The organism is Pontibacter litorisediminis (assembly GCF_029360645.1).
Taxonomy (GTDB): Bacteria; Bacteroidota; Bacteroidia; order Cytophagales; family Hymenobacteraceae; genus Pontibacter; species Pontibacter litorisediminis.
On record NZ_JARDUA010000004.1, the window covers coordinates 1 to 56905 of the forward strand.

At 54.3% G+C, this 56905-nt stretch carries 53 protein-coding genes and 3 tRNA genes; 18 read left to right on the top strand and 38 right to left on the bottom strand.

Annotated features, from left to right (window positions below):
* Positions 1-518: 518 nt before the first annotated feature.
* From PXG97_RS13430 to PXG97_RS13445, 4 genes are all read right to left on the bottom strand, one after another.
* On the bottom strand, positions 519-1202 hold the full coding sequence (locus PXG97_RS13430; protein ID WP_276498277.1) for a phosphatidylserine decarboxylase family protein: 684 nt from the start codon (positions 1200-1202) through the stop codon (positions 519-521).
* A 119-nt stretch (positions 1203-1321) separates the two neighbouring features.
* Positions 1322-2599 (bottom strand): Glu/Leu/Phe/Val family dehydrogenase, encoded by a 1278-nt coding sequence (locus PXG97_RS13435; protein ID WP_276498701.1) that lies wholly within the window; start codon positions 2597-2599, stop codon positions 1322-1324.
* A gap of 105 nt (positions 2600-2704) precedes the next feature.
* Positions 2705-3532, bottom strand: a complete 828-nt coding sequence (locus PXG97_RS13440; RefSeq protein ID WP_276498278.1) for a phosphatidate cytidylyltransferase — start codon at positions 3530-3532, stop codon at positions 2705-2707.
* Positions 3533-3583: 51 nt separating this feature from the next.
* Positions 3584-4552: a CPBP family intramembrane glutamic endopeptidase gene (locus tag PXG97_RS13445; RefSeq protein ID WP_276498279.1), complete on the bottom strand. Its 969-nt coding sequence runs from the start codon at positions 4550-4552 to the stop codon at positions 3584-3586.
* A 53-nt stretch (positions 4553-4605) separates the two neighbouring features.
* Here PXG97_RS13445 and dusB point away from each other — a divergent pair, with 53 nt between their 5' ends.
* The 3 genes from dusB (at position 4606) to PXG97_RS13460 (ending at position 8965) form a co-directional block, all read left to right on the top strand.
* Positions 4606-5595, top strand: coding sequence for a tRNA dihydrouridine synthase DusB (gene dusB, locus PXG97_RS13450; RefSeq protein WP_276498280.1), 990 nt, complete (start codon positions 4606-4608; stop codon positions 5593-5595).
* Positions 5596-5943: 348 nt separating this feature from the next.
* A complete protein-coding gene (locus tag PXG97_RS13455) occupies positions 5944-6786 on the top strand; it encodes a DMT family transporter (RefSeq protein ID WP_476745350.1) in 843 nt (280 codons plus the stop codon).
* A gap of 190 nt (positions 6787-6976) precedes the next feature.
* On the top strand, positions 6977-8965 hold the full coding sequence (locus tag PXG97_RS13460; protein ID WP_276498282.1) for a Na+/H+ antiporter NhaC family protein: 1989 nt from the start codon (positions 6977-6979) through the stop codon (positions 8963-8965).
* Between the two features lie 77 nt (positions 8966-9042).
* Here the strand turns inward: PXG97_RS13460 and PXG97_RS13465 are convergent, their stop codons facing one another.
* Both PXG97_RS13465 and PXG97_RS13470 read right to left on the bottom strand, forming a co-directional pair.
* Entirely contained in the window at positions 9043-9981 is a 939-nt protein-coding gene (locus PXG97_RS13465) for a GNAT family N-acetyltransferase (RefSeq protein ID WP_276498283.1), read from the bottom strand.
* A gap of 73 nt (positions 9982-10054) precedes the next feature.
* Positions 10055-11236, bottom strand: coding sequence for a sensor histidine kinase (locus tag PXG97_RS13470; protein WP_276498284.1), 1182 nt, complete (start codon positions 11234-11236; stop codon positions 10055-10057).
* Between the two features lie 113 nt (positions 11237-11349).
* On the opposite strand from PXG97_RS13470, the gene hemA reads away from it, so the two are divergent.
* The gene (gene hemA / locus PXG97_RS13475; protein WP_276498285.1) at positions 11350-12633 is read left to right on the top strand and encodes a glutamyl-tRNA reductase; all 1284 of its coding nucleotides are present in this window, start codon (positions 11350-11352) and stop codon (positions 12631-12633) included.
* A 125-nt stretch (positions 12634-12758) separates the two neighbouring features.
* Here the strand turns inward: hemA and PXG97_RS13480 are convergent, their stop codons facing one another.
* Positions 12759-13067: an ArsR/SmtB family transcription factor gene (locus tag PXG97_RS13480; protein WP_025608763.1), complete on the bottom strand. Its 309-nt coding sequence runs from the start codon at positions 13065-13067 to the stop codon at positions 12759-12761.
* Between the two features lie 123 nt (positions 13068-13190).
* Here PXG97_RS13480 and PXG97_RS13485 point away from each other — a divergent pair, with 123 nt between their 5' ends.
* From PXG97_RS13485 to PXG97_RS13495, 3 genes are read left to right on the top strand one after another with little or no spacing between them, the layout of a single operon-like run.
* Entirely contained in the window at positions 13191-14264 is a 1074-nt protein-coding gene (locus PXG97_RS13485; protein ID WP_276498286.1) for an anhydro-N-acetylmuramic acid kinase, read from the top strand.
* Positions 14265-14320: 56 nt separating this feature from the next.
* Positions 14321-15553 (top strand): Glu/Leu/Phe/Val dehydrogenase dimerization domain-containing protein, encoded by a 1233-nt coding sequence (locus PXG97_RS13490; RefSeq protein WP_276498287.1) that lies wholly within the window; start codon positions 14321-14323, stop codon positions 15551-15553.
* A 15-nt stretch (positions 15554-15568) separates the two neighbouring features.
* Positions 15569-16735: a mechanosensitive ion channel family protein gene (locus tag PXG97_RS13495; protein ID WP_276498288.1), complete on the top strand. Its 1167-nt coding sequence runs from the start codon at positions 15569-15571 to the stop codon at positions 16733-16735.
* A 330-nt stretch (positions 16736-17065) separates the two neighbouring features.
* Here PXG97_RS13495 and PXG97_RS13500 read toward each other — a convergent pair whose 3' ends face one another.
* Entirely contained in the window at positions 17066-19549 is a 2484-nt protein-coding gene (locus PXG97_RS13500; RefSeq protein ID WP_276498289.1) for an AsmA-like C-terminal region-containing protein, read from the bottom strand.
* Between the two features lie 210 nt (positions 19550-19759).
* Between PXG97_RS13500 and PXG97_RS13505 the strand changes: the two genes are divergently transcribed.
* Together PXG97_RS13505 and PXG97_RS13510 are read left to right on the top strand one after the other, a co-directional pair.
* A tRNA-Val gene (locus tag PXG97_RS13505) sits at positions 19760-19834 on the top strand.
* 141 nt (positions 19835-19975) lie between these two features.
* Positions 19976-20050, top strand: a tRNA-Val gene (locus tag PXG97_RS13510).
* Positions 20051-20224: 174 nt separating this feature from the next.
* Here PXG97_RS13510 and coaE read toward each other — a convergent pair.
* From coaE to PXG97_RS13550, 8 genes are all read right to left on the bottom strand, one after another.
* A complete protein-coding gene (coaE, locus tag PXG97_RS13515; protein WP_276498290.1) occupies positions 20225-20827 on the bottom strand; it encodes a dephospho-CoA kinase in 603 nt (200 codons plus the stop codon).
* Between the two features lie 2 nt (positions 20828-20829).
* Positions 20830-21726 carry a hypothetical protein gene (locus tag PXG97_RS13520; RefSeq protein WP_276498291.1) on the bottom strand — a complete coding sequence of 299 codons (897 nt, stop codon included), beginning with the start codon at positions 21724-21726 and terminating at the stop codon, positions 20830-20832.
* Between the two features lie 80 nt (positions 21727-21806).
* Complete coding sequence (gene yajC, locus PXG97_RS13525; protein ID WP_276498292.1) at positions 21807-22115, bottom strand: preprotein translocase subunit YajC; 309 nt, start codon at positions 22113-22115, stop codon at positions 21807-21809.
* 35 nt (positions 22116-22150) lie between these two features.
* Positions 22151-22699 (bottom strand): DUF1573 domain-containing protein, encoded by a 549-nt coding sequence (locus tag PXG97_RS13530; protein ID WP_276498293.1) that lies wholly within the window; start codon positions 22697-22699, stop codon positions 22151-22153.
* 18 nt (positions 22700-22717) lie between these two features.
* Positions 22718-23716, bottom strand: a complete 999-nt coding sequence (locus tag PXG97_RS13535; RefSeq protein WP_276498294.1) for an isocitrate/isopropylmalate dehydrogenase family protein — start codon at positions 23714-23716, stop codon at positions 22718-22720.
* A 2-nt stretch (positions 23717-23718) separates the two neighbouring features.
* Complete coding sequence (locus PXG97_RS13540) at positions 23719-24024, bottom strand: YtxH domain-containing protein (RefSeq protein WP_266203713.1); 306 nt, start codon at positions 24022-24024, stop codon at positions 23719-23721.
* Between the two features lie 89 nt (positions 24025-24113).
* Positions 24114-25286 carry a transcription antitermination factor NusB gene (gene nusB, locus PXG97_RS13545; protein WP_276498295.1) on the bottom strand — a complete coding sequence of 391 codons (1173 nt, stop codon included), beginning with the start codon at positions 25284-25286 and terminating at the stop codon, positions 24114-24116.
* 192 nt (positions 25287-25478) lie between these two features.
* Complete coding sequence (locus tag PXG97_RS13550; protein ID WP_276498296.1) at positions 25479-26579, bottom strand: Glu/Leu/Phe/Val family dehydrogenase; 1101 nt, start codon at positions 26577-26579, stop codon at positions 25479-25481.
* A gap of 156 nt (positions 26580-26735) precedes the next feature.
* Here PXG97_RS13550 and PXG97_RS13555 point away from each other — a divergent pair, with 156 nt between their 5' ends.
* Positions 26736-28517 (top strand): ABC transporter ATP-binding protein, encoded by a 1782-nt coding sequence (locus PXG97_RS13555; RefSeq protein WP_276498297.1) that lies wholly within the window; start codon positions 26736-26738, stop codon positions 28515-28517.
* Positions 28518-28667: 150 nt separating this feature from the next.
* Entirely contained in the window at positions 28668-29081 is a 414-nt protein-coding gene (locus tag PXG97_RS13560) for a hypothetical protein (protein WP_276498298.1), read from the top strand.
* Between the two features lie 19 nt (positions 29082-29100).
* Here the strand turns inward: PXG97_RS13560 and PXG97_RS13565 are convergent, their stop codons facing one another.
* The 7 genes from PXG97_RS13565 to PXG97_RS13595 form a co-directional block, all read right to left on the bottom strand.
* The gene (locus tag PXG97_RS13565; protein ID WP_276498299.1) at positions 29101-29718 is read right to left on the bottom strand and encodes a TetR/AcrR family transcriptional regulator; all 618 of its coding nucleotides are present in this window, start codon (positions 29716-29718) and stop codon (positions 29101-29103) included.
* 91 nt (positions 29719-29809) lie between these two features.
* The gene (locus PXG97_RS13570) at positions 29810-30328 is read right to left on the bottom strand and encodes a GyrI-like domain-containing protein (protein WP_276498300.1); all 519 of its coding nucleotides are present in this window, start codon (positions 30326-30328) and stop codon (positions 29810-29812) included.
* Positions 30325-32094, bottom strand: coding sequence for an ABC transporter ATP-binding protein (locus PXG97_RS13575; protein WP_276498301.1), 1770 nt, complete (start codon positions 32092-32094; stop codon positions 30325-30327). Before PXG97_RS13575 ends, PXG97_RS13570 begins: the two co-directional genes overlap by 4 nt.
* 738 nt (positions 32095-32832) lie before the next feature.
* Positions 32833-34140, bottom strand: a complete 1308-nt coding sequence (locus PXG97_RS13580; protein ID WP_276498302.1) for a cystathionine gamma-synthase family protein — start codon at positions 34138-34140, stop codon at positions 32833-32835.
* 34 nt (positions 34141-34174) lie between these two features.
* The gene (gene truA / locus PXG97_RS13585) at positions 34175-34921 is read right to left on the bottom strand and encodes a tRNA pseudouridine(38-40) synthase TruA (RefSeq protein ID WP_276498303.1); all 747 of its coding nucleotides are present in this window, start codon (positions 34919-34921) and stop codon (positions 34175-34177) included.
* Between the two features lie 75 nt (positions 34922-34996).
* Positions 34997-35560: a GAF domain-containing protein gene (locus tag PXG97_RS13590; protein ID WP_276498304.1), complete on the bottom strand. Its 564-nt coding sequence runs from the start codon at positions 35558-35560 to the stop codon at positions 34997-34999.
* A gap of 203 nt (positions 35561-35763) precedes the next feature.
* Entirely contained in the window at positions 35764-36963 is a 1200-nt protein-coding gene (locus PXG97_RS13595; protein WP_276498305.1) for a thiolase family protein, read from the bottom strand.
* Positions 36964-37028: 65 nt separating this feature from the next.
* On the opposite strand from PXG97_RS13595, the gene PXG97_RS13600 reads away from it, so the two are divergent.
* Positions 37029-37529: a DUF4293 domain-containing protein gene (locus PXG97_RS13600; RefSeq protein ID WP_276498306.1), complete on the top strand. Its 501-nt coding sequence runs from the start codon at positions 37029-37031 to the stop codon at positions 37527-37529.
* Between the two features lie 598 nt (positions 37530-38127).
* On the opposite strand, the gene PXG97_RS13605 is transcribed toward PXG97_RS13600, so the two are convergent.
* From PXG97_RS13605 to PXG97_RS13615, 3 genes are all read right to left on the bottom strand, one after another.
* On the bottom strand, positions 38128-38904 hold the full coding sequence (locus PXG97_RS13605; protein WP_276498307.1) for a proline and serine-rich protein 1 family protein: 777 nt from the start codon (positions 38902-38904) through the stop codon (positions 38128-38130).
* Between the two features lie 71 nt (positions 38905-38975).
* A complete protein-coding gene (locus tag PXG97_RS13610; RefSeq protein ID WP_276498308.1) occupies positions 38976-39656 on the bottom strand; it encodes an outer membrane beta-barrel protein in 681 nt (226 codons plus the stop codon).
* 266 nt (positions 39657-39922) lie between these two features.
* A complete protein-coding gene (locus tag PXG97_RS13615) occupies positions 39923-41092 on the bottom strand; it encodes an AIR synthase related protein (protein WP_276498309.1) in 1170 nt (389 codons plus the stop codon).
* A gap of 150 nt (positions 41093-41242) precedes the next feature.
* On the opposite strand from PXG97_RS13615, the gene PXG97_RS13620 reads away from it, so the two are divergent.
* Positions 41243-41797, top strand: a complete 555-nt coding sequence (locus tag PXG97_RS13620; RefSeq protein ID WP_276498310.1) for a porin family protein — start codon at positions 41243-41245, stop codon at positions 41795-41797.
* 227 nt (positions 41798-42024) lie between these two features.
* Here PXG97_RS13620 and PXG97_RS13625 read toward each other — a convergent pair whose 3' ends face one another.
* The 4 genes from PXG97_RS13625 to PXG97_RS13640 form a co-directional block, all read right to left on the bottom strand.
* Positions 42025-43962, bottom strand: a complete 1938-nt coding sequence (locus tag PXG97_RS13625; protein ID WP_276498311.1) for a CHU_0125 family OmpA-like outer membrane integrity protein — start codon at positions 43960-43962, stop codon at positions 42025-42027.
* 36 nt (positions 43963-43998) lie between these two features.
* Positions 43999-44481: a hypothetical protein gene (locus PXG97_RS13630; RefSeq protein WP_276498312.1), complete on the bottom strand. Its 483-nt coding sequence runs from the start codon at positions 44479-44481 to the stop codon at positions 43999-44001.
* Between the two features lie 92 nt (positions 44482-44573).
* On the bottom strand, positions 44574-45392 hold the full coding sequence (locus tag PXG97_RS13635) for a (Fe-S)-binding protein (protein WP_276498313.1): 819 nt from the start codon (positions 45390-45392) through the stop codon (positions 44574-44576).
* Between the two features lie 103 nt (positions 45393-45495).
* Positions 45496-46869: a 4Fe-4S dicluster domain-containing protein gene (locus PXG97_RS13640; RefSeq protein WP_276498314.1), complete on the bottom strand. Its 1374-nt coding sequence runs from the start codon at positions 46867-46869 to the stop codon at positions 45496-45498.
* Positions 46870-47038: 169 nt separating this feature from the next.
* Here PXG97_RS13640 and PXG97_RS13645 point away from each other — a divergent pair.
* Positions 47039-47111 (top strand) — tRNA-Phe (locus PXG97_RS13645).
* Between the two features lie 283 nt (positions 47112-47394).
* Positions 47395-47901 (top strand): TlpA disulfide reductase family protein, encoded by a 507-nt coding sequence (locus PXG97_RS13650; RefSeq protein ID WP_276498315.1) that lies wholly within the window; start codon positions 47395-47397, stop codon positions 47899-47901.
* Here the strand turns inward: PXG97_RS13650 and PXG97_RS13655 are convergent.
* Positions 47898-49001, bottom strand: a complete 1104-nt coding sequence (locus PXG97_RS13655; protein ID WP_276498316.1) for a J domain-containing protein — start codon at positions 48999-49001, stop codon at positions 47898-47900. The two genes, PXG97_RS13650 and PXG97_RS13655, sit on opposite strands and share 4 nt — an antisense overlap.
* Before the next feature lie 159 nt (positions 49002-49160).
* Here PXG97_RS13655 and PXG97_RS13660 point away from each other — a divergent pair, with 159 nt between their 5' ends.
* Genes PXG97_RS13660 through PXG97_RS13670 form a run of 3 tightly spaced genes read left to right on the top strand, consistent with a single transcriptional unit; the run spans position 49161 to position 50912 of the window.
* A complete protein-coding gene (locus PXG97_RS13660; protein ID WP_276498317.1) occupies positions 49161-49544 on the top strand; it encodes a phage holin family protein in 384 nt (127 codons plus the stop codon).
* The gene (locus tag PXG97_RS13665; RefSeq protein WP_276498318.1) at positions 49541-50158 is read left to right on the top strand and encodes a hypothetical protein; all 618 of its coding nucleotides are present in this window, start codon (positions 49541-49543) and stop codon (positions 50156-50158) included. The genes PXG97_RS13660 and PXG97_RS13665 overlap by 4 nt, the downstream gene beginning before the upstream one ends.
* Positions 50148-50912: a phosphoglycerol geranylgeranyltransferase gene (locus tag PXG97_RS13670; RefSeq protein WP_276498319.1), complete on the top strand. Its 765-nt coding sequence runs from the start codon at positions 50148-50150 to the stop codon at positions 50910-50912. Before PXG97_RS13665 ends, PXG97_RS13670 begins: the two co-directional genes overlap by 11 nt.
* Here the strand turns inward: PXG97_RS13670 and PXG97_RS13675 are convergent.
* The 7 genes from PXG97_RS13675 to panC all read right to left on the bottom strand — a co-directional run bounded on the left by PXG97_RS13675 (position 50895) and on the right by panC (position 56851).
* A complete protein-coding gene (locus PXG97_RS13675) occupies positions 50895-51821 on the bottom strand; it encodes an AraC family transcriptional regulator (RefSeq protein ID WP_276498320.1) in 927 nt (308 codons plus the stop codon). The genes PXG97_RS13670 and PXG97_RS13675 overlap by 18 nt on opposite strands.
* A 159-nt stretch (positions 51822-51980) precedes the next feature.
* Entirely contained in the window at positions 51981-53120 is a 1140-nt protein-coding gene (locus PXG97_RS13680; protein ID WP_276498321.1) for an acyl-CoA dehydrogenase, read from the bottom strand.
* A gap of 221 nt (positions 53121-53341) precedes the next feature.
* Positions 53342-54016, bottom strand: coding sequence for a zinc metallopeptidase (locus PXG97_RS13685; RefSeq protein WP_276498322.1), 675 nt, complete (start codon positions 54014-54016; stop codon positions 53342-53344).
* Positions 54017-54023: 7 nt separating this feature from the next.
* Entirely contained in the window at positions 54024-54518 is a 495-nt protein-coding gene (rfaE2, locus tag PXG97_RS13690) for a D-glycero-beta-D-manno-heptose 1-phosphate adenylyltransferase (RefSeq protein ID WP_276498323.1), read from the bottom strand.
* Between the two features lie 3 nt (positions 54519-54521).
* Positions 54522-55544 (bottom strand): lysylphosphatidylglycerol synthase transmembrane domain-containing protein, encoded by a 1023-nt coding sequence (locus tag PXG97_RS13695; RefSeq protein ID WP_276498324.1) that lies wholly within the window; start codon positions 55542-55544, stop codon positions 54522-54524.
* A 9-nt stretch (positions 55545-55553) separates the two neighbouring features.
* Positions 55554-55901 carry an aspartate 1-decarboxylase gene (gene panD / locus PXG97_RS13700; protein WP_276498325.1) on the bottom strand — a complete coding sequence of 116 codons (348 nt, stop codon included), beginning with the start codon at positions 55899-55901 and terminating at the stop codon, positions 55554-55556.
* Between the two features lie 95 nt (positions 55902-55996).
* Positions 55997-56851: a pantoate--beta-alanine ligase gene (panC, locus tag PXG97_RS13705; RefSeq protein ID WP_276498326.1), complete on the bottom strand. Its 855-nt coding sequence runs from the start codon at positions 56849-56851 to the stop codon at positions 55997-55999.
* Positions 56852-56905 lie beyond the last annotated feature (54 nt).

Genomic DNA, 56905 nt, shown 5'->3' on the forward strand with positions numbered 1-56905 from the left:
GATTTATCGTATCTTCATCTAGAGCTGCCATTGAGTTAGAGTAAGGTGTAAAAGTGAGTCTGCAAACTCTTTTACACTTCTAATTCTTTGGCAGTTTCTTTAAACTTTAAACAGCTTCAGTTATTAGATTTTCCTGCCGCAAGTTTAGCGCAGCGTAACTTGTGGCTGTACATGAGGCCAGTTTGCAACTGGCTTTCTGCGGCAGCAGAAGTGTATACTTTAGCAGAAGTATTTCTTTAGCAGCCATTGTTAAAGTATAGCCCAAGCCTTTGCACCTTTTGCTTCTCTGAAGCAAAGCAGTTGAAAACTGCTGCCATACTTAGCCACAAGTTACGCTGCGCTAAACTTGCGGCAGGCCAAAAGCCAAAAGAGACGCAAAGTATTGCGCCTCTACAAATCCTATCTATCCTTTAATCCTGAAAATCCTGATTCAGAAAAAAGCCGCTGCAGGTATAAACTGCAGCGGCTTTTTAATTTGTCTTGATACGGGTGTCGTGCTACGTGATACGCCCGTAAGCTTACCCGAACAGCGTTGGTGGCGGGGTTTTCAGCTGGGCGATAACGGTTTGGCCGCCTTTGGTCTTCTGCCCTAGCTCCGCCTTAATCTCTGTATCCAGCGGCACGAAGATATCCACGCGCGAGCCGAACTTGATGAAGCCGAACTCCTCGCCCTGGCTTACCTCGTCGCCCTCGTTCACATACCACACAATGCGGCGTGCCATGGCTCCGGCAATCTGGCGGAAAAGCACCTCCGGCCCCGCCGTTGACTCTACCACCACGGTGGTGCGCTCGTTCTGCGTGCTCGATTTCGGGTGCCAGGCCACAAAGTAGTTACCTGGGTGATACTTGAAGTACTTTACGATGCCGGAAACCGGGTTGCGCGTGATGTGCACGTTTATCGGCGACATGAAAATGGAGATCTGCTTGCGCTTGTCCCTAAAGTACTCCGGCTCCTCCACTTCCTCGATCACCACCACTTTGCCGTCAGCCGGGGCAATGATCAGGTCCTCGTGCAAGAGCAGGGTGCGGTAAGGGCTACGGAAGAACTGCAGGATGAGCAGGAAGAGAACGGCAGACACGGCGGAGAAGACTCTGTTGAAGGTGCCATTCTCAGCGTTGAAGTTGTAGAGCAACAGGTTCAGCACTACAAGCGCCAGTAATGTAAAAAATAATATCTTCCGTCCTTCCTTGTGAATTTTCATCCGTTTTTATGTTTGCCGCAGGTACTATATAACTCATAATAGCCCATCCAGTTTCGTGGATGGGCTATTACCTGCTTCAAAATTATATAAACTTTCGATTATTCCTCTAAAAAAATATTTTAGAAGCCGCCACGGTACTTGTAAGTCATGGCTACTTTATCGATTGCTACGATGTAAGCTGCGATACGCATCGGCACGTTATACTTCTGCGATGCCGCATAAACGCGCTCGAAGGCCTCGTTCATAATGCGCTCGGCCCGCTCGTTTACACGGTCCAGCGTCCATTTAAAGCCCATGCGGTTCTGCACCCACTCAAAGTACGATACGGTTACACCGCCTGAGTTGGCCAAAATATCCGGCACCACCATGATACCCTTCTCGTTGATGATGTTGTCGGCCTTGTAGGAAGTCGGGCCGTTGGCACCCTCCACGATCAGGCGGGCCTGTATCTTGTCTACGTTGTGGATCGTGATCACGTCCTCCACGGCGGCAGGCACCAGCACGTCCACCTTGGCAGTCAGCAGCTCGCCTGCATCGCTCATTAGCTCAGCACCTTTGTATCCCTCCAGGCGGCCGTTATGCGCGTTTTTATACTCAATGGCTTCCTCAATATCGATGCCGTTGTCGTTCCAGTAGGCGCCGCTCACGTCGCTGATGCCCAGTATCTTCACACCGCGCTCAGCCATCAGCTTAGCTGCCCAGGCACCCACGTTGCCAAAGCCCTGCACCGCAGCCGTAGACTTGGCCGGGTTCATACCCAGCTTGTCCATGGCCGCCATGGCCGACACCATCACGCCACGGCCTGTTGCCTCCACACGGCCAAGCGAACCGCCCAGCACCAGCGGCTTGCCGGTTACCACGGCATGCTCCGTGGAGCCTTTTGTCTTAGAATACTCGTCCATAAGCCAAGCCATCTCACGTGGTCCTGTGCCCATGTCCGGCGCAGGGATGTCGCGGTCCGGGCCGAAGATGTCTACCAGGGCCGAAGTATAGGCTCTCGTTAAACGCTCTATCTCACCGGCCGACATGGAGAACGGGTCGCAGATGATGCCGCCCTTGGCACCACCGTATGGGATATCCACCACGGCACACTTCCAGGTCATCCAGGCAGCCAGCGCTTTCACCTCATCCAGAAATACATCAGGCGCATAACGCACTCCCCCCTTAGACGGGCCAAGGATCGTGGAGTGAATCACGCGGTAGCCTTCGAACACACGCACCTTGCCATCGTCCATGGTGACAGGCACGTTCACGATTACCTGACGTGTTGGAGACTTCAGTACGTTGTACACTTCCTCATCCAACCCCAGCACCTCTGCCGCTATATTAAAACGCGACATCATCGACTCAAAAGGATTTTCCTTATCCTTGATCGGAGCTGGCTCTTTGTATAACATCATCTACTCTTTAATTTATAAGTGAGTAATTAATCAGTGAATTAAATTCGGCGGTAAAGTTGAGAATTATACTTACAACCTCCTAAGGCCGGCCCACAAAATTTTTTAGAAGATTTCGAGGAAAGCCACCACGAACGGAATGACCATCAGAAGGCTGTCGAAGCGGTCGAGGAGGCCGCCATGGCCAGGTAGCAGGGTGCCAGAGTCTTTCACGCCCAGGCTTCGTTTTAGCATTGACTCCGACAGGTCGCCCAACACCCCCGCAACGCCCACCAGCACCGCCATGCCTACCCATTGGTATACTTCCAAATCCAGGAAAAGATACGAGAGCCCGTATCCCACCAACACCGTAAGCACGGTGCCGCCAACCCATCCCTCCCAGGTTTTGCCCGGGGAGATGCGCTCGAAGAGCTTGTTCTTGCCGAAGTTCTTGCCCGCGATGTAGGCCCCGGTGTCGGAGGCCCAGATCAGCAGCAGCAGGCCAAGTATGGGTTGCCAGCTGTACTCCTCGCCGAAGTAGCCCAGCAGGTGCAGGAGCCCGAACGGGCCGCCGATGTACACCACGCCCGTTATGGTGAAAGCGATGTTGGTGAAGGGCTGCGGCTTTTTGCGGTACATCTCGGCGATAAACACCAGGAACAGCAGCGGCACAGACAGGTACAGCAGCTCGCCGGGCATCACCTGTTTCTGCACCAGAAACATGGAGGTGTAAAACACGGCCCCAAGCAGCAGCCCCAGCGGCTTGTTGGGGCGCATGCCCTGCACCCCCACCAACGTATAAAACTCGGAGATGCCCAGCACCGTGAGCCCCAGGAACAGCAGGAAATAGGTCCATTCGCTAAACCAGATGCCGCCGATGAACATGGCGGCGCCCAGCACCCCTATGATAAGCCGTTGGTTTAAATTACTGAGGGTTGATAACTTGTTACTCATGCAAAGGACATGCGCCGGCTGTGCGACGGGTGTAAGGGTTGAGGGTTTGGTTTATAGTTTGTCTTCTGCCCCTGCGGCCTCGGCCACACCTTGCCTGCTCAGCAGCGGCTGCCGGGAGTAAGCCTGGTACAGAAAATAAAGGATAGCGGCGCTTATCAGTACTGATAACGCGATGCTGTACCAAGGCATTGCCTCGGTACTCTCGATATCGGCATCAATGGCGCGTGTCTGCTGCAAGTATAGCATTAAGACTGTAAAGCCGTTGTTGACGAAGTGCGCCACGACCGGCACGATTATCCGGCCCGACCAAAAGTATAAATATCCGAAAAGGGCACCAAGTATAGCCCGGGGCAAAAATCCAAAAAACTGCACATGGATGGCCGCGAAGATGATGCCTGTAATCCAGATAGCCACATGCATGTTGCCCGACCAGCGGAAGATCTGCTGCTGCGCAATGCCCCGGAACACCAGCTCCTCGCCCACGGCAGGTATAAGGGCGAACACCACCAGCCCGATCAGCAGCTCCGGCACCGAGTTGAACCGGGTGATCAGTTTGGTGAGCTCAGCCAGCTGCTCCTCCTGCGCCCGCGCCCACTGCTCAAAGCCGCCCATAAAGTCCGGGAAGCTCATGTTGGCGTTCCAGTTGATGATAACAGAGTTGGCCGGCATGATGGCCACGATCAGCAGGCCGCTGAGCAGCACGAGCAGCCACGGTGAAGGCACTTTCTGGTTCAGGTAATCGCCCACCCTATAGTTAAGCGAGATCAGCAGGAAAATTGGCGCCACGACAAAGGCAAAGAACTGCAGCACGCCCTGCAGCAGCAGCATCACGCCCGGGCCCTGTGGGTGCCCGGCCGGGTCGGCGGCTATGCTGGCGAGCTCTATAAAGCTGATCCCGAAGATCAAGTTTGACAGTATACCCACCACAAACATCGCCACAAAGTAGCCGCCGGCCATGTACACTATCAGCAGTAATAATACCCAACTTGGGTGCAGATCTTTCGAGATGAAACCTTTCATAGGGAGAATTAGGTTTTAATGGCGTAAATTTACGCGAATAATTAAATTTTGCTTTGGTAAAGATTGCTAACATAGAGTTAGGGGAGTTTCCGTTGCTGCTGGCACCGATGGAGGACGTGAGCGACCCGCCCTTCCGCAAAGTGTGCAAGGCCAACGGCGCCGACCTCATGTACACGGAGTTCATCTCCTCTGAGGGTTTGATACGTGACGCCGCCAAAAGTGTGCAAAAACTCGACATTTTTGACTACGAGCGCCCCATCGGCATCCAGATCTTCGGCTCGGACATCGAGTCGATGCGCGAGGCCGCGATCGTGTCCGCACAGGCAGGCCCGGACCTGATCGACATCAACTACGGCTGCCCGGTAAAGAATGTGGCCTGCAAGGGCGCGGGCGCCGCTTTGCTGCGCGATGTGCCCAAGATGGTGAAGATGACCGAGGAGATCGTGAAGGCGACAAACCTGCCGGTTACCGTGAAAACCCGCCTTGGCTGGGACGAGGACACCAAGTATATTGTGGAGACGGCGGAGCGCCTGCAGGACATCGGCATAAAAGCCCTTAGCATTCACGGACGCACACGCGTGCAGATGTACAAAGGCGAGGCCGACTGGACCCTGATCTCGGAGGTGAAGAACAACCCGCGCATGCACATTCCGATCTTCGGCAACGGCGACATCGATTCGCCGCAGAAGGCGCTGGAGTACCGCAACAAGTATGGCGTGGACGGCATTATGATCGGCCGCGCCAGCATTGGCTACCCGTGGATCTTCAACGAGATCAAACATTATATGGCAACTGGCGAGATACTGCCAGGGCCTACGTTGGAGGAGCGCGTGGAAGTATGCCGCCAGCACTTTACGCACTCGCTGGAGTGGAAAGGCGACAAGCTCGGTATCTTTGAGATGCGCCGCCACTACACCAACTATTTCCGTGGTTTGCCGCACTTCAAGCCGCTGCGCATGAAGCTGGTGCAGTCCGAGGACATCCAAGAAATCTACGACACCCTGGACGAGATCGTGCAGACCATGAGCTACGAAGAAGTATAGCCCGTCAACGTCTCAGGTTTTCCGAAACACATCCCCTGCCCCACCGGCCGGGGATTTTTCTTTCTGCTGCGCAAAAATCCGCAAGAACCGGGTTGAGCCGGAGGACCTAGTTCTGGAAATTGCCGCTGCCTGCTACTGATGCAGCAAGTCCTCTGAGCATTGGCAACACCTACGGTAACAGGTATAAAAACTTATTGGAGCCGGAGGAGCAGCCATTCATGTTTAGAAGTATGAACCCATTACTTTTGCACTACCCAAACGTCTTAACCTTTTAACTTTATACTTATTAAAACCGCTACTACCCCCGCTACACAGGAAACCGCTACCCCGGCAATTGCCTGGGTGCTGGTGGCTATACTTGCCCTTATCTGGGGCACCTCGTTTATATTGATAAAAAAGGGACTGGTGGTTTACTCTCCGAATGAGGTGGGAGCCCTGCGGATGGTGATTGCCTGCGCCGCGCTGCTGCCGTTCGCCATCAGAAACCTGCGCAAGGTGGAGCCGAGCCGCTGGAAGTTCCTGTTGGGCAGCGGCCTGTTGGGCAATTTTTTCCCGGCCTTCCTGTTTGCCATTGCCGAAACACGCCTGGCCAGCGGCTTGGCAGGCGTGCTTAACTCACTCACCGCGCTGTTCACGCTGCTGGTAGGCGCCGCCCTTTTCAACCAGTCTATCACCTGGATGCGCATGCTCGGCATCATCATTGGCATTGCAGGCACGGCTATCCTTATCTTCACGGGCAACGGCAACTCCGAACTGGATAACATGTACTATGGGCTGTACATTGTAGTGGCCACCGTTTTCTACGGCACCAGCGCCAACATCATCAAGCACCGCCTGCACGGCATGAAGGCTGTGGCCATCTCCAGCCTGGCGCTGCTTACGGTGGGGCCGGTGGCGTTGGCATACCTGCTCACCACCGACTTCTTCTATAAGCTGCAGCATGTGCCGGGGGCTTGGGAGGCGCTGATGTACATTGCCATACTCGCTGTATTCAGCACGGCCATTGCGCTGGTGCTTTTCAACAAGCTCATCCACATTTCCACAACCCTCTTCGCCAGCTCCACCACCTACCTTATTCCGGTGGTGGCGCTCATGTGGGGCGTGCTCGATGGCGAAACCATACACCTGTGGCACTACGTGGGCATGGTGGTGATCCTGGTGGGCGTCTTCATCGTGAACAGGGCAAAGTAGGCCCTTGCAGGGAGAGCAAACCATCCTGTAAAGCAAAGGAAACTATCTTTTATACCTGCATAATCCGCCGCCGCATGAGCGTGCGGCGGCGCTTTTTTTACAGCACTGCCTGCGCCGCGCTGTGCAAACATTTCTGAGTTTCCTGATTCTTTTCTATATTAGGGAGTTTTCAAACCCGCGAACGATCTGAATGAAGCTTTATAAGCCCCTCCTGAGCCTTTTGCTGCTCGTGCTGCTATCGGTGCAAGCCATGGCGCAAGACCTGGTTTCCAAAGAAGATATTGAGGAACTGCAACTACAGGCTATTAACGACACTGCCTTTACCCTGCGCACCGTTACTGAGGCGGGCAACCTGATGAAGTTTACCGGCACACTGCCGTTGCGCATCAACGGGGAGCTGCAGGAGAAGGAGTTCCTGGAGGGCGAAACAGTTTTCTCGCTGAACGAAAGGGCCAACCTGGTGCAGGTAAGCGCCAACATGGGCACCCATACCCTGGCCCGGCTCTACCGCTTGGATGTGGAGGAGGAGCGCGGCGTGCGCGAGTTCCCAATGTGGCTGTCTATACTTCCGCCGATCATTGCCATTGTGCTGGCGCTTATTTTCCGGGAGGTGCTCCTGGCGCTCTTTGCCGGCATCTGGATAGGCGGCTTTGTGATCTACGGCCTCTCGGCAAAATCAGTCTTTACAGGCCTGCTGGCTGTCGGTGACACCTACCTGATGGAGGCCCTCACCGATGCCGACCACGTCTCCGTGATTATTTTCTCGATGCTGATTGGCGGCATGGTGGCCATTATCTCTAAAAACGGAGGCATGGCTGGCGTGGTAAACCTGCTTTCGCGCTATGCCCGCTCCGCCAAAAGCTCGCAGATGGTTACCTGGGTGCTGGGGGTCGCTATTTTCTTTGATGATTACGCCAACACGTTGATCGTGGGCAACACGATGCGCCCCGTTACCGACAAGCACCGCGTCTCGCGCGAGAAACTGGCTTACCTGGTAGACAGCACCGCCGCCCCTGTGGCTGCCATTGCCTTTGTAACCACCTGGATCGGAGCCGAGCTAGGCTATATCAAGGATGCCGCTGCCAGCCTTGGCATAGAGGAAGGCGCTTACTCCATGTTCTTTCACTCGCTGGAGTACGCTTACTACCCCGTGCTGACGCTGGTCTTTATGCTGATGCTAATCCTGATGAACCGTGATTTTGGCGGGATGCACCACGCGGAGATCCGGGCACGCGAAACGGGCGCCGTGACAGCCGCCGGTTTTGACAAGGCCGGCCAGGAAAAGCAGCGGCAGGAAATGGCCGAGTTCGAGCCTGTTGACGAAACCCGCACCCGCGCTATCAACGCGCTGCTGCCTGTGCTCACGGTTATTGGCGGCACCGTAGTCGGACTTCTGTATACAGGTTATAATCCGGATGTATGGGCTGACCCAAGCCTGGGCTTCTTCCGTAAGCTCTCCAGCACCATCGGCGATTCTAACTCTTACACCGCCCTGGTCTGGGCCTCCCTAAGCGGGGTGATCATGGCCATACTTCTAACTGTCAGCCAAGGCATCATGTCGCTCACAGCCACCATGGAATCCCTGACGGCCGGTTTTAAGACGATGCTGCCTGCCATCCTCATCCTGGTGCTGGCCTGGTCGCTGGCGGCGGTTACACAGGAGCTGTACACGGCAGAGTACCTGACCTCGCTGTTTTCGGGAAGCATCTCGCCGCACTTCCTGCCGGAGATCACTTTCTTCCTGGCGGCAATCATAGCTTTCTCCACCGGCTCCAGCTGGGGCACCATGGCCATCCTTTACCCGCTCATGATGCCGGCTGCCTGGTACGTGTGCCAGCAGCAAGGTTTCAGCGTGGAGGAAACCATGCCGATCATTTACAACGTGATCTCGGTAGTGTTGGCGGGCTCTGTCTTCGGCGACCACTGCTCCCCTATCTCCGACACCACTATCCTGAGCTCCCTGGCCTCTGGCTGCAACCACATAGACCACGTAAAGACACAGCTGCCTTACGCCCTGACCGTGGCCTTGGTAGCCAACATCGTCTGCACGAACTTATCCACTTTTGGCGTGCACTGGCTGCTGGTCTACTTTATCGGTGCGGCCATACTTTGGGGCATCATCAAGCTGCTGGGCAAGAAGAACGTGGTAGAGGTGGTACCCGTCACCGAGGCAGTTTAAGTATAGAACCGTTTATGAAACAGGAGCGGCTGCCTTTGCTTAAGGCAGCCGCTCCTGTTTTATAGGTCCTGAATGACCTACGCCAGCCTCAGTTCGTAAAAATCATGGACGATGGTGCGGGCGCCGTAGCTTTCCTTGTTCCGGATGAGCCCTTCGTTCAGGTACCGCCCCTGCCGCTCTGTGGAGATACCGAAGCTAAAGTACCTTTTGTGCGGGTATACTTCAGTCAGCAGCCAATCCAGCAGCACATCCAGGGCGTGCACGTTGCGCCCCTGCTCTGAGGTGGCGATGTACTGCGAGTGCACCACCTGCGGCGTCTCGTAAACCAGCACCCCTGCCAGCATTTCATCCGCAGCGGTGGCCGTATAGAGCCTGATGTTCTCCGGAAAGCGGGAGGCAAGTAGCGCCATCTCCTCAGCTGTGTGCGCAGGCAGGGTGTTATACTTCTGCTGCAGCAGTTTCCGCTCCAGCTCAAAGAAAGCTGCGTACTTCCCTGAGAGCCCTACCTGAAAGCCTGCTCTCTTGCCCTGCGATAAGCGCCACCTCCTGTCCTTGCTGTACTTCGCAGCTCCCCCTATGTCTATCACTGAGCTGGCATCGCGGCGGCAAAGTACGGCCTCGTGGCGGAACAAGGCGTACAGGTCCTCCTCGGCTGGCAGCTGGTGGTAGATATGCGGAACGGCTTTGTAAAGTATACTTGTAAATCCCAACTCCTGGAAGTATGACTTCATGGCCTGCACCACCTCCAGCATCAGCGCGGCCTTCATGCGCTTTTCTGTCACCAGGCCTGCATAACTCAGGCCGCCGTGGCTTTGCACCTGCCGCCCCTCCTCGTTGGCGGGCAGCAGCGCCACCAGCCTGCCTTTGTGGTAGAACAGCAGCGAGTGATCCGTGAACCGATCGGCATGGTACTCCACGTAATCGCGCAGCAGCAGGAACGTGCCGTTCTTAGAACCCGCCACAAACGCGTCCCACTCTGCTTTATACTTCGCGCTATACTTTACTACTTCCACCATCTATTTCCTGACAAAGGACTGTGTGACAAAGGACAAAAGACAATACCTTACCTCTTTAACTCTCTAACTCCCATCACCTGTTCAGCACAATCCGGAAGGTCGTGCCTTTTCCTACCTCCGACCATTTTACATACAGCCTGCCCTCGTGGTAATTGTCGATGATGCGCTTGGCGAGTGCGAGCCCCAGCCCCCAGCCCCGCTTTTTGGTAGTGAAACCGGGCAGGAATACAGAGTCGACCTTGCTTTTAGGGATGCCTTTGCCTGTGTCGGTGATATCCACGGCAATGCTGCTCTTGCCCAGCAGCACCAGCTGTATGTTGATGCTTCCGCGGCCCTCCATGGCGTCCACCGCGTTCTTGCAGATGTTCTCGATCACCCAATCATAAAGCGACACATTCACCTTGGCCGTGATGTCCGGGGAGAAGGTGGACTCCACGGTGAAGGCAACCTTACGCGAGATGCGGTTTTGCAGGTAGTTGATGGCATTCTGCGTTACCTGCAGGATGTTCTCGTCGCGCAGCGTAGGCACCGAGCCAATGTTGGAGAATCGCTCCGTGATGATTTCCAACCGCCGTACATCTTTGCCTAGCTCTTCCAGAATCGGTTCGTTCTCAAACTTAGGGTTCGCCTTGATGTACTCATACCACGCCATCAGCGAAGAGAGCGGCGTGCCCAGTTGGTGCGCGGTTTCCTTGGCCAGGCCCACCCATACCCGGTTCTGCTCGGCGCGGCGTGAGTAGCTGAAGGCAAAGTAAGCCACCAGCGCGAAGCAGGAGATGACGATAAGCTGCACGTAAGGGTAATAGCGCAGCTGCGAGAGCAGCTCTGAGTCCTTATAGAAAACATAGTTCACCGAGCCCTCCGCCCACGGCACCACAATCGGCTCATGCTGCTCCTTCATCTTCTCTATCTCGCGCTGCAGGTACTCGTTTATTTTATCAGGTTTGTTCGAAATGTTTTCCGGGATATTGATGTTCTTAGAATCGAGAATATTTTCGTTCTCATCTGTCAGGATAACAGGCACTGTGGTGTTGGAGGACAGGATCTCCTCCTCGATGAACACGATGTTATCGTCGCTGGGGGCGTTGATCATGTAGCGGAGACCCTTGGCATAAAGCTGCACCAACTCCTGCTCACGCTCCGATAACTTGCTGACAAGTATGTTGGTATAGGTAATGGTGGCGGCGCCGATGATGAGGGCAATGATAACAACAACAAGCTTTATCCTGTTCTTCTGGGAGTAGATGGGAATCATGCAGTAAACACGAAATTTATTTGAAATTAGTATAAATTAAACATAGAGGGCAAGTAAGTTTCATTTTAAAAATTAGAGCTTTAACTTTGCGCCTTAGTAGAACCCACGTTATTATGCTTCAGAACTTTAAAGCAATCAGCCTGTCGTATAAGAAAGCGCCGCTGGATATCAGGGAGCTGATTGCCTTAGATGAATCTTCCTGCAGACTTTTCTTACAGACCCTCAAGGGCTTTATACAGGCTACTGACATTCTTGTACTTTCTACCTGCAACCGCACCGAAGTATACTATAACTCCGACGCCGACTTCAGCACCGAGATCGTAAAGCTTTTGGGCATCACCAAGGGCATCGACAATATCTCCAGATACTTCGACTACTTTACCATACTAAACGAGCACGATGATGCCGTGCAGCATTTGTTTGATGTGTCGATGGGCCTGGAGTCGCAGGTGGTAGGGGATATGCAGATATCCAACCAGGTGAAGATGGCTTACCAGTGGAGTGCCGACAACGAAACGGCCGGCCCTTTCCTGCACCGCCTGATGCACACGATCTTCTTCACCAACAAGCGCGTGGTGCAGGAGACCTCCTTCCGTGACGGTGCCGCCTCCACCTCTTATGCCGCGATTGAACTGATTGAGGAGCTGACGGCCGACATCACAGACCCAAGCATACTGGTGGTAGGCTTAGGCGAGATCGGCGCCGATGTGTGCCGCAACCTGAAAGACCTGGGCTTCAAGAATGTGAAGATCACCAACCGTACCAAGGCCAAGGCCCAATCGCTGGCAGAGGAGTGCCAGATGGAGGTGCTGCCCTTCGAGGACATTGTGCAGGGCATGAAGGAGGCAGACGTGATCATCTCATCGGTGGCCCGCGAAACGCCGTTCTTCACCAAGGAGATGGTAAAGCGCCTGGACATCCTCACCTACAAGTTCTTTATAGACCTGGCTGTGCCGCGCAGTGTGGAGCCGGAGGTAGAAAGTGTACCGGGCGTGCTGCTTTACAACATCGACACCATCCAGAATAAAGCCTCTGAAGCTTTGCAGCGCCGCATCAACTCGGTGCCGAAGGTGAAGGAGATCGTGGCCGAGTCTATCGAGCAGTTCAACGATTGGTCGAAGGAGATGATGGTATCGCCGACGATCCAGCGCCTGAAGGGTGCGCTTGAGGCGATTCGCCAGGAGGAGATGTCGCGCTATGTGAAGAAACTGGGGCCGAAGGAGGCCAAGCTGGTAGATAGCATCACCAAGTCGATGATGCAGAAGATCATTAAACTACCGGTGCTGCAACTGAAGGCCGCCTGCAAGCGCGGCGAGGCCGAAACACTGATAGACCTGCTTAACGACCTGTTTAACCTGGAGAACCAGCCTGCCGAGGCAGATCATAAAACCGAGTAAACGGCACATTTTTTTTAGTGAAAAAACAACTGAGGCCTCCGCAAATCTCTGGTTTATGAGATGGACGGGGGCCTCAGCCGTTTCTTCGCAGGCAAAGAAGTGCCGCACCTAGTGCAGGCTTTATCTTAGATATCAATGCAGCATTCTTCCAAGCAGTCAATCACATCGATCAGTTTGGGGATGGCCAGCGAATAGTAAATTTTGGTACCCACTTTAAAAGACGAGAGAACCCCCTTGTCTTTCAGTGTAATGAGGTGCTGCGATGCAATGGCCTGCGGAAGGTCTAACTGCTTATATATCTCTGTAACAGTCATTTTATCCTCTTTTCCGAGTAAATCCACTATCGCCAGTCTTTTGGGGTGTGCCAATACCTTCAGCATGGCTGCCGCCTTATCTATCTTCTTCGATTCAACTCTTGACAACAAACTTTTCATAATTAAATTTTATACCTAACAGTTTCTACAATTCATTTATTCAATCCTATTCATAATAAGATATATACGAAGCCTGCACTATTTGGCTGAAAATCATTGGCATGCTTTTACTATTTTTGGCCAATGGATACTTCTTATCATGTGATCGGCTTAATGTCCGGGACATCCCTCGATGGCCTCGACATTGCTTACTGTAGATTTACGTACAAATCCCAGAATTGGATATATGAGATACTAAATACTACTACATTACCATATACTAATGAACTAATTGTCTCTCTCCAAGGTGCCGAGACCGCGAGCGGCCTGGAACTGGTGGAACTGGACCATGCCTTCGGCAGATTCATGGGCCAGCGAGTTCATGAGTTTGTACAACAACACGCAATACGCCCGGATTTTGTTGCCTCTCACGGACATACCATTTTCCATCAACCCGCCAAGCACATCTCCCTGCAGCTGGGCCACGGCGCCTACCTAGCCGCACACGCGCAGCTGCCCGTGGTCTGCGACTTTCGCACCCTCGACATCGCACTTGGGGGGCAGGGCGCGCCGCTGGTGCCCATCGGCGACGAGCTGCTCTTCGGCCAGTACGACTATTGTGTAAACCTGGGAGGTATAGCCAATGTTTCCTACAGCCACAACGGCACCCGCCTGGCCTTCGACACCAGCGCCTGTAACATGCTGCTGAACACCCTGGCCAACAGCATGGGCCTGCCTTACGATGATAACGGCAAGCTTGCCCGCTCCGGTACGCTGCAGCAGGATTTATTAGACGCCCTGAACGAACCGGCCTACTTCGCTGCCCCGGCCCCCAAATCGCTGGGCAAGGAGTGGGTGCTGGAGCACAGCCTGAAAAGCCTGGAGGAGAGCACAGCCTCCGTGGCTGATAAGCTGCACACGGTCTGCCACCACATTGCCCAGCAACTGCGCAACGCCCTGCCCCTGCTGCACGGGGGCCAGCACCGTGTACTATTAACAGGAGGCGGCGCGTTTAACGGCTACCTGGCGGGGCAGATACAGCAGCAGCTCGGCCCGCAATACAACGTAGAGGTTCCGGCACCGGAGGTGGTGTCGTTTAAGGAGGCGCTGATCTTTGCCTTTCTGGGCGTGCTGCGCTGGCGGGGCGAGCCTAACTGCCTCAGCAGCGTAACAGGGGCCAGCCGTAGCAATGTTGGCGGGGCGGTGTACCTCTGCTAAGCCCTCTTTAAAATTTGTACCTTTGCATAACCCTAAATCACAACTGATAAACTGGAATGAAAGACTTACTTGCAAAGTTCGAGAACAAGATACCGGAAATAGTTTTTGAGTGGAAAGACCCTGAGACAGAGGCAGAAGGCTGGGTGGTGATCAACTCGCTGCGCGGTGGTGCGGCAGGAGGCGGCACACGGATGCGCAAAGGGCTGGACAAGCGTGAGGTGGAGTCTTTGGCGAAGACCATGGAAGTGAAGTTTACTGTTTCAGGTCCTGCCATCGGCGGCGCCAAGTCTGGCATCAACTTCGACCCGGCAGACCCCCGCAAGCGCGGCGTGCTGGAGCGCTGGTACAAAGCCGTGATCCCACTCTTGAAGAGCTATTACGGCACCGGCGGCGACCTGAACGTGGACGAGATACACGAGGTGATTCCCATCACAGAGGACTATGGCCTGTGGCATCCGCAGGAGGGCGTGGTGAACGGCCACTTTAACGCTACCGAGCCGCAGAAGATAAACAAGATCGGACAGCTGCGCCAGGGCGTGGTAAAGGTAATCGAGGACCCGCACTTCTCCCCTTCCACGGCCCGCAAGTATACTATCGCCGATATGATCACGGGCTTTGGCGTGGCCGAGGCTGTGCGCCACTACTATGACATCTGGGGCGGCGCGTTTGCAGGCAAGCGGGCCATTATACAAGGCTGGGGCAACGTGGGCGCAGCAGCAGGCTATTACCTGGCTTCCAAAGGCGTGAAGATCGTAGGCATCATCGACAGGGCCGGAGGGCTTATCCATGACAAGGGTTTTACCTTTGAGGAGATTACGGACCTGTTCCTGAGCCGCCAGGGCAATGCCCTGAACCCGGACACAGCGGGCATGCTTTCGTTTGAGGAGGTGAACAGCCGCATCTGGGATTCGCCCGCTGAGATCTTCATTCCAGCGGCCGCCTCCAGGTTGGTTACGCGCGAGCAGGTGGAGCGCATGATCCAGAGCGGCATGCAGGTTATCTCCTGCGGCGCCAACGTGCCGTTCCAGGACCCGGAGATCTTCTTCGGCCCCACCGGCGAGTTTGCCGACCGCAACCTGTCCGTCATCCCTGATTTTATCGCCAACTGCGGCATGGCCCGCGTGTTCGCTTACCTGATGGGCAGCGATGTGGAGATAACCGATGAGGCGATCTTCAGCGACACGTCCCACATCATCCGCACGGCCCTGGAGCGATCGCATGAAAAGCAGGTGCAGAAGACGGAGATCGCTAAAACTAGTTTTGAGATTGCCCTGAGCCAGTTGCTCTAAGTATAACGTTTCCCTATGCAAGAGTTGTTAAACAGTGGCTGGCTCCGCCAGGAGTTTCTCGGCAACACGGTGGCGGAGTACCTTTTATCCGCGGCCATACTGCTGTTCGGCCTTCTCTTCAACACCCTTTTCTCCAGGCTGATTTCGGGCCTGGTGTACCGCCTGGGCAGCCGCTTTTGGCCAGAGGCTAATTTACCGGAGTTCCGCCGCCTGCTGGTGCAGCCGCTGGAGGTGCTGCTATTCCTGGTGTTTCTGTACCTGGCGTTCCAGGTGCTGGACTACCCGGTGCAACCGGATGACCTGAAGGCAGGCGACCCTTTCCTGAAGACCTTCCTGTTCCGCACGTACCAGGTGTTTGTGATTGTAGCCCTGACGTGGGTGCTGCTGCGCTTTGTAGACTTTGTGGGGCTGGTGTTCACGTACCGCACCGAAAAGACAGCCTCAAAGCTGGACGACCAGCTGGTGCCTTTCTTCAAGGACTTCACGAAGGTGCTAGTGGTGATCTTTTCTTTCCTGATCATGCTGGGCTCGGTGTTCGGGGTGAATGTAACAGGCTTAGTGGCCGGCTTGGGTGTCGGAGGTCTGGCCATTGCCTTTGCCGCCAAAGAGAGCCTGGAGAACTTGCTGGCCTCCTTCACCATCTTCCTGGACCAACCTTTTATGGCCGGCGACCTGGTGCAGGTAGGCGAGCTGATAGGCGTGGTGGAGAAGGTAGGCTTCCGGAGCACGCGCATCCGCACACTGGAGAAAAGCTTCGTGACGGTGCCCAACAAGCTGATGATAGACAAGCCGCTCGACAACCTGACGCTGCGCACTTTCCGCCGCGCCAAGTTCGATATCAGGCTTACGTACCACACCACCTCCGAGCAGCTCCGTGCCATCACACGCGACGTACAGGAGTACATAAACCAGCACCCGCGCACCAACGAGGATGGCCGTATCCGGTTCCTGAGCCTTGGACCAGACTCTAAGGATGTGATGGTCCTATACTTTGTGGACACCATGGACTGGAACGACTTTATTGACATAAAAGAGGAGATTAACTACAAGATCGTGGAGATCGTGGAAAAGCACGGCGCTGAATTCGCCCTGCCAACACAGAAGCTTTACCTGCATAAGCCCGAAGAAAAGCTACAGCCCCAGCAGGAGAAGCCTTATTTTGGAGGATCAGACTTAGAGTAGACACAAATAAAAAAGCCGGAGAAGCTCCGGCTTTTTTTTCACCCTTATATCTTAATTCTTCTGAATTGCAAGGTTACACTATCATCTTAACCAATCCGGGAAGCATGTTCCCGTTATACCTAAATCCTTAAGCTCTACAAGCACCGTGTCTCGTAGTTTTGGTTTCTTTAACGACCTGCTTTGCCCATAGTTACACACGAAGTATAACTTTTACCCTGTACGGAACCAATTCTAAAGTAAACAGGCCATACTAGTAAGTAAACAGATAGAATTTTTTAAGGATAATTACCTTCTGCCGCTAAAATCAGGCATATCAGGGAACTATGTGCTTTAGTTAAAATCGAAGTACTCGCCTTCCTGCAGCTCCACTTCCTTCTCTTTCTGCTTCGGCTTTTTACCGCGCAGCAGGTCGCGCAGCTCCTGCCCCTCCTGCTTCAGGTCTGTCTTGATCTTCTGTCGCACCCGCTCATCGTCATAGGCGATTTTAAAGTTGCTCTCGCTTCCCTTTAGCGTCAGAAACAGGTTGCTGTTGCCCGCATCCGGATCTTCGGCCACCGTTCCGAAGCGGGCATCCTTATCAGGCCGCTTGTTGCTGAAGAGCGGCAGCCTGATCTTGTAGTCCATCACCTGGTCAAAGGTGTGGGTGCCCGACACCGACACCACCGGCGCTGCCGACAGGTTGGAGCGGATATCCATCTCCGGGATATAGATCGTGCCCTGCTGGATCCAGAACGAGTTGTGCAGCTCGGCAAAGCGCATGTTTGCCAGCTCTGAGCGCTTTACAAAGGCTGACATCTTCTGCATAGGCGGGAAGTTGATGAGCTGGCCATTGCGCACCGTGGCCTGTATCTCGGCCTGCAGCAGCTCGGTCTTGGGGTTGAGCTGACTATCGAAGTAGACGTCGGAGATGATGTTGGCCGTAAGCAGCCCACGAAGGTGACGCTCCTCGACGAAGTTCTGGTGGAAGTTCTCGAACACGTGGAACAGGCTGTCGACACTCATGTTATTGAGCCGGGCGGCGGTGCTCAGCTTGATGTGGTTGCGGCTCCGGGCGTCCAGGTTACCGCGCACGGCGAAGTCGCCGCCAATGGCCCGGAAGGAGATATTAGGCGACGACACCACCTGGTTCCGCAGCTTTACCTGCCCCTCGATATTTTTCCCCCTGAATCTTCGGAACCGCATCCGGTCGATGGAGGCGCTCAGGTCGAAGGCGATGTTGGGGGAGACGATAAACCTGTAGCCCTCTCCGGTGCGGGCGCCCTCCGGCGTGTTTTGCTCCTCGCTCAGCAGCTGGTCAAAGTTCAGGTACCGGCTCTTGAAGTCTGCCTCCACCAGCAGGCGCTGGTTCTCCAGGATCAGCCAGGCCATCACGTTCTTGAACATCCCGTTGATGGCGAAGTCAGACTCGCCCAGCTTGCCCTTGAAATCAGACACGGCGACATCGTTGCGCTTGAACATGAAGTTGCCGTTAAGGCTGCTCAGCGGCAGCGGCATTTCCTGCAGCGTGAGCGACACGTTGTGCAGCGTGATGTCGCCGGTAGTGTTGAGGGTGCTGTTGCCTGGGCGCGCCTTAAACTCATTCAGATTGCCCGAGAAAGCGATGCGCACATCCGCCAGGCCACTGCCGCTGCGCACCTGCGCTATCTTGGCCAGCCCCAGCACATAACCCACATCCAGCATCCCCTCCACATCAAAGGCAACGTGCGGGTTGTCGAAGTTGCTATACTTCAGGTTGCCTTTAAAGGGCCGGCCGTTCAGCACGCCCTTCAGCTCCTTTAGCTCCAGCACCGAGCTGGCCGCGTTCTGCCTCTCGCCGTTCGTAAAACTGCCCGTCAGGTAGATCTTCTCGACGCGCTGCTGCACATCAGGGTGGAAAAAAGACGCATCGCGCGCACCAAAGTTTATACTTATACCTGGGGTGTGCCTGCCAGAGGCCTTGCCCTTCACGGTACCGTTAAAGTAGACCTCGCCTTCGCTGCGGTACCGGCTAAGCTCCTCAGTCATCCCTTCCGGCAGCAGCGAGAGCAGCGACTGTATATTTGTGTTCTTGCCCTCCAGCTTCAGGTCCAGCTCTGTCACACCGCCATAGGCAATGCCGCCGCCCACCTCGTAAGCCGCCTCTCCCACCTTTACCACCGATGGCTGCAGCGCGATGGTTTGCGCCTCCCGGTTTATACTTAAGGCTGAGGCAAGGTTAACTTTCTTCCCCTTAAAGTACTCACCGGTGCCAACTTTAATCGTCTGGATAGTGGCCTGCCCTTCGGCCTCAATGGCTATTGTCTCAGGAGAGATGGCAAGGGCTGCTGCCAGCTGGTGCGCGTTGACCTCGTAGCGCTGCTTCAGCTGCTGGTCGATGTAGTGCACGGCCACCTCGCGCAGGTTTATGCTTTCCAGGTCAAAGGAGAAGTCACTCTGCTCGGAGGAGGTGTCGGTTGCGATGATCTCGTAGTTGACGCTTCCGTCGGGCAGCACCTTCACGTACACTTCCCCCTGCTCCATGTAGAACTCTTTCACGCTGTATTCGCCGCGCAGCACATCCCAAAGGCTGAAGGTAAAGTATAGCTTGTTGGCCCGCGCCAGCGACTCCTGGCTCTCTGGCAGCCCCTCGTGCACGTTCACCTCATCCAGGGTAACGGCCACCTGCGGAAACTTATCGAAGAGCGAGAGCGAAATCTGCCGCACATCCACCTTTGTTTTGATATGCTTGTTGGCCTCTGCCACAAAAAGCCCGATTATTTTATCTTGATAGGTGTACACCAGCGCCAACGCCAAGCCCACAGCCACCACTACACCGGCGGCTCCATAAAATAGCACTTTTTTTACCACTCCTTTTTTCACTTGGCGAAAGTTCAGATTTATAGCGTCTTATCAAACATAAAGGTACTGCAGTAATAGTGGGTGAACAATAGGACGTAAGGCTTCAGAAAACTTTTTAACATTTTTTGATCAAATGTTTTGCAAATAAAAAACTATGCCCCATATTTGCATCATCAAACGAGGACGGAAGGTCATCGAAAGCATCACGGGGTGTTAGCTCAGCTGGTTCAGAGCACCTGCCTTACAAGCAGGGGGTCACTGGTTCGAATCCAGTACGCCCCACAAAAGGACAACTGCAAAGTTGTCCTTTTCTTATGTGTATACTTTTTCTATCTCTTACCTCTCCGGTAGTTAAGGATTAGCATAAAAGTAGCAGCACATCTATAACATCAAACGAGGACGGAAGGTCATCGAAAACATCACGGGGTGTTAGCTCAGCTGGTTCAGAGCACCTGCCTTACAAGCAGGGGGTCACTGGTTCGAATCCAGTACGCCCCACAAAAGGACAACTGCAAAGTTGTCCTTTTTTTATATCCCTACTTTTTCATTCCTGCTCGTAATGCGCACATTCGGTGCAGGTTATACTTTACCAACGCCCCACTGCCAGGCATAGTATATCTCTCCTGCCATCGTTACTACGGCAGCCAGTAGTTTCCCAAAAAATTAAATGGTTTATACTTGGGCCTTAGCCCCCGAGAATTGCTTGTGCAGGGCCAGCACCTGCGGGATGATAAGCTGCTTGTCATCGTTATAGATGATGTGCTGGGCACGGCGCATTTTCTCCTCCTCACTCAGCTGGCGGGCAATGATGGCCTTTATGTCGGCTTCGGTGCGGTGGGTGTCGCGTTTGAGCAGGCGTTCGATACGCAGCTCCAGTGGCGAGGCTACCACAATGATCTCATCCATCTGCCTCCACGACTCTGACTCAAACATCAGCGCAGCCTCCTTCAGCACATAAGGCTTATCGGCATGAGTGGCAGCCCAGGCGGCAAAATCGTTGCCAACGTGCGGATGCACCAGGCTGTTGAGCCGCGCCAAACGCTCCGGGTTGTTAAAGACCATGCCTGCCAGGTAGGCACGGTTCAGTTCGCCAGCTTCGGTGAAGGTGGCCGGGCCGAAGGCCTCCAGCAGCTCCTGCCGCAGCGCTTTGTCGTGGTGCATCACCCATTTGGCGCGGGTGTCGGCATCATATACCGGTACGCCCAGCACAGCAAACAGGCGGCTCACAATAGATTTGCCCACCCCTATGCCACCGGTTATACCTATCTTCAGCATGATTATCGCTTGGTAACTTTTATGCGGGTAGGCCACACCTGCACGTTGCGCAGCCCGCGCGGCTGTTGCACTAGCTCCGGCACCAGGGTGGAGTCAATAGGATTGAACTTGCTGTAGTCAAGCACCACCTTAAAAGCAGAGCGGTTCAGCAGGGACATGGAGTCCTGCAGCATCTGGTAGCGCAGCACCACAATAGGCGGGCGAAGGTTCAGCGACACTCCCTCAGGCACGTTTACCAGCTCCGGCAGCACCTGCCGCTCCTCTGCCACCAGGTTCTTCACATTCACGATCACCTGTGCCTCCTCCACATCCGCCTCCACCAGCGACTTATAGTCGTAGTTGATCGGCACCGGCACTTTGGATGGCTCTACCAAGGTTTGCTCCGGCAAGCGCAGCAGGAAAGGGTCTGGCAGGCTGTCTACCAGTGAGGCGGGGCCGGTAAAGGTAACGCTGTCGGGGTTCACGCGGATCGCGCCTACCACAGCGTGCTGGTTGTCGGTTAGCTTCTGCTTCGGGTCCACCTGCAGGGCAATGCGCTTCTGCACTTTAGGGTCAAAGTCGAAGTAGATGGTATCGGTAACAACAAAGTTGAGCTGGAGGCCGTCCAGGGCATTGACAAGCGAAGGGCGCAGGGCTGAGCCCAGCAAGTAGTCATTGCGCGGCAAATCGCGGATGTAGATCTCGGCGGGCTGCACCTCCAGGCGGAGGCTCTTGCGCAGCAGCTTCCATCCTTTCCCGGTCACGTTGATGGATACCTCCTGCGGTAGCGGCTTGATGGGGACAAGCTCGTTTTCATCATACACAAACCGGATGGGGTATGAGGTTTGTGTGCTGTAGCTTTTGTTTAGGGCATTCAGAAGCCAGAAGGTAGAGGCCGCCACAAAACAAAGCAATACCACTCGCCAGTATTGCTTTGTTTGTGGCTGAAATGGCCTCATGAACCATAAGGCTATATTTTTTACTCCCTCTAAAGGCAATGTTACGCTGGTTTTTGCACCTTCATGGTCGCTTCCATGGAGACGGCGGTTTTATCGAACGTCAGGCGGACGCCTTTGTCTACTTCTAACGTAATGGTATCATCGTCTATTGCGATCAGTTTGCCGTGCAGGCCGCCTATGGTTACCACAGTCATGCCTTTTGCCAGCTCCTCGCGGAACTTCTTCTGGTCGCGCATCTTTTTCTGTTGCGGACGGATCATGAAGAAGTAAAACACAAGGATAATGGCCCCGAACATAAGCAGCTGAGGCAGCATGCCTCCGTCCGGAGTCTGAAGAAGGATATTGTTCATTGATGTAGTCTCTTTTGTGCGTTATAGGGTATGGATTAGTTGCGGCGTACCGGGCCGTCTGATCCAGCTACCGGAATGCTGCTGCCTTCTACATTACCCTTCATGGCTACGCGCACGATGTTGGGCTCTGTGTTGGCACGAATGGTAACCGTTGGCTGCTGTTGCCCCATCTTGCCGGTGCTGTTAAACTTAACTGCCACTTTACCTTTCTCGCCTGGAGCAACAGGGGTCTTGGTCCACTCTGGCACTGTACAGCCACAGGTAGCCGTAGCGCTTTCGATAACGAGCGGCGTGCTGCCGGTGTTGGTGAACTCAAAGGTGTGCTCAATCGTCTCGCCCTGCTTGATCGTACCGAAGTCGTACTCGGTTTCTGCAAACGTCATCACGGCAGCGTTCTCAGCAGTTGCCGCTTCGCCTCCGTCTGCAGCGGTAGCCACCACGTTCGGGTTTTCGATCGGCTGAACAGGCGCCTCGGCGGCCGTTGTGTTCTCAGCTACTGTATCGTTGCCGGCTTGGTTGTTATCGCAGCTTGTGGCAAGCATGGCTACAGCCATACCTGCTACCAGAAACAGATTCTTTTTCATGATCAGTATGCTAATAGATTAAAGTTTCGAAATGATGTTCTGCGCGAACTGCATCGTGTTGGCCTTGCCGCCAAGGTCGCCGGTGCACTCTTCTTTGTTAGCCAGTGTAGCCTCCAAAGCAGCCTCAATGCGGTTGCCCTCTTCTTTCAGGTCAATGTGGTGCAGCATCATGATGGCGGAGCGCAGCAGGGCCGTCGGGTTGGCGATGCCTTTGCCGGCGATGTCCGGGGCTGATCCGTGTACGGCCTCGAAAATAGCCATCTCGTCACCGATGTTGGCACCGGCCACCACGCCCAGTCCGCCTACCAGGCCTGCGCACAGGTCAGACAGGATATCGCCGAACAGGTTGGTGGTCACGATCACGTCGAACTGCTCTGGCTTTGCCACCAGCTGCATGCACATGTTGTCGATGATCTTGTCGTCGGCCTGGATGTGCGGGTACTCTTTTGCAACTTCGTTGAACACGCCCAGAAACAGGGCGCCGGCGCTCTTCAGGATGTTGGCCTTGTGCACGGCCGTCACTTTTTTGCAGCCATGCTTGTCAGCGTAGGCAAAAGCGGCGCGGACAATCTTCTGGCAGCCTACGCGCGTGAGGCGGGCCACTGAGTCAGAGATCTGCAGGCGCTCGTCAAACATCTCCAGGCCAGAGTAAAGCCCTTCGGTGTTCTCGCGGAACAGTACAGAGTTCACGTTGTCGAAGCGCGTCTCGATGCCTTTGGTAGTCTTGGCCGGCCTTACGTTAGAGTACAGGTCAAACATCTGGCGCAGCTGCACATTTATACTTTTAAAGCCTTTGCCCACTGGCGTAGTGATAGGTCCTTTCAGCGCTACTCTGTTCTTCTTCAGGGAAGCGATCAGAGTGGTCGGGATCAACTCACCGATAGCGTCGAAAGTGGTTTGGCCAGCGTTTTCTTCTTCCCACTGCACGGGCACGTTGGCAGCACTAAAGATAGCTTTTACAGCTTCTGTGATCTCCGGTCCTATCCCGTCGCCAGGAATAAGGGTAACTTGTCTCATGCTTATAGTTCTTTGCGGCTATTTATTTCGTTGATAAGTGAGTCTACGTCGCCAAGCAGCTTCTCCGCTTTCTCTTTTGCGTCCTGTATCACACGCTGTCCCTCAGACTTTGCCGTGGTCGGCATGTTTTCGCCTTTGGCAATTAGTTGCTCCAGCAGGTCCGAAAGGGTGTCGCGGTACTTCTCCAGGCGGTAGCTTAGCCAGTATCTTGTTTCACGGCCTTTCTCGGGGGCAAAGAGGATACCGGCCACGGCTCCTACAGCGGCGCCGGAAACAAAAGCCAGCATTGCACTTGTCTTCTTGCTCATAGTTCTTGTATTCTTTATAAATCGGGTACAAACTTTTTTTCTCTTACTACGGAGAAACCGTCCTTAAGGCCGCCTTTACCAGACCCGGCTTATTTGTTGTCTATCAGGCCACGGCCCGACTTGCGGATTTCGCCTTTGGCCGCCAGCTCCTGTGCCATCTTGTCCAGCACACCGTTAATGAATTGCTTGCTCTTAGGGGTGCTGTACAGCTTCGAGATCTCGATGTACTCGTTGATGGTCACCTTTACCGGTATGCTGCGGAAGATGTACATCTCGCTGAGGGCCATCTTCAGGATGATCTTATCGAGTAGGGCCACACGCTCCACGTCCCAGTTCTTCACACTGGCCGCGATCATGGCCTCATACTTCTCGTCCTGCTCCACCGTCTGGAAGTATAGGTCCTCAAAGAAGGCCTTATCGTCTTCCCAGTTGGCCGACAGGTCCAGCAGTTGCTTGTCTTCCTCGGCCTCCTCGGCAAAGATCTTAACAGTTTTGTTCACCAGGCTTCTTACAATCGACTTGTTCTCCACCCAGTTCAAATCCTGCTCCTCAAACAAAGATTGTAAGTTTTTTTCTTTAAAGATAATGTTTTTAAAAATATGTTTCACCACCTCAGCGTCCTCTTCCAGGGTGTGCTCAGGCTGTTTTACATACTCCAGAAACACTTCATCCTTCTTCAGGATGTTCTTGTAAACGGCGCGGATCTCGCTGATATCGGAGCCCCAGCTAATGTTGCGGCGGATGATGCTTTCCTGGTAAGACTTGCTCTGCAGCAGGCGCTGCACTACCTTGTTGCGTAGGAAGGCGGTGGCATCCGGACCTTCGGCGGCGGTAAAGCGGTTGACTTTTTTCTCTTCCTCCTCCTCTATCAGGCTCACCAGTACCTCCAGTATCTGCAGGGTGCCCAGGTAGTGGTCGTAAATGCGCTCCACGGCGCTCAGCATCTGGTTGCCGTAGTATTTAAAGTCTTTCTTGGTGGCGTTTTTGTAGAACACGATTGCTCTGTTCACCGCATCTATTACATCCTTGTCGGCACCTTCAGCATCAAATTCCTGCTTCTCGTACCATTCTTTGAACATCAGCGTGGCCATTTGCTTTCTGCCTTCGAGCAGCTTTCGGTCCTGCACCTCCATGGAGTTCAGGTCGGGGGCAAAATCCTCGTTTATCTGGTCTAAGGCCAGCAGATAGTCTGAACCTACGGCTTGCTGATAGGCATAAATGGCCTGCATCGCCTTAATTCGTAGTGTTCTGCGGTTGAGCATATTCTTATTTTAAAGAGCGTGTGTTGGTAAAGTATACTTGTGTGGGCACAGTGCCCGGTAATTTTGTGTTTCCTGCTACGTAAAAGCGGAGAATGCAGGCTATAGTTCCGCAGTATGAGGGCGAAAAGCAAAAGTGCCACAGGTCAATGCAGCACTTTTGTCTTTTAACAGTATGGTTACAAGCTGTAGGGCTTAGTAAGTGGAGCGCACCTTGCCGATGCTCTCGATACGCTTCTTGGCCATTTTCACGGCAGCGGCCTGGTTGTGGATGCCTTCTTTCTCGGCAAGCTCAAAAATATCCAGGGTATAGCCGTAGATGCGCTCTGTCTGGGCATAGGCGCTCTCGCGGTTGTAGCCGATCAGTTCAGAGTACACGTTGATCAGGCCACCGGCGTTGATCAGGAAGTCCGGGGCGTAGATGATGCCTTTCTGCATCAGCGCAGGGCCGTGCACCTGCTCATCGCGCAGCTGGTTGTTGGCCGAGCCGGCAATAACCTGGCACTTCAGGCGGTTCAGGGTGTCGTCGTTGATGGTGCCGCCCAGTGCGCACGGAGCGTAGATGTCCACGTCCAGGTCGTAGATCTCATCCATACCTACCACTTTGGCGCCGTACTTGCCAGACACCTCGCGCAGGCGGTCCTCATAGATATCGGTGATGAAGATTTCGGCGTTCTCCTTGGCAAGCAGCTCCACCAGGTAACCTCCCACATGGCCCACGCCCTGCACAGAGATCTTCTTTCCTTCCAGCGAGTCTGAGCCGAATGCTTTTTTAGCAGCAGCCTTCATGCCCATGTACGTGCCGTATGCCGTTACCGGAGAAGGGTCGCCGCTACCGCCCATAGACTCAGGCAGGCCTGCCACGTGCTCCGTCTCCATGCGGATGTATTCCATGTCCTTGGTGGTGGTGCCCACGTCCTCAGCCGTGATGTAAGCGCCGTTCAGGTTCTTCACAAAGCGGCCGTATCTGCGCATAAAGGCCTCGCTCTTGTCTTTCTTGGCATCGCCGATGATCACGGCTTTACCGCCACCCAGGTTCAGGCCAGAGATAGCCGCCTTGTAGGTCATGCCTCTGGACAGGCGCAGCACGTCGTCCAGCGCCTCTGCCTCGGAAGCGTAAGACCACATGCGGGTACCACCCAGCGCGGGGCCAAGCACGGTATTGTGTATACCGATGATAGCCTTCAGACCAGTTTCTTTGTCGTGGCAGAAAACAACTTTCTCATGGTTGTGTTCTGATATCTGATCAAAGACTGACTTGTCTTTTTTCACTTCAACTTCTTTTAATTCCACCATTGATAGTTTTGATTAGGGGTTGTTCTATCTTTGTGAAGGGGGGAGGTAAGATATAGCCCTCCCCTTTTCGCGCAGCAAAATTAAATCTTTTTTTGGTTATTTCAATTTGCAGGGGCTATCTCTGCGTAAAAGCGCAAAAGGCATCAAGTTCTGACTGTGAAATCGTTACGATATCTAAATAAATACCTTCTTAAGTATAAGTACAGGCTCCTGCTGGGGCTTGTGTTTACCATTATCTCCAACTTCTTCCAGATTTTGCCGGCCCAGGTGGTGCGCCACGCCTTTAACCTGATAAAGGAGGGTATAAACCTGCACGGCCTGTTCGGAGGCATGGCGCAGCAGGAGGTGGTTTACGACATCTTCTCCAGAAGCATCCTGGTGTATGGCGTTATCATACTCTTAATGGCGCTGCTGCGGGGCGTGTTCCTGTTCTTTGTACGGCAGACTATTATCGTGATGAGCCGCCTGGTGGAGAACGACCTGAAGAACGAGATCTACGCCCATTACCAGAGCCTGCCGCTCAGCTTCTACCGCAAGAACAACACCGGCGACCTGATGGCGCGCATCTCAGAGGACGTGAGCCGGGTGCGCATGTACCTGGGGCCAGCCATCATGTACGGCATCAACCTGGTGATCCTTTTCCTGATGGTGATCCCCTACATGTTGTCGGTGAACGTGAAGCTGACCATGTACACGCTGATCCCGCTGCCGATCCTGGCTATCAGCATTTACTACGTCAACAACATCATCCAGCGCAAGTCCGACGAGATACAGCGCAGCCTCTCAGGCATCACCACCTTTGTGCAGGAGGCCTTCTCGGGCATCCGGGTGATCAAATCTTTTGTGCGGGAGGACGACTCGCACAACAACTTCACCACGGCCAGCAACACCTACAAGGACAAATCGCTGGAGCTGAACTTTGTAAACTCGCTCTTTTTCCCGCTGGTGCTGTTCCTGGTGGGCCTGAGCACGATCATCACCATTTACATTGGCGGCCAGGAGGTGATCAAAGGAAGTATCACCACGGGTAATATTGCTGAGTTCATCATCTACGTGAACATGCTAACCTGGCCGGTAACCTCGCTGGGCTGGACGGCCAGCCTGGTGCAGCGCGCCGCCGCCTCGCAGGAGCGCATCAACGAGTTCCTCAACACCAAAAACGACATCGTTACCCGCCAGAACATCAGCAGGGAAATTATCGGCGACATCCGGTTCGAGAACGTGGACTTCGTGTACCCCGACACCGGCATCCATGCGCTCAGGGGCGTCTCGTTTGACATCAGGCACGGCGAAACGCTGGCTGTGATCGGCAACACCGGCTCGGGCAAGAGCACCATCGCCAACCTGCTGCCGCGCATGTACGATGTCACGGGCGGGCGAATATTGATAGACGGTGTGGATGTGCGCGATTACAACATCGATAGCCTGCGCAGCCAGATCGGCTATGTGCCGCAGGACGTGTTCCTGTTCTCCGACACGATTCGCAACAACATCGGCTTTGGCCTGCCAAGTATAACCGAGGAGCAGATGGTGCAGGCCGCCAGGGACGCTGACGTGTATGAAAACATAGCCCGCTTCCCGGAGGGCTTTAACACCAAGCTGGGCGAGCGCGGCATTACGCTTTCAGGCGGGCAGAAGCAGCGCGTGTCCATTGCGCGGGCGCTGGTGCGGGAGCCAAGCATCCTTATCCTCGACGACTCGCTCTCTGCCGTAGACACCAAGACCGAGAACGCTATCCTCAACAGCCTGCGCCGCATCATGCAGAACCGCACCAGCATCATTATCTCGCACAGGGTGTCGTCGGTGAAGCTGGCAGACCGGATACTGGTGCTGGACGATGGCGTGATTGTGCAACACGGCACGCACGAGGAGCTGATAAACCAGGACGGGCTGTACAAACAGCTGTATGAGCGCCAGCTGCAGCAGGAGGATGTATAGCGACTTTACCGATTTTTAGGTGCCGTTGGCCATTTCTGAGGCTACTTCGCCTTGCCAAAGATAGCTTGTGGGATTTTTTTAGGGCAAAATCTGTTATGCTTACGTATAGCAAATTTACTATCACTTTTACACCCACTAAACGCACTGCATATGGCTATTGACCTACAGCAAATTGGTAAAAGGTTTAGGTTCTACACCAACCTGAAGGAACTGGAAATGGAAGACCTCAAGTCCATCACCGGCAGCGACGAAGAAACCCTCACCCATATTATTAATGGCTGCAATATCGTGCTAGACGAGTTGGTAGCTATTGTAAAGCACTTTGAGGACCTGAACCCGCAATGGCTTATTTACGGCGAGGGCAGCATGTTTAAGCCCATGGATGAGAACGGCCATTGCCACGAGCCAAACAAGAAAGACTGCCTGAAGAAAGACAAGGCTGCTTACCTGAGGCAGATGAAGGACATGCTGATTGAGCTGGAAGCAGCTGAGATAGCCAAAGGCCATAAACCGGATGTAGACGCCCTACGGGCTAAATTAGATGCATTGCGGGCGGCACAGTAAGTGCCGCTTTTTTTGTACCTTATCCTTCTCCCGGCACTGCTATGCCGTTAAGGATAAGGTTGATGGTATACAGCACATCCCGCTCTATTTTCTCGAAGTCAATGGAAGGCAACTGGTGGAAATCGGCGCGCTGAAACTCCTCGAACTGGATCAGGTCCTTTACCACCATCATGGAATAACCCACCCGCTCTGCCTCACAGGGGATAAAGACGCCTTTAGAAATGCCTTCTTTTATCACAGTGGCATAATAATTCGCCTCCTTGCCCCTGGACTCCCGGAACAGCTCCTGGAACATAGCGCGTGTCTCGATCAGTACCTTGATAGAGATCGTGTGCTCCGACACGATTTCCTGGTAGTAGCGCAGCGAGGACTGAATGTATAACAGCAGACGTTTATGAGGGTTAGGCTCGTGCTCAGCCAGCTGCTTGATGTGCGAAAGGCGGGCCTTCCACTCCTGCGAGAACGCCTCGATGTAAAGCAGCTCCTTGCTTTTGTAGTAGTAGTACAGCGACGGCTTCTTCATGCCAATGGCCGCAGCGATATCGTCGAGGGTGGCCTTGCTGTAGCCTAGCCTACCGAACACGCTTTTGGCTGCCTCTAGGATCAGCTCTTTTTTAGCCTCTGCTTTCTTGCCCAAAGTATAAACGCTGTGGTTTCCGAGGGGATGGTGAAGTATGGGTCCTCTCTTCCCAAATATATAGTATAAATCTATACTTGCAAGTATAGGGCTACTCCTTTACCGGCACCTCCAGCACGCCCTTGTCATCCTCCGGGAACCACTCCACGTAGAACTCCTCCAGCTTCAGTTTTTCCTCCTTGGCGTAGTCGAACACGGCGGCGTAGAGCTTCTTAGGCAGCAGGGCTATGCTGGCCGTTGCCTCGGCCCGAACCACCTTACGGCCTCCAGGCACCGTGCGCAGCGTGTACCCCTCGGGTAGTTTGGCGGCGGAGTCAGGGATGATAACACCGATAAAGGCGCGGATGCTGTCGCCGCTTTTGTCAGGGTCGTTGTAGTAGATGTTGCCGGGGTATCCCTCCAGCTCCTTCTGCTCCAGCACCTGCGACACTCGCTGAAAGGCGTTGCCGAGCGTTTCATCCTCTACAGACCCCTCAAACAGCTGCCCCGCCACATGCATGGGCTTAGAAGTGGTAAGGGTAACATCCGGCGCTGCAAACCCGCCCAGGTAAGTATAAAACACCAGCAGGAGAATGGCAATGGCTGCCACTACGTAGAAAAGTTTTTTCATAAATCGATCATGTTCTTGTACTGCATCTGGTACAGCTGGGCGTAATAGCCGTTTTTCTCCAGCAGTTCTTCGTGGTTGCCTATCTCCTTCAGCTCGCCGCGGTCCAGCACAATGATTTTATCAGCTTTCTGAATGGTGCTGAGGCGGTGTGCGATGACAATGGAGGTGCGCCCGTGCATGAGCTGGTCTATGGCGTACTGTATCAGTTCCTCGGTTTCGGAATCTACGCTGGAGGTGGCCTCGTCCAGGATGATGATCTCCGGGTTATACACCATCGCCCGCACAAAGGAGATAAGCTGCCGCTGGCCCACAGACAGGGTGGCGCCACGCTCCATTACCTGGTAGTGCAGCCCACCCGGCAGGCGCTCAATGAACTTACGCGCCCCCACCAGGTCGGCAGCGTGCCACATCTGCTCCTCCGTGATGGCTTTGTTGCCCAGGCTGATGTTATCGGCAATGCTTCCGGAGAACAGGAACACATCCTGCAGCACCACGCCAATGTGGTGGCGCAGCACGCTCAGGTCGTACTCCTGCAGATCGTGGCCATCCACCACAATATGCCCCTTGTTGATTTCGTAGAAGCGATTGAGCAGGTTGATCACCGAGGTTTTTCCGGCCCCCGTTGCCCCCACGAAAGCCACCGTCTCGCCCGCCTTTACCTCAAATGAAAGGTCGCGCAGCACCCAGTCTTCGTCTTTGTAGGCAAACCACACGTTCTCGAAACGCACGCTTCCCTTTATTTTCTTTGGGGCGTAGGTGCCGTTGTCGGGGATCATCTCCTTGCTGTCGAGCAGGCGCATGAGGCGCTCGGTGCTTACCACGCCCAACTGCAACGTGTTGAAGCGGTCGGCTATCATGCGGATCGGGCGGAAGAACATCTGAATGTACAGTATAAACGCCATCAACGTGCCCAGCGTAATCTCATCCTCTATCACGCCGTAAGCGCCATACCATACCAGCAGGCCCAGGCCTGCCGCACCGATAATCTCGGCCACCGGGAAGTAAACCGAGTAGTATAAAACGGACCGAATATTGGCGCGCGTGTGCTCCTTGTTGATTTCCTTGAACTTCTCCATCTCCCGCTTCTCGTTCGTGAAAATCTGCACGATGCTCATGCCCGTGATATGCTCCTGCACAAAAGAGTTGAGCCGCGCCACCGCTGTGCGCACCTCCTGGAAAGTGTTCTTGATCTTCTCCTTAAAGATGTAGGTACTGATGAGCATGAGCGGGAAGGTAGACAAGCTCACCAGGGCCAGCTCCCAATCGATATAGAACATGAAGCCGAGGATGAACACCAGCTGCAGGATATCGCCAATCATGGCCGCCAGGCCCTCGCTGAACACATCAGAAAGCGTCTCCACATCAGACACGTTGCGGGTTACGAGTGTGCCAATGGGGGTACGGTCGAAGAACTTGAGGCGCAGGTTGAGGATGTGTCGGTAAAGCACAATCCGGATGTCGCGGACCACGTGCTGGCCCAGCCAACCGGCAAAGTAGGTATGCAGGTACTGCACAATGGCATGCACCACCAGCAACACGCCCAAAATCACGAACATGCGGTTCAGGCCCTCCCAATCGTTGTTCAGAATCTCGTGGTCCACGGTATACTGAATGAGGAAGGGGCGCACCGCAGCCAATATGGCCGAGGCAAAGGTCAGGAACACGATAAAGTAGAATATCCTGATATAGGGTTTCACAAACGTGAAAAGCCGCTTCAGCACGTCCGAATCGAATACTTTACCGCTTTGTTTAGGTGTATCTTCCAAAAGTATGCTTCTGCTAAAGTGTGGTTAATGCTGCTGCACTGTCTCCTCTGTACGAGCGCTATTGTTTAACCGATTGTAAAGTTAATGGTTTTGGAGCAGGATTTTCAGGATTTGTAGTGGAAGGGGAGGTTATACTTCGCTGTTTCCTTTTGGCGCAAGTCTCTGGCCTTTTATCCTGCTTAGGGGTGTTGGGTCTCCGACTTAACTGGCTTCAAGAGCCATACTTATACTTTGGATGTACTTTTTATACTTCTCTGGCGCAAGCGTCGGCTTGTGCCTTCTTATACTTTAGCCACTGCTTCCCACTGCTTGAACCAAGGCGTCCTTACTAGCTACTGCTTATCCACAGCCTTACAAGCGGCTCTTTTCATAGCCAGCTTTCTGCTCTCCAACCCGAGATGGCTCGTCTTGGGGGTAGGGGCCCTCGATAAGGGCATCGCGCTAGGAGCTTTTCCTTTGCTCCTGCGTCGCAATGCCTTCGGCACCGGAAATCTAGAAGGCGCTCAACCCAAAGACTGGGTCCATATTTCGATAGCCACTGCCTTTGCTGTGGAACAAGTATAGTTCCCCTCCTTGGTTAAGGTGGGGCTAGGGGTGGTTGGAACCGGTGCTGCAGAAAGCGAATCTGGAGATTCGCTTTTATACTTTGACACGGGAGCGACTCCCGCACCAGTTAAAACAAAAAAGGCCGGAGCTATACTTAGCTCCGGCCTTTTTCTATACTTCAGAATCTATACTTTATACTTCGGCTGCTACAGCTATTTCTACTTTTGCCAGCGCCTGCTCCACATCGGAGATAATGTCCTCCGGATGCTCCACGCCTACCGAGATACGCACCATGCCTTCACCAATGCCCATTTTGGCGCGGTCAGCTGGGGAGATATCGGAGTGGGTCATGGAGGCGGGGTGCTCGGCCAGCGACTCGGTGCCGCCCAGGCTTACGGCCAGCTTAATCAGACGCAGGCTGTTCAGGAACTTGAAGGCCTCTTTCTCACCGCCTTTGATATCAAAGGAGATCATAGAGCCGGCGGCAGTGCACTGCTTCTGGTAAATGGCCTGCTGCCGCGGGTTGTCCTGCAGGTCGCCGAGGTAGTAGATTTTCTCCACCTTCGGGTGCTGCTTCAGGTAGTTGGCTACCACTTCTGCGCCACGGGCCTGCGCCTCCATGCGGATCTTCAGGGTCTCCAGGCTGCGCATCAGCATCCAGCCGGTCCAGGGACTGGCCATGGAGCCGGCAAAGGTGCGCATGCCCTTCACCTGCTTCAGCAGCGCGGCAGATCCTGCACAGGCACCGGCAATCAGGTCGGAGTGGCCCCCGATGTACTTGGTGGCGGAGTATAACACCAGGTCCGCGCCATGCTTGAGCGGGTGCGAGAACACCGGCCCCAGAAAGGTGTTATCCACGGCCACCACTACTTTCTTATCGGCGGTGGAGTATTTCTGGCCCAGGGCCACGCATTCCTCTATGTCCACCAGGTGGTTGGTAGGGTTGGCAGGCGTCTCAATATAAATCATCGCCAGCTTGTCGGCCACGCCAGAGGCTTCGAGCAACTGCGCTACTTCTTCGGTCGTGGCACAAGCCTGGAAGCCTATACTTTGGATGCCGAACTTGGGCAGGATGTTCTTGATGTAGTAGTCGGAGCCACCGTAGATTGGCTCGCTGTGCAGGATCACGTCACCAGGCTTGAGCAGGGCTAGTAGCGTGGTACTAATGGCAGCCATGCCGCTGGCAAACACTGCTGCCTCCTCGGCACCGTCCCAGAAGCGGAGGCGGTTTTCCAGTATCTCCAGGTCGGGGTTGTTGAGGCGGCTGTAGATCAGGCCCAACTGCTCCTCGGCGTTCTTCTCGCGCAGGCCGTAGGCCAGTTCAAAAAAAGCCTTGCCCTCCTCGGCATTTTTAAAGACAAAGGTGGATGTTTGGTAAATAGGGGCTTTCACGGCCATTTCCGACCACTCGGGATTGTACCCGTAGCTCATCATTAAACTCTCTGGCCGCACGTGCTTTCCGTTTAGGTGCGGCCCCAGATGGTCCTCTTCCAGTTGCATAAGGTTAGATTTATGGGTTAAAGGTTGATTAGTTTTAAGGTATAAATAGTTCTGATGGATACTCTACTTTAGCCAGATACAGCCCCTCAGATGGCGCTGCCCCGCTGGACCTGCGTCTGTCCTGGCTGGCCACGATCTGCTCGAATTCCTGCACCGTTAGCTTGCCACGGCCCACATCTACCAGCGTGCCTACGATCAGGCGCACCATGCCCCGCAAAAAACGGTTGGCCCGTATGGTAAACTGCAGCTCCTCCCCTGCCTGCCGCCACACGGCCTCATACATGTTGCAACGGTAATGCTTGGTATCGCCCTTTACTTTGCTGAAGGTAGTAAAATCCTCGTACTTAAGCAGTATGGCGGCGGCCTCATTCATCTTTTCCACGTCCAAAGGGCGGCTGTGGTACCATGCGTGGTAGCGCTTAAAGGGGTTTTTGCGTAGGGTGATGTGGTAATGGTAAGTGCGGGCAAAGGCATCGTAGCGGGCGTGCGCATCAGGCTGCACCAGGTATAAGTCCACGGCGGAGATATCCTCCGGAAGGATGCGGTTGAGGCGGTAAACCACCTGCTGCGGGTCTAGGGGTTGCTGCGCGTTAAAATGCACGAACTGCTGGCTGGCATGCACCCCCGTATCGGTGCGGCCGCTGCCGGTGGTGCTGACAGGCTCGCGCAGCACCTTGTTTAAACTATCCTCTAACACCTCCTGCACCGACAGGGCGTTTGGCTGCACCTGCCACCCATGAAACCTTGTTCCGTCGTAAGCTATCTCTAAAAAATACCGCATAAGGCAAAGATAAAAATAAAACCCGCAAGCCTGCTATGCCCACGGGTTCTGAATAATACGGTAAGGGATGCCTGCTTACGCCTTTGTGTCCGCTCCGTTAACTTTGCGCCTCAGGTAGCGGAGCTCTATTTCGTCCATCACAATGGAGGCCAGGTTTTCCAGCGTTTTCTGGTCGCTCTCCGAGAATTGGCGCGGCTCCTTGTCCACGAGGCAGAACGTGCCGATATTAAGCCCATCTGCCGTTACCAGGGGCGCCCCGGCATAAAAGCGCAGGCCGAAGCCGCCCGTTACGAGCGGGTTTGCCAGCAGGCATGGTTCTGTTAGGGCATCCTGAAACACAACGGGCTCCTCGCTTAGCACCGACAGCGAACACAGGCTCTCGCCCCGCGGCACACTTGCTACACCTGGCATGCCCACATTAGCCTTAAACCAAACCCGGTCCGCATCTACCAAAGATACCAGGGCAATGGGGACGTTGAACATGTGCGTAGCCATCGCGGCTATATGGTTAAAGGCGCCTTCCTGCGGCGTGTCCAGTATTTCGTACTCTCTCAACTTTTGGAGCCTTTCCTCCTCACTAACCGGAGTTAAGTCTACCCCGATAAAGGTGTTATCTATCTTATTGTTGTTGTTCGTCACTCCGATTGTTTTACCTTCTTAGGAAGCATGTCTTTGCCCCTTCGTTCAATGAAAAGGTTTTTACTCCTCCTTAAGTTCATTCAGGCGACAGGCTACTATGTAAATAAAAGCGGGGCTGCCCGTACTTTGAGCAACCCCGCTTCCTACACTTTGCCTCCACAACATGCCCACAGGTCTGGAAGACGCCGTGAGGGCTGTGTGATTTATACTTTTTCGTAAATAACAGCTGCGCCCTGCCCCACGCCCACGCACATGGTGGCCAGGCCATACTTTACGTTGTCGCGGCGCTTCATTTCGTGCAGCAACGTGGCGGAGATACGGGTGCCGCTTGCCCCCAGCGGATGCCCAATGGCAATGGAGCCACCGTTCACGTTCACGATCTCTGGGTTTATCTCCAACTGCTGCACACACGGCACGGCCTGGGCGGCAAAGGCCTCGTTTATCTCAGCCAGGCCGATGTCGTTTATACTTAGCCCGGCACGCTGCAGGGCCTTCCGGGTAGCCGGCACCGGGCCCATGCCCATGTGCGCCGGATCCACACCAGCCACGGCAGCAGACACGATACGCGCTATTGGCGTCAGGTTGTAGCGCTTCAGCACCTCTTCGCTCACGATGATAGACACGGCCGCGCCATCGTTAATGCCCGAAGAGTTACCGGCCGTCACCGAGCCTTCTTTTTTAAAGGCGGGGCTAAGCGAGCTCAGTTTCTCTACAGACGAAAGGCGCGGGTGCTCATCTGTATCGAAGACAATGTCCTCGCCTTTGCGCTGCGGGATGCGCACCGGCACAATCTCATCCCTGAACTTACCGGCCTCAGCGGCAGCCTTATACTTTACCTGAGACTGGTGCGCGAACTCATCCTGGGTTTCACGTGAAATGCCGTAGCGCTCCGCCACATTCTCGGCTGTCTCGCCCATGCCGAACGGGTAGTGCAACTTGGCCAGGGCCGGGTTGGTAAAGCGCCAGCCAATGGTGGTGTCGTAGATTTCAGCAGAACGCGAGAAGGCTGCCTCGGCCTTGGCCATCACGAAGGGGGCACGCGTCATACTTTCCACGCCACCAGCCAGATATACATCGCCATCGCCGCACGTAATAGCACGACCGGCGTCTATGATAGCCTGCAGGCCAGAGGCGCAAAGGCGGTTTACAGTTACGCCGCCTATCTCCTGCGGCAGCCCCGCCAGCAGCAGCGCCATGCGGGCCACGTTGCGGTTATCCTCGCCGGCCTGGTTGGCCGCCCCCATCACCACATCCTCAATCAGCGCGGGGTCCAGGTTGGGGTTGCGGGCCACGATTTCTCTCATCACCAGCGCCGCCATATCATCGGGGCGCACGGTGCTGAGGGTGCCGCCAAACTTGCCGACAGGGGTTCTGAGTATATCAACTATATAAGCAGTGCTCATCTTAATTTTAGTTTTACAGGTCTTTGTCTAATTTTGCAACTCTTGCAAGATAATTTAACCATCACATGATACAAAGAATTCAAACCGTATTTCTGGCCCTGCTGGCCATTGCCCTGATCGCGATGCTGTTCCTGCCGCTATGGTCTAAAACCGACCCAACCACGGGCGAGGAGGTGGTGCTGACTGCCTGGAACCTGAAGTCATACTTCCTGACGGAGCAGGGAGAGCCGGGCGAGGTGGGTAACGTGCCGCAGCAAGGCACCATTGCCATCGGCATGCTGGCCATTGCCGCCGCTGTTATCGCCATTTATGAAATCTTCCAGTACAAGAGCCGCCTGAACCAGATGAAGCTTGGCCTGCTGAACACGCTGCTTATTCTGGCGACGCTCGGCACGATGCTGTACTATGCTTACTTTGTAGGCGCTGACCTGGTAGTAGCCGGCGAAAAGGGCACCTACGAGGCGGGCTTTTACATGCCGCTGCTGGCGCTGGTGCTTAATTCCCTGGCCAACCGCTTTATCCGCCGCGATGAGAATTTAGTAAGGTCGGTGGATAGGTTGAGGTAGTGTGAAGACAAAGTATAGCAAAGGCGGGTGTTGTTTCGGCGGCACCCGCCTTTGCTGTATTTTAAGGGCTGTTACACGTGTAAAGGGTATACTTTATACTTGCTTCGACTATACTTTATGCTTACCTGGCGCAAGCGTCCGCTTGTGTCTTCCATAGCCAATCTACTTGAAACAAGCTAACCTTTCCAAACCACCGCTGATCCTCTAGTTCCCATAAGCCTATAGTTTCATTTCTGGCTTTGGCTCCCTCCCGGCCGGGTGGCCTCGCCTTGTGGGTAGGGGCCCTCGATAAGGGCATCGCGCTGTCTACATTTCCTTTGCTCCTAACGTCGCAATGCCTCGCTCTCGCTCGGCACCGGAAATCTAGAAGGCGCTCAACCCAAGGGCTGGGAACAAGTTCGATAGCTAAGGCAGACGGAGCTTGGACAGAGCTCCTCTCCTTTGACAGGGAGGGGCAGGGGTGGTTGGAATTGGCACTGCAAAACTCCTGCCTTGGAGAGACACAGACAAAAAGAGCGGCGCCAGTATAGCTAGCGCCGCTCCAACATATCTCACACTAAACTTTGAACGCTCTAACTCCTCAAATCTCTAACGCTTCTCACCTTCTCCTTCTGGCATACTCCTCCAGCTCCCGCACACTGCTGTCGTGGCGGAAGGCGTCGTAGATGTAGTAGAAGCGGTCGCGGTCGCAGAGGTAGTCGTAGGCATACTTGGCGAACTCTATGCGGGTGCTTTCATGATCGAATTGCTGCAGCAGGCGCTTCAGGTCGTCGGCCATGATGCTGTTACCGCGCAAGGCGTCGCGGGCTATACTTAACTTGGTACTCTCGAAGTCGCGGTGGCGCATGGCATCTATCAGGCGGTCCAGCTCACGGCCGGAAAGCAGGTTGCGGCAATTGCCATCGTAGTAGTCATCGCGGTAGCGGTCATCTTTGTACCGGTCGTCGTACCGATCATCATAGCGGTCGTGGCCGCAGTACTCGTCGTGGCGGTGATGGTCCGGGTAGCGGGGTAGCGGCGGTGCGGGGACTATGACCGGCCTCAGCGGCACCTCGCTCAGCAGCTTGAGGTAAGCCTTGCCGCTCCGGCCCAGGGTGCGCACGCCATAGTTTGCCTCCACCCCGTGCGGCACAAGTATGTTCTGCCCCATTTTATACACGCCGTGCCGGCTGCGCACGCGAAGTTCGATATAGTGCTCGCCCGGCCGCACGTCGTTCAGGCGCACATAATTGGTAAAGGAGCGGTTAAGAGTGTGCCCATTCACCCTAACCTGAAAAGACTCGCCGCGCTCGGCGGTAAAAGTAAGTATGGAGGCCTGTGCCCAAACCGGCAGCGCCAGCAGCACGAGCAGGAACGGTAGTAGAAGCTTTTTCATGGCAAGTATAGGTTTTTGCTTATACTTGCCTGAAGCCAATTATTGTGCCAGTTTGGTTTTTAGCTGCTGATTTACTTCTCCCGCCTCAGGTGAAGGTTATAGTGCAGGCCAATGGCTAAAGAACCCGGGTATGGATGCTCATCTTTTTTCCTCAGCCCATTATTAAAGCTCCTGCTGATCATGTAGTAGTTGAAGTAAGCATTCAATCGCCTGCTTACCGGATAGCCAATTCCAAATCCGGCCGTGAGGTAGGCATTGAAGCCAGAAGCCTTTTCATCATAAGTAACAGTGGTTACCTCATCCCGCCGTTCTGTTTTCTCCAACCTTGTAGTGCTGTAGATAGGCGTGAACATACCTGTGCCGTAAAACTGCAGTCGCCTGAAAGGGTAGAACAGTATATACTCAACCGTGATTGGCATGGCAACCCCTCGCGTTCGGGCCACCTCATCATAATAGATCAGCCTGTCCTCGGCCTCTACATAAACATAGCCATGGTCTATCTTGGCCGTACCATAAGAAAAACCAGCCTGCACTCTTGCTCTGTTGTTTAGCTTATAACCGATATGCACTACCCCGTATGTATGAATATCACCGCCTTTAGGCTCTTGCTTATACTTGAGGTTATACCCCATTGTAGTTGCCGTAACACCTATATAATGCTGTTTGGCTGTTGCGGTGTCTTTGGAGACAACTAACTGGGCCTTTGCCGCAAATGAGATGAGCAGCAGAAGAGATAATAAGATTGTTTTCATTTGAGGTATGGCAACAGGAACATAAATGCTTAGCACCTATAAACATACCTATATTAAAGTATAACAACAAGGTAATTTTACTACCTTTTGTCACATCGGTTTGAGCGAATTTTCCATCTCGCTATACTTTATAGAATGCCATTACTGCCAAGAAAGCTACTTTTGCAATGGCATTTCCTCAGTCTTTTGTAGCATCAGCCCCTGAAAAAAGCAAGCGCCACAGGTGCTGTACCTGTGGCGCTTGCAAAGTATAAGTTAAGTATGATTTAGCCTTCGTAGTAGAACTCGCCATATGGGCTGCGGATAGTGAGCTCATTGGCTTTGCTCTTCTCCACCCGGCCGATAATCTGTGCCTCCACGCCGAAGCTTTTCGAGATATTGATCAGATCCTGCGCATGCTTCTCCGACAGGTAGATCTCCAGGCGATGGCCCATGTTAAATACCTTGTACATCTCTTTCCAGTCGGTGTGGCTCTGCTCCTGAATGATGCGGAACAGCGGCGGCACCGGCAGCAGGTTATCCTTGATGATGTGCACCTTCTCGGTGAAGTGCAGCACCTTGGTCTGGGCGCCGCCAGAGCAGTGCACCATGCCATGTATGTTCTGGCGGTGCTGCTTCAGAATCTCCATAACAATTGGCGCATAAGTACGCGTTGGCGAGAGCACCAACTTGCCCACCTCTATGCCTGTTTCAGGGTCCACATCGGTCAGGCGCAGGTTACCCGAGTACACCAGGTCTACGGGTAGCTCCGGGTCATAACTTTCAGGGTAGGAGGCGGCCAGGTATTTATGGAACACGTCGTGGCGGGCCGAGGTGAGGCCGTTGCTGCCCATGCCGCCGTTATACTCTGTCTCGTAAGTGGCCTGCCCGTAAGAGGCGAAGCCCACGATCACGTCGCCGGGCTGTATGGTGTGGTTTGAGATCACCTCGTCGCGGCGCATGCGGGCCGTCACGGTGCTGTCCACGATAATGGTGCGCACCAGGTCGCCCACGTCTGCTGTCTCGCCGCCAGTGCTGTAAATACCCACGCCGTTGTCACGCAGCATCTGCAGCACCTCTTCAGTACCATTGATGATAGCGGCAATCACCTCGCCGGGTATCAGGTTCTTGTTACGGCCGATGGTGGAGGAGAGCAGGATCTTATCGGTAGCACCCACACACAGCAGGTCGTCGGTGTTCATTACCACCGCATCCTGGGCAATGCCTTTCCACACGCTCAGGTCACCAGTCTCTTTCCAGTACATGTAGGCCAGCGAGGACTTGGTGCCGGCCCCATCGGCGTGCATGATGGCGCAGTAGTCCTCGTCTCCCGTCAGGATGTCGGGGATGATCTTGCAGAAAGCTTTCGGGAAGAGTCCTTTGTCGATGTTCTTGATGGCGTTGTGCACATCCTCTTTGGAGGCGGATACGCCGCGGCGCAAATATCTGTTTTCCATAGTTTCAGGAGATTTGCCTACAAATTTAACAAAGGGAACGGCATTCGCGACAGCAGCGGCCACTTTTATACTTTAAAAGATGGAGGTTGCAACGGTTCGGCCACGGCAGGGGTCAACGATATATAAGTATAACCATAAACTAATGTAGCTATGAAGACGAAACTGCTGCTCCCGCTGCTGGGTGCCCTCTCCTACTTTTCCTCTCCTGCGCAGGCACAAGACGATGCTCCCACTTCTAAACCCCGGGCTATGGCGCCCTATAAAACCTCTCTCGGCCTCCACTCCACCTGGGGCGGCCCATCCGGCTTCTCCTCCGAGCTTCGCCTGAAGCGCTTCGTTAGCCCACAGTCGGCGCTGGAGCTGCAGGTGGGGCAGTGGCAGTACCAAGGCGCCTACCAGGCCTCGCTGCACTACCTGTGGCAGCCGCAGCTGCTCACCTCCAGCCGCATCAGGCCCTACGCAGGCATCGGCATTGGAGCCGTGGGCAGCACACGCGGCCTGTTTAACGAGAAGCAGGACATGGTGGTACGTGCCGTGGCCCTCACTTCCATCGGCATTGAGTATACTTTCCCGAAACTGCCGCTGGCCATCTCCGTGGACTACCGCCATACGCTGATCCGTTTTAACGCCCACACGTTCAACGCCATTAACGACAATAACCATAACACACTGAGCGTTGGCCTGAAGTACACGTTCGGGAAGTAGTTTATACTTTGGATGGCGCTTTTGTTTAGCGAGAGTTTTGCAGTGCCGCCCCTACCCTTTTCTCGAAGCAAGTCTGGGATTTGCTGCTTAGCTAAGGAGGGGAGCCTGTAACTGCTTTGGCTCAAGTATAAGTTTCATGGCGACTGGCGTAGCATCAGCAGAAGCAAGCATAAAAAAGGCCGCACAAGTATAAACTCATGCGGCCTCTCCTTGTAGCGCTACACTGATTACTCCTGTATACGTACCACTTTGAATTCGGTGCGGCGGTTGCGCTGATGTTGCTCCTCGGTCTTCGCGTTTTTCACGACCGGGCGGCTCTCGCCGTAACCCTTGGCGGTGATGCGCGAGCGATCAATCCCTTTTGAGATGATATATTCCACGGCAGACTCGGCTCGGCGCTGCGACAGGTCCTGGTTGTAGACATCGGAGCCGCGGGCGTCGGTGTGGGAGCTAAGCTCTATGGAAATGGTGGGGTTGTCCAGCAGGATCTGCACCAGCTTGTCCAGCTCCACGGCTGCGTCCGGGCGGATGTTGGCTTTGTCGAAGTCGTAGAAGATGTTCTCCAGTACAATCGGCTTCTCTTTCACAATCTCGTTCAGCACCAGCGTAGCCGTCAGGCGCACTTCGTTTATAGGGTCTTTCAGCTCGCTTTGGGGCGGCATTTTGCCTTCTGTGGTCACACGCTGGCGGGCGGTGAAGAAGTTTGGCTTCTCGGCCACTAGAGAATAAGTAGAGGCTGAGTCGAGCGGGAAGGAGAACTTGCCCTCGGCATCGGTGCTGGCCATGGCAATCTGCTTGCCCGTCTCATCCTGCAGTATAACGGTGTTGTTTGGTACTGCCGTACGCTGGCGGGCGCCCTCGCGCAACTGGTACAGCGTGCCGTCCACGAAGAACTTCACCAGCTTGCGGTCGCTGCGCACAAAGCGGTATAGGTCGTCGCCGCCTTTGCCGCCATCGCGGTTAGACGAGAAGAAGCCAAACTGCTCGTTCACAAAGTACATCCCGAAATCATCGCCCGGAGAGTTTACGGGCCTGCCCAGGTTCACCGGCTTACCGTTCTCGATGCGGAACAGGTCGAGATTGCCCAGGCCTGGCAGGCCATCAGAGGCAATGTACACTGTGCCATCCGGCCCCACCGAGACAAAGCTCTCGTTGCCGGGTGTGTTGATGCCTGGCCCCAGGTTTTCGGGCGCCGTAAAGCGGCCGTTATCGTCTAGGGTTGATTTATAGATGTCGGTGCCGCCCAAGCCTCCTCTGCGGCTAGAGGAGAAGTACAGCGTCTTGCCATCCGGGGTAAAGGCCGGGGAAGAGTCCCAAGCTTCGGGATCATTTATACTGAGCAGCTTCGGCTCCGTCCAGCCGTTGGCGCGGCGGTTCGTCACGAACAGGTCCACGTTGCGGCGGCCCTTTTTGGTGCCCTCGTTGCCGCGGGCAAACACCATGGTGCCGCCATCGTTGGTAAAGGTGGCGAAGGCCTCGTGCAGCTCCGTGTTGTTGATGCTTTCATACTTGTGCACGGCACCGCCCATCTCGGCGGCAGAGTCGGTGAGGGTGGTGGTGTAGATGTCCAAGAGACCCTCGCCATTGCCTAGGTACTCTTTGCCGGGGCCGCGTGTGGAGGAGAAGACCAGCTCGTTGCCCAACACATAGGGGGCAAACTCAGAACCGTCGGTGTTCAGCGCCTCCAGGTTCTGCACCTTAAAGCGCTCGCCCAGGCCCAGTATCTCGTTTAGCTGCTGCAGGTTCTCCAGCTCGCGCACCGCCATGGAGCGCAGCTGTGGCGTAGTGGCCACCTGCACATACTCGCCCATGCGGCGCAGCGCCTCCTCGTACTTTCCGTTTGCCTTCAGGGCCAGCGGGTAGTAAAAATAGGCGTCCTCTTTCCGGTAGTTGGCGTCTATGGCGGCCTTATAGTAGGGCTCTGCCTCAGCCAGGCGGTTGGAGCGGCGGTAAGCCTCCGCTATCTTATAGTTCACCTCGCCGGCGTTGCCAGTCTTGCCCAAGGCTTGCTTGTAGAACTCTATGGCCCGCTCATACTCCTCCTGCCCAAAACGCTTGTCGCCTTTGCTTAGGTATTGGCTGGCGCAGCTGCTGAGCACCAGCAAAAGCAGCACTATAAAACCGGTGTATTGCAGTTGTCTTGCCAGGGGCTTTAATCGAAGCATGTTGTGCATGAACAAGTATGGTTAAGGTTAGCCGGATCAGAAGTAGCGGGAAAGCCAGCTGTCGCCGGCCGGCCGTGGCCATGCCTGCTGCAACTCCCCGTAATGGGTTATAAGCGTATCGAAGTATAAAGTTTCCTGATTAATATCGCCGGCGGCTACTTTGCCTTTCAGCTCTGGCATGCTCACCAGCGCTACCTCCCCCTCTTTCTCGAAAGCCAGCTGCGTGCGGTCCATAAACGACAGCCCGTAGCGCTGCTCCAGCTCCCGCACAAACCGCACTGAGGCATCTATAGAGCAACCGCTGGCGGCGGTTGCCTCCTCGTTGTTGGCCAGCACCAGGAATCGCCCGTGCAGCAGCGCCGCCGAGGACTGCAAACCTTTTCCGTGGCTGCTCCACTCGGTAGCAAAACGCTCCAGCAGCGGCTCTATGTCAGTCTGCTCCGCCTCCGTTAAAGGTCTGCTGGCCTGGTAAATCCAGATACGCGCCTGCGGGGGCAGTTGGTCAAACGGAATATACATAATTAATTGTTGAATTATTGGTTGTTGATTGTTGCTCATTCATCGCTCTATGAAGTATACCCCCACAGCAACTAACTAGCAGCAAGCAACAATTATTTAGAAAGCCCTTCGGCTTGGGCAATGAGCTCGGCGATATCGAACACTTTTACGCTTTCTTCCTGCTCCTTGTTCTTTACGCCATCGTTCATCATCACCATGCAGAACGGGCAGGCCGTAGCGATCACGCCGTTACCGGCTCCTAGTGTGGCCAGCGCCTCTTCCGTACGTTCTACGTTAATGTCTTTTCTGCCTGGCTCCGGCTCTTTAAACATCTGGGCGCCACCGGCACCGCAGCACAGGCCGTTGGCGCGGCTGCGCTTCATCTCCACCAGGTCGGCATCCAGGGCCGCCAGCACGTCGCGCGGCGCCTCATAGATATCGTTGGCGCGGCCCAGGTAGCAGGAGTCGTGGTAGGTAATACGCTTGCCTTTAAAAGCCTCGCCTCCCTGCACCTTCACCTTGCCTTCGTTTATGAGCTGCTGCAGGAACGTGGAGTGGTGGATCACCTCGTAGTTTCCGCCCAGGTCCGGGTACTCGTTTTTGATGGTGTTGAAGCAGTGCGGGCAAGCCGTTACGATCTTCTTCACGTTGTAAGCGTTCAGCACCTCTATGTTGGTAAGTGCCTGCATCTGGAACAGGAACTCGTTGCCGGCACGCTTGGCGGGCTCGCCGGTGCAGCTTTCCTCGGTGCCTAGTACAGCGTATTTCACGCCTACGTGCTCCAGAATCTGCACAAAGGCACGGGTAACTCTTTTATAGCGGTCGTCGAAGGAGCCGGCACAGCCAACCCAAAAAAGCACTTCTGGTTCCTCGCCATTGGCAGCCATCTGGGCCATGGTCGGCACCTTTACTAATCTTTTATTCTCTTCCATCTGATTATTTGTAACGGACAAAGGACTTGTTGACAAAAGATAAAGGACTCCATTCGAAGGGCCCTCAAGTAGTCTTTTGTCCTCTGTCTAAAAATTCTTTTATCTAGTTTTTAGAAGGCACATACAGCTCCTCGGACCAGTTAAAGCGGTCGGATGCCGGGAAGGCCCACGGCGCACCGTTGTTCTCGATGTTGGTGAACATGGCGTTCAGCGAGGCTGGCGCGGCAGACTCCTCCAGTACCAGGTAACGGCGCAGGTCCATGATCGTGGACAGCTGGTCGATGTTCACTGGGCAGGACTCCACGCAGGCGTTGCAGGTAGTACAGGCCCACAGCTCCTCCGGCGTAATGTAGCCGCGCAGCAACGTCTTCTCATCGGTTGTCGCCACGCGCTCCTCGCCCAGCTCCTTGTAGTGGTTCGGCGCGAAAATGGCCGGGTGCTCCCCTTTCTCCTCCATGCGGTCGCGGGTATCCATCACGATCTTTCGCGGCGAGAGCAGCTTGCCAGTAAGGTTGGCCGGGCAAACCGAAGTACAGCGGCCGCACTCTGTACAAGTATAAGAGTCCATCAGCTGCTTCCAGGTCAGGTCTTCCACGTCTTTGGCGCCAAAGCGCTGCATCACCGGGTTGCCCTCCGCGTCTACCTCCGGGGCGGGCGGCTGGTAACTCGGGTCCAGCATGGCTTTGATCTCGTGCGTGATGGCTGGGTTTGTCGTGAACTTGCCTTTCGGCACTAACTTGGAGTAGTACACGTTCGGGAAGGCCATGATGATGTGGAAGTGCTTAGAGCTTGGCAGGTAGTTCATGAAGGCAAGTATGCCCAGGATGTGGAACCACCATCCTACCTTGGCTATGATGTACAGCTGCTCCGGGTCACTACCGAAAGCATCCACAAAAAACTGGCTCACGGGATAGGCCCCCACCACTTCATCGCCGGCAAGCTGCACCCGCTTCAGGTCAGCGGTATTGAACACAAAGAGCGCCAGCATCAGCACAATCTCTGTGATCAGGATAATGTTGGCGTCCAGCTTAGGCCAGGCGCGCAGCTCCGGTCCGTTTGCGAGCCGTGGCACCTTGGTTACATTGCGCCTCCACAGGAACATCACACAGGCGATAATCACCAGCGCGGCCAGTATCTCGTTCAATGCCATCAGGCCGCTGTAAAGCGGGCCGACAAAGCCCAGCACGCGGTGCGTTCCGAAGATACCGTCGATCAGGATCTCCAGCACCTCGATGTTAATCACGATAAAGCCAACGTACACAAACAGGTGCAACACCGCCGGCAGCATGCGCTTAAACATTTTCTGCTGCCCGAAAGCCACCAACAGCGTTTTGTTGATACGCTCAGACGGGTTGTCCGAAATATCAACATCGCGTCCCATCAGGACGTTTTTGCGGATCTTGCGGATCTGCCATATAAACAACCCGATGCCAACGGCAGCCACAACCAAAAAGATGATGTTCTCTATTCCTATCACGGCAAATTATTCGTTATACATACTAATTTATAGATAAAGATAGCAGAATCTTGAGAAAGATGTACGCCAGCGCACTTTTTTAAAATATTTTTCTGCCGAATGTTTGCTACTTAAAAATTGGTTACTACTTTTGCATACCCTTTCGGAACAAGGGGACACAACAAGAGCTGGTGATGTAGCTCAGTTGGTAGAGCAAAGGACTGAAAATCCTTGTGTCGGTGGTTCGATTCCACTCATCACCACGAAACCCTCACTTTAACCGGTGAGGGTTTTTTGTTTTTATACCCCCTGGTAAAACCGGCACTTCCTATACTTTGTTTCCGCCCCTGCAGTTGTAAAAACCGCATTATGCCCTTCGCCATGGTTTTTATACTTTAGCCTCAGAACCGCACCAACACCATCCTGCCATGAAGAACAGAATATACTGGAGCGCCATCTTTGCCGGCATGTCGGCCGGCATCGGCACGGTGCTCCTGCTCTCGCTTGTTTACCTTTTGTTCATCCAGCCCATACAATTTTAACAGCATGACGCGAAGGAGAATGTTTTGGGCTGCCTATGCCGTGGGCTTTGCCGTAGCCGCCGTTATCGCGGTGTTTGCCTTTACCATGCTCAACAGGCTAGTGCCACGGCAGGTAGACTGGCAGGCGCTGGAGCTTACCAGCCTGGAAGGGGAGCCGGTAAGCCTGGAGGACTACCGGGGCAAGCCGCTGCTGGTGAACGTGTGGGCTACCTGGTGCAAGCCTTGCCTGAAGGAGATGCCGGCCATGGAGGCGCTGCGGCAAAACCTGCCAGACAAGATTTCTATACTTACCGTGTCAGATGAGGAGGTGGAGAAGCTGCTGAAGTTCCGCCAGAGGAAGGGCTATACGTTTACCTACCTCCGCGCCACCAAGCCGCTAGCCACGCAATCGCTCACTATCTTCCCCACCACGTACTTGCTCGACAGCAAGGGCGAAGTAGCAGCCATATACATTGGTGCCCAGGAGTGGAACGGCGAGGCGTTTCGGGAGAAGGTGCTGCAAATGAACTAAGGCTGGCATTTGGCCCGCAGCTCCAGCAGCGCCGCGCTATACCCCAGCTCGTAGGCTTGGGAGAAGTGCACACACGCTGAGTCTGCCAGCTGCTGCTCCATCTCGGTGCGGCCCAGCAGGTAATACAGGCGGCCATTGGCTTTATCGGCAACAAGGCCGGCCCGGTAATCCTGCTCCGACTGCCCCCACTGCCCCTGCTTATAGTAGGCAAAGCCCCGGAACGTTAATGCCTCCACCTGCTCTGGCCCGATGCTGCTATTGCGCAGGAACGTGCTCAAGTCAGTGATAGCGTCCTCATACCGGTGCAGGTAAAAGAGGCGCACCTCCCCACGCTTCAGGTAGGCGAGCCACAGCCTATCGTTCAGCTCCAGCGCCCTTGTCAGGTCTTCCTCGGCCTGCTGGTACTGCTCCAGCTGCTGCAGGCTGCGCCCACGCATGTAGTATACTTGCGCCGAGGGCTGCTCCTGTAGCGATATGGTCTTGTTCAGGTCCTGCAGCGCCGAGGTATAGTTCTCGTAGACATCCAGCTCGATCATGGCGCGGGCCTCGTAGGCGGCCGCCTTATCCGGAATAAAGTCAATGGCATCCGTAAGCAGGCGATGGGCGCTGGTGTACTTGCCGTCGGCAATGTAAGTGAGGGCTGTTTTATACTTGTCCTCCCCGGCAATGTGGTCCATCACGGTTTTAAGCAGCAGGCTGAAAAGGATGAGCCCGCCGGCAAAGGCCAGTGTAATATACCAGTCTTTGCGGGAAAAGCTGTTGCTCTTGGGCTGGCGCTTCTTGTAGTGGCGCTCGCTTACGCCGGCCGGCTCGCGGGTGGTGTAATGGCGCGGGTCGTAGCGCCGCGGCTGGTGCTGCATCACGGCACGGTACTGCTGCTCGCGCTGGTACTGCAGCCGCAGATCATACATGGCGCGCTTGCTCGGGACAGACAGCACCTGGTAGGCGGCGTTCACCTGCTTGAACATCTCCTCGGCAAGCACGTTGCCCGGGTTCTTGTCGGGGTGATACTTGATGGCGAGCCGCTTGTACGCTGCCTTTACCTCCTGCGCCGAGGCCGTATGGCTTACACCTAAAACTTGGTAGTGGTTATGGTTCAAGCAGGTAAAAATCTTTAGAGAAGAACAGTCTTAAATTTAACTAAACCTATACAATTAACCTCAAAATCCGTACTACAGTTTTAACAAGTTATACTTTACGTAAATTTTTTAATCTACCCTCGTATACAGAACAAGTATCAAAAAAAGCAGAATAGAACTATGGCTCTAGAACAAGATAACGGAACCCGCGAACGGAACCCTCACCTCATGGAGAACCTGATGGGGTACATTGATACCCGCATAGACATTATACGTCTGGAGATACAGGAAAAGCTGAAGGCTGCCCTTGTTGGCGCCATGCACGGCGTTTTGCTGGGGGTTATCGCTTTCATGGTTCTTATCTTTGTAAACGTATTTCTGGGGCTGCTGCTAAACCACCTCCTCGACAGCTCTTTCTGGGGCTTTGGCATTGTGGCGCTCTTCTACATCATACTTTTAGTTATACTTGTAGTAGGCCTGGACAAGAAGGTGTTCCAAGGTATGGCCGACAAGGCATTCGACAACACGATTTATAAATCAGACAAACGAGAGAAACACATATGAGCGAACTTAACAACCCATTGTTTGACAACGAGCGCGAGTTCTTAGAGCGGCAGAAGGAGGAGTATAAAAGAGCGCTGATGGGCGATGTTGACCAGATCAAATCGCAGGGGCAGGAAATCGGCAAGAAAGTGGCCATAGCGGGCGGCGTGCTATTCGCTGGTTGGCTGTTACGGCGCGCCTTCTCCGGCGGGGGCAAAAAGAAAGACAAGGCCGGCAAGAGAGGCAAGAAGCAGAAGCACGAGCCGCACGGCACGTTTGTGGCCGCCGCTTACCCGTCGCACTACACCTCTACCCCGTACATCGATTACGATTCTTATGTGCATGAGCAGGAGGACAGCTATACGTTGGCTTCGGAGCAGATGCCCCGCGCCACCCCGGCCGGAGACGTAAAAAAAAAGTCTGAGCCGTTCCTGAGCCCGAAGCTAAGCAAGGCCCTGCAGCAGCAGGTGCTGGCGCTGCTGATGATGTATGCCACCAAAAAGCTGGAAGAATACTTAAACAGTGTCTCTGAAAATAACGATATTGCGGCTAAGCCCACTACAGCTGAGCCTGTGGTAGCGGTTACTGAGATAGAGACAACCGAGTATATCGTTCCGGAGAAGGATGCCATTTAACAGCCACAGCCCAAGACAATCGTTTACCCCAGGCAGGAAGCACTTTGCCGTGCTACTCGATCCCGATAACCTGACGGAGGCTTCCTGCCTGAACCTTATCGCCCTGAGCGAGACCCACGCCGTGGATTTCTTTTTTGTCGGCGGCAGCCTCATCACCTCCCAAAACCAGGCCGGCATCATTGCTCTCCTTAAGAGGCACAGCAGCGTACCTGTTATACTTTTCCCGAGCAGCGGCCAGCACATCGACACTCAGGCCGACGGCATCCTGCTGCTTTCCCTCATCTCAGGCCGCAACCCCGACTTTCTCATCGGCCATCACGTTGTCTCAGCCCCCCTGCTTAAAGCCAGCCAGCTACAGGTGTACCCCACCGGCTATATGCTGATCGATACCGGCCGCCAGACCACCGCCTCGTACATGAGCGGTACCACACCCATCCCTTACGACAAGCCGGCCATTGCCGCCTGCACCGCCATGGCCGGCGAGTTGCTGGGCTTGCAATACATTTACATGGATGGCGGCAGCGGAGCGATGAAGGCTGTTTCGGCGGAGATGATTGCGGCCGTGCGCGAGGCGGTGGAACTGCCGCTTATCGTGGGCGGGGGCATCGATACCACAGCCAAAGCCACGTCAGCACTGGAGGCAGGCGCCGACGTGATCGTGATCGGCAACCACATAGAAAAAAACCCCGGCTTTTTGGCCGAGGTTTCTTCACTTGTAGCTTCGTATAATGTTGCCTTAGATGTTCATCGCTGATTCGCGACGGCGCATCTTGCCGGCAGGTATACCGAACATCATCTTAAAGCGGCGGCAGAAGTAAGCCGTGTCTTTGTACCCAACTTCTTTGCCGATCTCGCGGATGCTCTTCTTGGTAGTGCGCAGCAGGAACACAGCACGCTCCATACGCTGGTACTCAATGTAGTCCTGCGGGTTAATGCCGGTCAGCATCTTAAAGTACTGTCCTACATAATCCTCCGACACATTGGCCACGTTAGAAAGCACCTTGTTAGACAAATCGCCGCCCAGGTTCTCCTTGATGTAGTTGAACAGGTCAATGAGGCGAGGATCTTTAAAGTACGTGCTGTTCGTTGCCAGCTGCTCCACAAACATTCTGTTCTTGAGGATGTGGCGCACGATCTCCACCACGATCTGCTCGGTGTACAGGTTAATCAGGCGCTCCTTGCCTGGCAGCTCCTGCATGCTCTCCTCCACCACTTTGATCACCAGGTTGGCGAGCTTAGAATTGTTAGAGATAAGGAATGCCGGCAGGTCCAGCGATGCAAAGAAGTTAACCGAGTCAAAAACCTTTGCTTCAAAGCTCACATACGTGTGGCTTTCCTCAGCGTCTCCGATCAGGTCCAGGTCGTTGTTGCTTCTAAAGAACTTCTCTCTGTTCGTGATCAGGTCGTCGTTTGTGATGGACTTTCCTTCACCGGACGGGCCATAGGTAACCTTGGTGCTGCGGCCGCCAGGAATGAATAGAAGTTCCCCTTCTTCTACCACCTGCTCCTCATCACCGAAAAAGATACTGCCGTTGTGCAGCAGGATCAAATTGTTACCTACATCATAGTAGTTGCGCACCGTAAACGGCTGCTGCAACACCAGATTTTTAGCCTTAATGAATCGCACCCCAAGCGATTCAATAATCTTATTGTAATCTTCCATGTGTGTTACCAACTAACTTTTATACTATAAACCCTTTAATTTTGGCCTAAAGCTAAGACTAATCTTTACAAAATTCAAAATTAATATTAAAATTTATTTTAATTCAATAAAGACTATCTATAGCTCAAATCACATGGAAACAGCCTTTTAAGCCTTTTGTTACTTCAGCAGTTCTCTCGAAATTACTATTTTCTGAATCTCAGAGGTGCCTTCGTAAATTTGTGTGATCTTTGCATCACGCATCAGGCGCTCCACATGGTATTCTTTCACGAAACCGTAACCACCATGTACTTGCACTGCTTCCACGGTTGTTTCCATAGCTACTTTAGAAGCGAACAGCTTAGCCATAGCACCAGACATGCCGTAGTCGCGGTGAGCATCTTTATCGCTCGCGGCCTGGAGGCATAACAAGCGGGCAGCCTCAATGTTTGTGGCCATATCAGCCAGTTTAAACTGTATCGCCTGGTGTTTAGCGATCTCCACACCAAAGGCCTTACGCTCCTTCGCGTATTTCACGGCCAGTTCCATGGCTCCTGAAGCGATACCTAACGCCTGGGCAGCGATACCGATACGTCCTCCAGCCAGTGTTTGCATCGCAAACTTAAATCCGAAGCCATCTTCTCCAATCCTATTCTCTTTTGGTACTTTTACGTCAGAAAACATTAAAGAGTGGGTATCGGAGCCGCGAATTCCTAATTTATTTTCTTTTAATCCTACTGTAAACCCTTCCATGCCGCGCTCTACGATCAGTGCATTAATGCCGCGGTGTCCTTTTTCAGGGTATGTCTGCGCTATTACAAGGTAAACAGAAGCGGTGCTGCCGTTCGTAATCCAATTTTTTGTACCATTCAACAGGTAGTAATCGCCCTTGTCTTCGGCGGTGGTGCGCTGTGAGGTGGCATCGGACCCGGCCTCTGGTTCAGAGAGGCAGAAAGCGCCGATGATCTCGCCTGTAGCCAGCCTTGGCAGGTATTTCTGCTTCTGCTCCTCGGTGCCGAATTTCTCCAAACCCCAGCACACCAGCGAGTTATTCACAGACATCACCACCGACGCAGAGGCATCTACCTTAGAGATTTCCTCCATGGCCAGCACATAAGAAATGGTGTCCATGCCGCCCCCACCGTACTTAGGGTCAACCATCATGCCCAGGAAGCCCAGCTCGCCCATTTTCTTGATCTGCTCAGTCGGGAATTTCTGCTGCTCGTCGCGCTCAATTACCCCAGGCAGCAGCTCAGTCTGTGCAAATTCTCGCGCAGCGGCCTGAACTGCCAAGTGTTCCTCTGTTAGTTCAAAATTCATATTGGTTATCTAAAGGATGATTTTTGATTATTTTTTTAATTCCGGTACAAAATTATGAAATTCAGTTGCATTTATTCAACCTGATATTCTAATAATTGTTGCAGCACAAGTAGGGCCAGACGGAAAAAAACAGAAATAGGTGCAAATTCCGGTAAAAAGAAAGCGCCGCCAGTGCAATAAGCAAAGGCGGCGCCCATTTAATCAGGCAGATTAAACAATTCTTAGTCGCGGCGACCCATCAACAGCGAAGCGTAGTACAAGAGCGTGGCCAGCGATCCAAGCGCGGCAACCACATACGTCATGGCGGCCCACTTCAGAGCGTCTTTCGCCATGCCGTGCTCCTGTGAGGTCACAATGCCACGGCGGTCGATCCAGGCCAGGGCACGTCTGCTTGCGTCAAACTCCACGGGCAGCGTCACAAAGCTGAACAGGGTGGTCAGGGCAAACAGCGCCACACCAATAGCCAACGGAATTGGCGTGGTCTGCAGCATAAAGATACCAATCAGCAGTATCCACTGCATGTAACGGGAGGCAATGCTTAGCGCCGGCACCATGGCGGAGCGGAACTTAAGGAAGCTGTATGCCTGCGCGTGCTGCACGGCGTGCCCGCACTCGTGGGCGGCTACGGCGGCGGCGGCGGCGCTACGGGCCTCGTACACATACTCACTCAGGTTCACGGTTTTGTCGGCCGGGTTGTAATGGTCGGTAAGCCTGCCGGCTACCGATATCACGCGCACATCCGTAATGCCGTTGTCGCGCAGCATCATCTCCGCCACCTCGCGGCCGGTAAGGCCAGAGCTAAGCGGTATTTGCGAGTATTGTTGAAACTTACTCTTTAATCGCCAACTCACAAGCCAGCTTGCGAGCATCATGGCAATCATTATTATCCAGATCATGATTCAGTCAGTTATGTTTGTTTAATTGGTTTTCTATCTTCTTTACGATGCTCGTGGTGGAATAGCCCTTTACGAGCGGCACTGTCTTCACCGACCCGCCACGCGCCTGCACCACCTCGTGCCCCACGATCTGCTCCACGGCGTAGTCATCGCCCTTTACCAGGATGTCCGGCTGCACCGCCTCTATCAGTTTCAGGGGCGTGTCTTCGTCAAAGAGCACCACTGCATCTACAAACAAAAGGGATGCCATAACGCGCGCGCGTGACATTTCGTCCTGAAGCGGGCGGCTGGGTCCTTTGATGCGACTGATGGAGGCATCGGTATTCAGCCCCAAAACAAGTTTATCGCCGAGTTGTTTGGCTTTTTCAAGGTAATCGACGTGGCCCAGGTGCAGCAGGTCGAAACAGCCGTTGGTGAAAACGATTTGCTGGCCCTGGGCGCGCCAGCTTTGCACCTGCTCCAGGAGTTGCGGCAGGCTGTAGATTTTCTCTTTTGAGTTCATGGCTTAGGCAGAAGTATGGCTTTGCTGTGTTGCCGGCTTTGTGCGGCGCAGCATGCTTGCCATAAAGCTAATCACTCCCATCACAACAACCAAGAGTGTCTGCGAAGTATGCGCCAGCAGCGCGTAAGCCATGCCGGCCTCTTTGGGCACGCCGTAGAGCAGCAGCGTGGCCTGCACCATCAGGTGGTACACGCCGATACCGCCCTGCACCGGCGCCGCCATGCCCAGTGTGCCGGCCAAAAGCACCGATAGAGCCGCCCCCCAGCCTAGGCTGGCCGTGGCAGGCAGGGCATAAAACACCGTCAGGCTCATGCCGTAGTACATCAGCCACACAAACAAGGTATGGCCCCAGAAACGGTACTGGTTCTCGAGTTTGGCGATGCTGAACACGCCTTTCAGCACCCCCTTTGCAAAGCGCACTGCCTTTCGGAAATATACGTTCTTGCGCAGCAGGCTCAGGTAGCGCACCCCCACAAACAGCAGCGCTGCCGTAAGGATGAACAGCACCCAGAAGGCCCAGTAGAACGAGCTTACACTTTGCTCCAGGCTGGCATACTTGTCTGTGAAAAGGCCGAGGAAGAAGCCGCGTATGCGGCCAAACTCTACCAAAAAGGTTAGCCCCACTACCGCCAGCAGCATCACCATGTCGATAAAGCGCTCTGCTATGACGGTACCGAAGCCCGTGTTGATGGGCAGGTTATCCGAGCGGCGCAGCATGGTACAGCGCACCACCTCCCCCATGCGGGGCAGCACCAGGTTGGCCACATAGCCAACCATCATGGCGTTGTAGATCGTGCGGAGCGGAGGGTTGTAGCCCGTGGGCTTTATCTGCATCTGCCAGCGCACGGCGCGGCTCAGGTATGCCAGCACCCCCATCAGCACCGACACCATTACCCAGCCGTAGTCTGCGTTCTGCAGCTCTGCCCACATTTTCTGAAAATCGAGCTCCTTTAGCGCATACCACATCAGAAACGCAGACACGCCTAGCAGCAGGACATACTTCAGAAACGAGAGCAGTTTATTCATGCAAGGGGGTTATACCAGGCGGTTGTGCTGGTCAGGGAACACCAGCGTAGGTGTGTGGGCTTTGGCATCCTCAAACTTGATGCTGCAGTAAGAGATAATGATCACCACATCCCCCACCTGCACCTTGCGGGCCGCCGGGCCGTTCAGGCAAATGGTGCCGGTACCGCGCTCGCCCTTGATCACATAGGTCTCGAAGCGCTCGCCGTTGTTGATGTTAACGATCTGTACTTTCTCATTCTCCACGATGTTGGCGGCGTCCATCAGGTCCTCATCTACAGTGATGCTGCCCACGTAGTGGAGCTCGGCCTGCGTAACCTTACAGCGGTGGATTTTGGATTTTAAAACCTCAATATACATGGTGTAATTTGTAATGGAGCGCAAAGTTAGATAATTGGCTGCATAATAACTACCAACACTAACAGCGGCTTATCCTACCTGTTCCCCTAAACAATCTATACTGCGTTTAGATTCACCAGAATGTTGTCGATGAGGCGGACGGTGCCCACATAGGCGGCAATGCAGAGGGCAACCTCCTGCCCCGGCTGCACCTCCGCCAGCGGCTGCAGGGTATCCGGGTCGGCTACCTCAAAGTACTCCAGCTGCACCTGGTTTGCGTTAGACAGGTAGGCCTCCACGGTGGCTTTTATAGTATAAACCGGCTTAGTACCGAGCTGCTGCCTGGCCAGCTGCAGGGCGTTGTACAGGATAGGGGCCGTTTGGCGCTGCTCCGCGTCCAGGCGCTTGTTCCGCGACGACATGGCCAGCCCGTCTGCCTCGCGCATCGTCGGGAAGCGCACCACCTCCACATCGAAGCTCAGCCCCTGCACCAGCTGCTTTACGATGGCCACCTGTTGCAGGTCCTTCTGCCCAAAGTAAGCCCGGTGCGGCTGCACGTAGTGGAACAGCTTGCCCACAACCGTAGCCACCCCGTTAAAATGGCCCGGGCGGTGCTCCCCTTCCATCACAGCTTCCAGCGGCCCGAAACTAAACTGCAGCAGCGACTGTTGTGCATATACCTCCCCTGCGTGCGGGGCGAACAGAATGTCGCAGCCAACTGACCTGAGCAGCGCGGCGTCCTGCTCCATGGTGCGGGGGTAAAGCCTGTAATCGTCCGGGTTATTAAATTGGGTTGGATTCACAAAAATACTGCAAACGGTAACGTCGTTCTCCTGCACAGAAGCGCGCAGCAGCTGCAGGTGCCCTTCGTGCAGGGCGCCCATGGTTGGCACAAAGCCGATGCGTTTGCCGCCGCAGCGCAGGCTGTACATGCGGCTCCGGATGATGTTTACCCGCTCAATAACGTCCATGTTGGTGGTGTGTGTGGTGATGCTCCTGTAAAGCCGGCAAAAGTAAGTTACAGC

What these genes read in the sequence shown, in the direction of transcription:
- PXG97_RS13430 (WP_276498277.1), bottom strand. Translation starts at nt 1,202, where the DNA reads ATGAAAATTCACAAGGAAGGACGGAAGATATTATTTTTTACATTACTG.
- PXG97_RS13435 (WP_276498701.1), bottom strand. Translation starts at nt 2,599, where the DNA reads ATGTTATACAAAGAGCCAGCTCCGATCAAGGATAAGGAAAATCCTTTT.
- PXG97_RS13440 (WP_276498278.1), bottom strand. Translation starts at nt 3,532, where the DNA reads ATGAGTAACAAGTTATCAACCCTCAGTAATTTAAACCAACGGCTTATC.
- PXG97_RS13445 (WP_276498279.1), bottom strand. Translation starts at nt 4,552, where the DNA reads ATGAAAGGTTTCATCTCGAAAGATCTGCACCCAAGTTGGGTATTATTA.
- PXG97_RS13460 (WP_276498282.1), top strand. Translation starts at nt 6,977, where the DNA reads ATGAAGCTTTATAAGCCCCTCCTGAGCCTTTTGCTGCTCGTGCTGCTA.
- PXG97_RS13465 (WP_276498283.1), bottom strand. Translation starts at nt 9,981, where the DNA reads ATGGTGGAAGTAGTAAAGTATAGCGCGAAGTATAAAGCAGAGTGGGAC.
- PXG97_RS13470 (WP_276498284.1), bottom strand. Translation starts at nt 11,236, where the DNA reads ATGATTCCCATCTACTCCCAGAAGAACAGGATAAAGCTTGTTGTTGTT.
- hemA (WP_276498285.1), top strand. Translation starts at nt 11,350, where the DNA reads ATGCTTCAGAACTTTAAAGCAATCAGCCTGTCGTATAAGAAAGCGCCG.
- PXG97_RS13480 (WP_025608763.1), bottom strand. Translation starts at nt 13,067, where the DNA reads ATGAAAAGTTTGTTGTCAAGAGTTGAATCGAAGAAGATAGATAAGGCG.
- PXG97_RS13485 (WP_276498286.1), top strand. Translation starts at nt 13,191, where the DNA reads ATGGATACTTCTTATCATGTGATCGGCTTAATGTCCGGGACATCCCTC.
- PXG97_RS13490 (WP_276498287.1), top strand. Translation starts at nt 14,321, where the DNA reads ATGAAAGACTTACTTGCAAAGTTCGAGAACAAGATACCGGAAATAGTT.
- PXG97_RS13495 (WP_276498288.1), top strand. Translation starts at nt 15,569, where the DNA reads ATGCAAGAGTTGTTAAACAGTGGCTGGCTCCGCCAGGAGTTTCTCGGC.
- coaE (WP_276498290.1), bottom strand. Translation starts at nt 20,827, where the DNA reads ATGCTGAAGATAGGTATAACCGGTGGCATAGGGGTGGGCAAATCTATT.
- yajC (WP_276498292.1), bottom strand. Translation starts at nt 22,115, where the DNA reads ATGAACAATATCCTTCTTCAGACTCCGGACGGAGGCATGCTGCCTCAG.
- PXG97_RS13530 (WP_276498293.1), bottom strand. Translation starts at nt 22,699, where the DNA reads ATGAAAAAGAATCTGTTTCTGGTAGCAGGTATGGCTGTAGCCATGCTT.
- PXG97_RS13535 (WP_276498294.1), bottom strand. Translation starts at nt 23,716, where the DNA reads ATGAGACAAGTTACCCTTATTCCTGGCGACGGGATAGGACCGGAGATC.
- PXG97_RS13540 (WP_266203713.1), bottom strand. Translation starts at nt 24,024, where the DNA reads ATGAGCAAGAAGACAAGTGCAATGCTGGCTTTTGTTTCCGGCGCCGCT.
- nusB (WP_276498295.1), bottom strand. Translation starts at nt 25,286, where the DNA reads ATGCTCAACCGCAGAACACTACGAATTAAGGCGATGCAGGCCATTTAT.
- PXG97_RS13550 (WP_276498296.1), bottom strand. Translation starts at nt 26,579, where the DNA reads ATGGTGGAATTAAAAGAAGTTGAAGTGAAAAAAGACAAGTCAGTCTTT.
- PXG97_RS13560 (WP_276498298.1), top strand. Translation starts at nt 28,668, where the DNA reads ATGGCTATTGACCTACAGCAAATTGGTAAAAGGTTTAGGTTCTACACC.
- PXG97_RS13570 (WP_276498300.1), bottom strand. Translation starts at nt 30,328, where the DNA reads ATGAAAAAACTTTTCTACGTAGTGGCAGCCATTGCCATTCTCCTGCTG.
- PXG97_RS13580 (WP_276498302.1), bottom strand. Translation starts at nt 34,140, where the DNA reads ATGCAACTGGAAGAGGACCATCTGGGGCCGCACCTAAACGGAAAGCAC.
- truA (WP_276498303.1), bottom strand. Translation starts at nt 34,921, where the DNA reads ATGCGGTATTTTTTAGAGATAGCTTACGACGGAACAAGGTTTCATGGG.
- PXG97_RS13595 (WP_276498305.1), bottom strand. Translation starts at nt 36,963, where the DNA reads ATGAGCACTGCTTATATAGTTGATATACTCAGAACCCCTGTCGGCAAG.
- PXG97_RS13600 (WP_276498306.1), top strand. Translation starts at nt 37,029, where the DNA reads ATGATACAAAGAATTCAAACCGTATTTCTGGCCCTGCTGGCCATTGCC.
- PXG97_RS13605 (WP_276498307.1), bottom strand. Translation starts at nt 38,904, where the DNA reads ATGAAAAAGCTTCTACTACCGTTCCTGCTCGTGCTGCTGGCGCTGCCG.
- PXG97_RS13610 (WP_276498308.1), bottom strand. Translation starts at nt 39,656, where the DNA reads ATGAAAACAATCTTATTATCTCTTCTGCTGCTCATCTCATTTGCGGCA.
- PXG97_RS13615 (WP_276498309.1), bottom strand. Translation starts at nt 41,092, where the DNA reads ATGGAAAACAGATATTTGCGCCGCGGCGTATCCGCCTCCAAAGAGGAT.
- PXG97_RS13620 (WP_276498310.1), top strand. Translation starts at nt 41,243, where the DNA reads ATGAAGACGAAACTGCTGCTCCCGCTGCTGGGTGCCCTCTCCTACTTT.
- PXG97_RS13625 (WP_276498311.1), bottom strand. Translation starts at nt 43,962, where the DNA reads ATGCTTCGATTAAAGCCCCTGGCAAGACAACTGCAATACACCGGTTTT.
- PXG97_RS13630 (WP_276498312.1), bottom strand. Translation starts at nt 44,481, where the DNA reads ATGTATATTCCGTTTGACCAACTGCCCCCGCAGGCGCGTATCTGGATT.
- PXG97_RS13635 (WP_276498313.1), bottom strand. Translation starts at nt 45,392, where the DNA reads ATGGAAGAGAATAAAAGATTAGTAAAGGTGCCGACCATGGCCCAGATG.
- PXG97_RS13650 (WP_276498315.1), top strand. Translation starts at nt 47,395, where the DNA reads ATGACGCGAAGGAGAATGTTTTGGGCTGCCTATGCCGTGGGCTTTGCC.
- PXG97_RS13660 (WP_276498317.1), top strand. Translation starts at nt 49,161, where the DNA reads ATGGCTCTAGAACAAGATAACGGAACCCGCGAACGGAACCCTCACCTC.
- PXG97_RS13665 (WP_276498318.1), top strand. Translation starts at nt 49,541, where the DNA reads ATGAGCGAACTTAACAACCCATTGTTTGACAACGAGCGCGAGTTCTTA.
- PXG97_RS13670 (WP_276498319.1), top strand. Translation starts at nt 50,148, where the DNA reads ATGCCATTTAACAGCCACAGCCCAAGACAATCGTTTACCCCAGGCAGG.
- PXG97_RS13675 (WP_276498320.1), bottom strand. Translation starts at nt 51,821, where the DNA reads ATGGAAGATTACAATAAGATTATTGAATCGCTTGGGGTGCGATTCATT.
- PXG97_RS13680 (WP_276498321.1), bottom strand. Translation starts at nt 53,120, where the DNA reads ATGAATTTTGAACTAACAGAGGAACACTTGGCAGTTCAGGCCGCTGCG.
- PXG97_RS13685 (WP_276498322.1), bottom strand. Translation starts at nt 54,016, where the DNA reads ATGATCTGGATAATAATGATTGCCATGATGCTCGCAAGCTGGCTTGTG.
- rfaE2 (WP_276498323.1), bottom strand. Translation starts at nt 54,518, where the DNA reads ATGAACTCAAAAGAGAAAATCTACAGCCTGCCGCAACTCCTGGAGCAG.
- PXG97_RS13695 (WP_276498324.1), bottom strand. Translation starts at nt 55,544, where the DNA reads ATGAATAAACTGCTCTCGTTTCTGAAGTATGTCCTGCTGCTAGGCGTG.
- panD (WP_276498325.1), bottom strand. Translation starts at nt 55,901, where the DNA reads ATGTATATTGAGGTTTTAAAATCCAAAATCCACCGCTGTAAGGTTACG.
- panC (WP_276498326.1), bottom strand. Translation starts at nt 56,851, where the DNA reads ATGGACGTTATTGAGCGGGTAAACATCATCCGGAGCCGCATGTACAGC.